Consider the following 56,204-nt stretch of genomic DNA (forward strand, 5'->3'; position numbering starts at 1 on the left):
CGACGGCCGCCTGGTGGATCAGCGGATGGACCCGAAGACGTTCCTCCAGAGCCGCCGGGGCCACGCTCTTGCCCCCGCTGGTGATGATGATGTCCTTCTTGCGTCCGGTGATGGTCAGATAGCCGTCGGAGTCGACCCGGCCGATGTCCCCGGTCGCCAGCCAGCCGTTGCGGAACGAGGCCGCGGTCGCCGCGGCGTCGTTGATGTAGCCCTGGAACACGGAGGGCCCCCACACGAGGATCTCCCCGTCGTCGGACACCTCGATCTCCGTGCCCGGCAGGGCCTGCCCGACGGTGCCGAACTTCTCCCGGCCGACCGGCTGGGCGGTGATCCCTCCGCTGGTCTCCGTGAGTCCGTATCCGTCGTGGATGAAGATGCCGATTCCCGCGAAGAACAGGGCGAGTTCACGATTCAGCGGCGATCCGCCCGAGACCGCGCCGCAGACCCGCCCGCCGAGCGCGGCGCGCAGCCGCTTGTACACCGTCTTCTCGTACAGGGAGTGCTGGAGCCGCAGATCGAAACCCGGGCCCGGCCCCGTGCCGAGCCGCCGCTGTTCCTCGGCCAGGGCGAAGTCCTGTGCCGTACGTACGGCACGCTCGAACAGCACGCCGCGACCTGCTCGTTGGGAGGCCCGCACGAAGTTCTTGTAGATCCTCTCGAACACGGACGGGACGGCGTACAGATAGGTGGGCCGGAACGAGAGCATGGCCTCGGAAAGGGTCTCCTCCCGCAGATCCGGCTCGTGGCCCATCAGGATGCCGCCGCGCAGACAGATCCCCTGGATCATCAGCCCGTAGGCGTGGGAGAAGGGCAGGAAGGCGAGGACGGCCGGCTGCGTGTCCGGCGGAGCCGCCGTCTTCCTCCAGCCTTCGAGCAGTGTGTCGCACGGGCTCGCCAGACTGCGGTGCGTCAGCGCGCAGCCCTTCGGCTGTCCCGTCGTGCCGGAGGTGTACGCGACGACCGCGGTGGAGTCGGCGAGCACGATCCGGCGCAGCGAGTCGATCGCGGTCGCGGGTATCGTCCGGCCGCGCTCCATCAACTGGGCCATCGCCCCGGTGTCCAACTGCCAGACATGGCGCAGGAACGGGAGCGCGGCGCACGCGGAGCCGACCGTCATGATGCCCTGCTCGTCCTCCACGACCACGCCCACGCAGTGCGCGTCCTGCAAGATCCAGGCGACCTGCTCGTGGGACGACGTCGGGTAGACCGGCACGATCTCGGCGCCCACCGACCACAGGGCATAGCTGAGCACCGTCCACTCGTAGCGGGTGCGCGCCATGATGGCCACACGGTCGCCCGGCCGGATACCGGACCGGACGAACCCCCTTGCCACATCGACGACTTCGTCCCACAGCTCGGCCGCCGTCACATGGATCCAGTCGTCCGACCGGCCCTCGGCGCGGCGTGCGAGCTGCGGCAGATCGGGCGTCTTGAGCGCCGTTTCGCGAAGACTGTCGGCAAGTCCCCCCTGGGTGCGCGCAGTCGGCGGTGCAGAAAGGTGGGACTGATGCATTCGGCCGCTCCGGAATTCTCCTCGACGCGACCTCACCCCAGGAGGCGCCGATGCCAAGGATTACTGAATGTAGCCCACAAGGGAGCGTTCCGTGTCCTGTTCCGGCATGCGTTCGCCCGCCGCTGAGTCCTGGTTCGGCGGCATGCCGTCTCGTTCCCTCGAAACGCGGCCGGACGCGGCCCGGCGGCGGCACCGCGAGCCGCCGCTTCATTCGTCACTCGGGCGACGGATCGCCCGTTCGCCCTTCCGGGAAGAGGGCCCGGGCTGACAGACTCCGCTGGTGCGCGACTTCGACATGCTCGTCATCGGATCCGGCCCGGGTGGACAGAAAGCCGCGATCGCAGCGGCCAAGCTCGGCCGTCGGGTCGCCGTCATCGACCGCCCCGACATGGTCGGCGGGGTCTCCATCCACACCGGAACCATCCCCTCCAAGACGCTGCGTGAGGCGGTGCTGTATCTCAGCGGCCTCAGCCAGCGGGATCTGTACGGCCAGAGCTACCGCCTGAAGGAGGACATCACCGTCGCCGATCTGACCGCTCGCACCGAGCACGTGGTCAGCCGCGAGGTGGACGTCATCCGCAGCCAGCTCTCCCGCAACCACGTGTCCCTGTTCGCCGGCGTCGGCCGGTTCGTGGACGACCACACGGTCGCCCTGACCGAGGCGAACGGCAACGAGAAGCGGCTCAGCGCCGACCACATCGTCATCGCCACGGGCACGCGCCCGGCGCGGCCCGACACCGTCGCCTTCGACGGACGGACGATCATGGACTCGGACAACGTCCTGAACCTGGAGCAGGTGCCGCGCTCCATGGTCATCGTCGGCGCGGGGGTGATCGGCATGGAGTACGCCTCCATGTTCGCCGCCCTCGGCTCCAAGATCACGGTGGTGGAGAAGCGGTCCGGGATGCTCGACTTCTGTGACGTCGAGGTGATCGAGTCGCTGAAGTACCACCTGCGCGAGCTGGCCGTCACCTTCCGGTTCGGCGAGACCGTCGCCTCCGTGGAGAGCCATTCCCGGGGCACGCTCACGGTCCTGGAGAGCGGCAAGAAGATACCCGCCGACGCGGTCATGTACTCGGCGGGGCGGCAGGGCCTCACCGACGAACTCGACCTCGGCAAGGCGGGGTTGTCCGCCGACCCGCGCGGCCGCATCACCGTCGACGAGCACTACCGCACCGAGGTGCCGCACATCTACGCCGTCGGTGACGTCATCGGCTTCCCGGCACTCGCGGCCACCTCGATGGAACAGGGCCGTACGGCGGCGTACCACGCCTGCGGGGAGCCGGTGAACCGGATGCTCGACCAGCAGCCGATCGGCATCTACACCATCCCGGAGATCAGTTTCATCGGCCGGACCGAGGACCAACTCACCGAGGAATGCGTGCCGTTCGAGGTGGGGATCTCCCGCTACCGGGAACTGGCCCGGGGACAGATCATCGGCGACTCGCACGGCATGCTGAAGCTGCTGGTCTCGCCCGAGGACCGCAAACTCCTCGGCGTCCACTGCTTCGGCACCGGCGCGACCGAGCTCATCCACATCGGGCAGTCGGTCATGGGCTGCGGCGGAACGGTCGACTATCTCGTCGACGCCGTCTTCAACTACCCGACGCTCGCCGAGTCCTACAAGGTCGCCGCCCTCGACGCGACCAACAAGATCCGGCAGATCGACCGCCTCAGGGACTGACCGCCGTACGGTCTTCGCGAACGTACTGCGCGACACGGTTCCGGCATGGCACCGTGGACCCAGGGTCTGGCCCGTCACTCCCCCCGTGGTGACGGGTCAGACCTTTTCGCCGCCCGGCGCCCGCCCGCTGCCGTCCTCCAGCTGTCGGCCGCCCGCTCTCGCCCTCCCGCTCCCCGCCGTCCGCCCGAGCCCGTTCGCGGGAGCGCCCGGTGCCTGCCCGGCAGGAAAGCCGCCGGTCCCGGAACTATCGTGAAGAACGGCCGGTCCGTGCCGGAGCCCGAGGAGCCCGAGGAGCCCGAGGAGCCCGAGGAGCCCGAGGAGCCCGACGGGGACCGCCTCGACGGCGGCCGTGTGCCGTCCCGACGAGGAGGAACCGGATGAACGGCACGATGCGCGCGGTACGCGGTCATCGGCGGGGCGGGCCTGAGGAGCTGATCTACGAGGTCGCGCCGAAGCCCGTCCCCGGGCACGGTGACGTGCTGATCGAGGTGCGGGCGGCGTCGGTCACCCCGGGGGAGCTCGACTGGGACGCGACCTGGACCGACAGCTTCGACGACGGCCGCCCGCGACTGCCGATCGTGCCGTCCAAGGAGTTCTCCGGTGTGGTGGCCGAGCTCGGCCACGGCGTCACCGGCTTCAGGCCGGGCGAGGCGGTCTACGGGCTGATCCCCTTCACCCGGGACGGAGCGGCGGCCGAGTACGTGTCCGTTCCCGCGGCGGATCTCGCCGCCAAGCCGGGGTCGCTGGACCACGAGCGCGCGGCCGCACTGCCGCTCGCGGGCCTGACGGCGTGGCAGGGCCTTGTCACCCACGCCGGCGTCGAGCCGGGACAGCGCGTGCTGGTGCACGGCGGCGCGGGGGGTGTGGGCTCGTTCGCCGTCCAGGTGGCGGCCGCGCTGGGGGCCGAGGTGACGGCCACGGCGGCGGACCGGGACGCCGACTTCGTGCGGGGCCTGGGCGCGGACACGGTGATCGACTACGCGGAGCAGCGCTTCGAGAACGAGGTGAAGGACGCGGACGTCGTCTTCGACACCGTCGGAGGAGACACCCTGGCCCGTTCCTGGCAGGTACTGCGTCCCGGCGGGGTCCTGGTCGGCGTCGTCGAGCCGCCGGAGCCCCCTGAGGGCTCGGACGCCCGCGCGGTGTTCTTCGTGGTCGAGCCGGACCGGGCCGGTCTGGAGGAGCTGAACGCCCTGGTCGACGCGGGCCGGCTGATCCCGCAGGTGGACCGGATCGTTCCCCTGGAGAGCGCCCCGGGGGCCTACGCGGCCCTCGAACGTGAGCACCGGCGGGGCAAGATCGTACTGCGGGTCTCCTGAGGCGGGGGCGGCTCCCGGGGTGCTGTGCCGGGGTCCGTCGGTCACGCGGGCCGGTGCCGTGCCGTACGGCTGGACAGGCGGCGGCCTCCCGGTCCCGTGGGGGTCGTCACACGTGACAGCGAGGGTGAACAAGCGCTTAGATAGTGAGTCCGACCTCGTCCGCGCGTGCTGGAGGCCCCGTTGCTGTTCACATCCGTCGACGACGTCTCCGCACGCCTCGCCGACGCGGGCTATCTGGCCTCGCCCGCCGTCGCCACCACGGTCTTCCTGGCCGACCGGCTCGGCAAACCCCTCCTCGTGGAGGGTCCCGCAGGCGTGGGCAAGACCGAACTCGCCAAGGCCGTCGCACAGGTCGCCGGTGCCCGGCTCGTCCGCCTCCAGTGCTATGAAGGCGTGGACGAGTCACGGGCGTTGTACGAGTGGAACCACGCCAAGCAGCTGCTGCGCATCACCGCCGGCCGGGACGAGACATGGGACGACACACGCACGGACATCTTCTCCGAGGAGTTCCTGCTGCCGCGCCCGCTGCTGACCGCCATCCGCGGCGACGACCCCAAGGTCCTGCTGATCGACGAGACCGACAAGGCCGACATCGAGGTCGAGGGACTGCTCCTGGAAGTGCTCAGCGACTTCCAGGTCACCGTTCCCGAGCTGGGCACGATCACCGCCACCAGCCGCCCCTTCGTGGTGCTCACCTCGAACGCGAGCCGTGAACTGTCCGAGGCCCTGCGCCGCCGCTGCCTCTTCCTCCACATCGGCTTCCCCGAAGAGGAGCTGGAGCGCCGGATCGTACGGCTGAAGGTGCCCGAGCTCGACGACGCGCTCACCGAGTCCGTGGTGCGGGTCGTCGGGGCGCTGCGGGAGATGGATCTTCGGAAGGTCCCCTCCGTCGCGGAGACCATCGACTGGGCCAGCACCCTGCTCGCGCTGGGCGCGAGCACCCTCGACGAGAACGTCGTACGGGACAGCCTCGGCGTGATCCTCAAGCATCAGGACGACGTACTGAAGGCGGCGGCCAAGCTCGACCTGGGCGCCGTGTGAACGCCGCCGCGCCCGCGGGCGGGACCGCCCCGGCGGACGGGGTCGCGGACCGGCTGACGGGACTCGTCGGCGCGCTCCGCTCGCACGGCGTGCGCATCGGGACCGGCGAGACCGTGGACGCCGCGCGGGCGGTGGCGGCGCTGGGCTTCGCCGACCGTGACCGGCTGCGCGAGGGGCTGGCCGCCACCCTCCTGCACAACCCGGGCCAGCGCCGGGTGTTCGACCCCGTCTTCGACGTGTACTTCCCGCGAGGCGTCGGAGTGCCGGAGGGCGTCGCACCCGCGGACCGGGACGGTCTGCGGGACCGGCTCGCGGCCGCCCTCGCCGCCGACGACCAGGCACTCATGGCGCGGTTGGCCATCGAGGCCGTCGACGGATTCGGCGGCTACGGGGGCACGACGGCGACGGACGGCTGGTCGTCGTACCAGACGCTCGACCGGCTGCGGCCGCAGACGCTGATGGCCCGCGTGCGGGACGGCGTGCGTGCGCGGGGCGGTGCGGAGGGATTCACCGACCGGCTCCTGGAGGACGAGATCCGGCAGCGTATCGAGGTGTTCCGGAGGCAGGTCGCGACGGAGGCACGGCGCCGGATCGCCGAGCGGCGCGACCGCGACGAGATCGCCCGGCGCGCGGTCGCCCCCACCGCCGACCGCGTCGACTTCCTGTTCGCCGGCCGTGACCGGCTCGCCGAACTGCGCAAGGCCGTACAGCCGCTCGCGCGCAAACTGGCCACCCGTCTCGCCGCGCGCCGCCGCAGGTCCCGTCGCGGCACCGTCGATCTGCGGCGCACCCTGCGCGGATCGCTGTCCACGGGCGGGGTGCCGATGCGCCCCGTGCTGCGCAGGCGCCGTCCCGTGCGGCCCGAACTGGTGCTGCTGTGCGATGTGTCGGGGTCGGTGTCGGGCTTCTCGGACTTCACCATGCTGCTCGTGCAGGCGCTGCACGACCAGTTCAGCAAGGTGCGGGTGTTCGCCTTCGTCAACCGGGTCGACGAGGTGACCGGGCTGATCGGGCCCGGCGCCGCCGACCCCGAGGGGCTGAGCGCCCGGATCCGCGCGGAGGCGGAGATCACGGGCTGGCACGGCAGCAGCGACTACGGGGTCGCGTTCGGCGAGTTCGCCGAGCGGTACACCGGCGCGGTCGGCTCCCGGACGACCGTCTTCGTGCTCGGCGACGCCCGTACGAACATGAGCGACCCCAACCTGCCCGCCGTCCGGCAGCTCACCCGGCAGGCCCGCCGTGCCTACTGGCTGAACCCCGAGGCACGCTCGCAGTGGGGCACGGGCGACTCGGCGGCCCTCGCCTACGCGGAACTCGTGGAGATGCACGAGTGCCGCAACGTCCAGCAGCTCAGCGCGCTGATCGGCCGGCTGCTCCCCGTCTGAACGAACGCGACGGCGCGACGGTCAGGCCGGGCTCGCACCGCGCCCGCTCGCACCGCACCCGCTCGCACCGCGCGGGTACTTACGGTCTCCGGAGTTTGCGCGGCAGGGCGACGCGGGCCGCGCGGGTACTCACGGTGCCAGGAGTCTGCGCAGCCAGGCGATGCGGGCCGCGCGGGCGGTCCGGGCGAGCGCGGTGTGCGGGGCGAAGGCGTCGAAGCCGTGGAAGCCGCCGGGCCACACGTGCAGCTCGGCCACCCCGCCCGCCTGCCAGATCCGGGACGCGTAGTCCACGACCTCGTCCCGGAAGGTCTCCGCGGAGCCGACGTCGAGGAAGGCCGGAGGCAACCCGGACAGGTCCGAGGCCCGGGCCGGCGCGGCGTATGCGGGCACGTCGGGGCCGCCGCGGGCATCGCCCAGCACGGCGGTCCAGGCGGTCTCGTTGGCCGTACGGTCCCAGGCGCCGACGCCCGCCATCTGGTGCGCGGACAGGCTGTCGTTGCGGTCGTCGAGCATCGGATACATCAGGACCTGCGCGAGCGGCCGGGGCCCCCTACGGTCCCTGGCGAGCAGGGCGAGTGCCGCGGTGAGGCCGCCGCCCGCGCTGGCGCCCGCCACGACGATCCGCTCCGGATCACCGCCGAGCTCCCCGGCGTGCCGCGCCGTCCACAGCAGACCGGCATAGACGTCCTCCACCCCGGCCGGGTAAGGGTGTTCGGGGGCCAGCCGGTACTCCACGGACACCACGACCGCGTCCAGTTCCCTCGCCCACTCCAGGACGAGCTCCACCCCGGCCCGGTTGTTGCCGAGGACCATGCCGCCGCCGTGGGAGTGGTAGATCACCGGGCGAGGCCCGTTCGCGGGCGGTGCCGAGGGCCTGATGACGAGCAGCGAGACGCCGGGAGCGCCGTCGGGCCCCGGCACCGTCAGGTCCGTGGTCGTGAAGGCGCCGCCGTCGGTGAGGTCGTACACGGGCACGGCGGGTTCGGGCAGCGCGTGCAGGGCGGCGATGTCCGCCAGGCTCGGGCCGGACGGCACGGACGGTCCGACCGCCGCGAGGGCGGCAGCCAGCTCGGGGTCGAACGGGGGCGGTACCAACAGCATGATGTCTCCTCGCGCCGAGCCCGGCGGCTCCCGGATCCCATGATCGGGTGCCGTGCTCCCGGACCGGGAGCCGCCGTACGGCGGAACCTGCCCGCGACCCGGCCGGACATGCGCGCCGCGGTGACGCCCGAGGGCGTCGCCGCGACGAACAGCGAAACGGGCTGCCGCGAGAAGCGTCAGCCGTCGATGCGGTGGGTCGTCCAGAACGACGTCAGGTCCGTGGTCGTGGCCGCCTGCGCGGCCGCCTTGAACTCGGCCGTGGTGGAGACGCCGTACCAGTGCGAAGTGGCGTAGCTCTTCAGCAGGTTGGTCATCACGGTGTCGCCGAGCACGCGCCGCAGGTCGTGCAGGGCGCACTTGCCGTAGCCGTAGACGACGGTGGAGTAGCGGGACGAGTGCGCGTCCCAGTAGGCCATCGAGTTGGTGATCTTCTCCGCGGACGAGGCCCAGGAGACGCTGCTCCAGCAGCTGGTCCCGGTCTTGCCCTGCGCCAGGTCGGTGGCGTAGTCGGTGAACGCCTCGTCGAGCCACGGGCTGTTGTACTCGTCGTCACCGACGATCCCGTAGAACCACTGATGGCCGATCTCGTGGGTGAGCGCCGTGGTGCTGACCAGGTCGAGGACGAACCCGGGGTACTCCATGCCGCCGAACCAGTAGTTGTTGTCGATCACCGCGTCCAGCTCGCCGTACGGGTACGCGCCGAAGCGCGCCGCGTGGGCGTCCACCGCGGACTTGGCGGTGGAGAGCATCGACTGCGCGTCGGATGAGCTGATGCCCGACACGGAGTAGATGTTGATCGCGGTGCCCGCGGTGGAGGTGCCGGAGATCTTGGTGAACGGACCCGCGGCCCAGGCGAAGTCACGGACCTTGGAGGCCGTGGCCGTGGTGACGGTGCGGCCGCTGGAGCCGGCGGTGTCGACCGAGGTGCCGGTGGCCGGGACGAGCAGACTCGTCGGGTGGTCGAGGGTCACCTTGAAGTCGGCGGCCAGCGAGTAGAAGGACTCGCCGTTGTTCGTGTACGGGTCCAGGTGCCAGCCGGAGCCGTCCTTGACCGCGAGTACGGGCAGGGCGTTGCCGATGTTGACGAACGCGCCGTCGTAGCCGAAGCGGTCGGCGCCGCTGGGCACGGTGATGGCCAGGTCGAAGCCGATCGTCGCGCTCTGGCCCTGTGCCAGCGGTGAGGCCAGGCTGATCTGGAGGGCCGTGCAGGCGACCGAGAGGGAACCGGCGGTGCCGCCGCTGACGTTGCTGACGGTGATGGGCATCGCCGAGCACGTGCCGTGGTAGTTGTCCCACAGCCTCAGATACACCTCGCTGAGCGCGGTGGAGGAGGCGTTGGTGAACGTCACGCTCTCGTGCCCGGTCCAGCCGGTACCGCTCGTGTTGCTGGTCAGGCTGACCGTGTACGCGGGGGCCGAGGGCGTACGGGTGGAGTCGGCCGGCGGGGTCGTGCCACCCGAGGTGTTCAGGGCGATGTCGTCGAGGACGAAGCTCGACTGGAGGCTGGAGTCCTCCGTGCCGGTGAAGGCGAGGGTGACGGTCTGGCCCGCGAACGCCGAGACGTCGAACGTCTTCTGGGCGTACCCGGACGCCTTGTTGAGGTTCGAGTACGTCGCCAGCGTCGTGCTGCCGATCTTCGCCGTCAGCTTGTCGTAGGCCGTCGACGAGGTCGTCTCCGCCGTGTCGATGTGCAGCCAGAACGTGAGGCTGGCACTGCTGCACCCGGACGGGATCGTGACGCTCTGCGAGAGCGTGTCGGTGTGGGTGCTGCCGACGCCGTCCAGCCAGGCGAAGCTGGTGCCGCCGTGGGCACTCTGGCCGGTTCGGCTGGTGATGACGGTGGTCGAGGACTGGGTCCAGGGCGAAGTGCCGCTCTCGAAGCCGCCGTTGGTCACGACCTGAGCGGGTGTGCAGGCGGCCGCCGCGGCCGGTGCCGTGCTGGGCGAGGCTGCCGCGGGGGTGCCGGGGAGCGAGACTGCGGCCAGGGCGGCGACGACGAGGACGCGTGCCGCCAGGGCCTTGAGGGGGGTCGGTCTCACACGAAACTCCTTTGAGGCGGCCGGGATTCCGGCCTGCTCGGTGGCCGCCCGGGACGACTGGGGTGCGCCGCTGGGTGGCCGCGGGCCGCGCGCGGGTGCGCGCGGTCGCTTGGTGAGATTTCCGTGCCGTCACCCTGGGGTCAGGGCGACGGCACCGGAAAGCCTCGCAGATTTGACCGAGACATGCCATCGCTCCGAGGGGGTGGATGAGGTACCAGTGACCGGTCGCCGTCCCCCGCTCCCTTGGCGGGTCGACGCGCGCGCATCGCGGGACGTCCCGAGAATTCGGCTGTCCGGCGTCCCAAGTCGCAGGTCACGCAGGTGAGACGACGGCGGGACGCTTCCCGGGAGCCTTCGCGCACCCCTCGGCGGTGGCCTGCTGCATACCGTTGCCGGGGCGTAGACGGGGAGTCGGCGCCTGTGTGGTCCTGACCCCGTGCGGGTCAGGAAGCGCAACCGACCGAAGTATGAAACTGGGGGAACAGACATGCGTGGCAAGCGCGTTGCTCAAGTGATCGGAACGATGGCGCTCGGTCCGATCCTCGTACTGACGACGAGCGTGGCGGCCCATGCCGACGGTGACGTCGTGTGGAACCACCAGAACGGCGGAGGCTGTCTCAGCGGCATGTGGGACCACCACCTCGGCTGGAACGACGTGGGCCTCTACCCTTGCTCGTTCGGCGCCGCCAAGTGGCACGACGTCAATGTTGGAGGCGGTGTCTGGATCGAGCGGCTGGCGGAGGTCCCGGGGTCCTGCCTTGCCGGGTACACCGACAGCGACGCGTACGTGGAGGCCTGTAGCAGCGGCCGGAACGACTACCAGCGCTGGCGGGAGATCAACACGGGTGGCGGCTGGAAGCTCCAGAACGTGGCCACCGGCGAGTGCCTCGACGCCAACGACGCCAAGAAGGTCTACACGCACGCGTGCAACGACGGAAATGTCTACCAGCTCTGGTCGTGACTGAGGGACTGAGGGACTGAGGGACTGAGGGACTGACGGACCGAGGGACTGACGGACTGAGGGGCTGACCGCCCGACGGCCCCAAGTGCCCTGTGGGGTGAGGCGGGGTCCTGGGCGACCAGGGCCCCGCCGTGTCGGGCCGTGTCGTGCCCTGTCACCCGCTGTCGGAACCGTCGCTGACGGGAGCGGAGGCATACGGCTCCAGGAGGGCGGGCGTCAACCGTGCCCATGGATTGGGGAGTTCGCCCGTCACCGGCCCGGCCACCGCCGCACCGCGTTCGCGCGCGGTGCGAACGGCCAGCGGGACGAGCGCCTCGGGGACGCCGTAGACCAGATGACAGAACAGCTCGGGCGGGTGCCGCGCTGTCCACACCGGTCTGCTGAACGCCGACACATAGGTGGACCAGTGGCCCTCGAACGTGACGAGCAGATCGGCGAGGCGGGCGTACCCGGGCGCCGGATGAACGCCCGTGTTCAGCACGACCGGAGCCGCGCCGAGCCGGCGCAGACTCTGCACCAGCCGTCTGCAACCGGGCAGCGCCGCCGAGGTCGGAGCAACCTGGTCGAGGAAACACCCCTGCGTTCCGTACCACTCCCGGTGCCGCAGGACCTCGTGGGCTATGACGTCCGGATCGCGCGCGCCGTAGTCCGTGTCGACATAGCCGAGCAGCCGGGCGCCCGCCGAGCGCAGCGCGTCCGTCGCCGCGGTGAACGCGGGATCCGGGCCCTCGCCCGGCCCGTCCGCCGGGTTGATGACGACCCCGTACGTCCGGTCGGCCGCCCCGATCAGCCGGTGCCAGGCGCCCGGGTCCTCGCCCGGGTGGACGTACAGCGGAATCAGCAGGCTCATGGCTTCCGGTCGCCTTCGCCCCGCGGGACGGGAACGGTCCCCGTCGCCGCCCAGAGCGCGGCCAGCGAGTCGTCGAGCGTCAGCGTCGGCCGCCAGCCGAGTGCCGCCTCGGCGGCGGTGATGTCGGAGCACTGCCACGACACCTCGCCGGAGCGGGCCGAACCGCCGCCGTTCTCCTCGATACGCCCCCGGAATCCGGCGACGCGCGCCAGGCCGCCCACCAGGTCGCGCACCGGGACGGCCTTGCCGCCCCCGATGTTGAGAACCCGCGGCAGCTGCCCGGGGACCGTCGCCGCCGAGGCCGCCGCCCGGGCCACGTCGCGTACGTCCACGAAGTCGCGGTACGCCGAGAGGTCACCCAGCCGGACGACCGCGTCCGGGTCCGGGCCGGCGTCGCGCAGCAGTCCCGCGATCCGGCCCGGCAGCCCTGTGGAAGGCGCCCCCGGACCAACGGGGTTGCCCACCCGCAGCACCACCGCGTCCAGCCCGGAGGTGGTCACGGTGACCGTTCCCGCGAGCTTGGTGGCCCCGTACGGGGTGACGGGGCTGGTGGCCGCGGACTCGGTCACGCCGGTGTCCCGGACACCTGGACCGTATTCGGCGGCCGAGCCCAGATGGATCAGCCGGGCGGCCGGGGCCGCCTCACGCAGCGCCGCGCAAAGGACCGCGGGGCCACGGGAGTTGACCTCGGAGAGGGTCACGGCGTCGCCGCCGGTCGCGCCGGCGCAGTTGATGACGGCGTCGGGTGCGGCCGCCGCCAGGGTCGCGGCCAGCCGTTCCCGGCGGGCGGTGGCCAGGTCGATGCCGAACTCGGCGGCGGGCGAGCGCCCGCCGCCGAACACCCGCACACCCGACAGGGTGCGCAGGTGCCCGGCGACATGGCCGCCCAGATAGCCGGTGAAGCCCAGGACGAGAATGCGCATGCGGTGGTCAGGCTCCCTTGAGCAACAGCGACTTGCGGGTGGTGAACTCGGCGTTGGCCCGGTCGTAGTCGTCCGGGCGGCCGATGTCGAGCCAGTAGCCCTCGAACTCGTAGGCGTGCGGCTCGTTCCCACTCCGCAGCAGGTCGAGGACCAGCTCGTCGAAGCCCAGCGGCAGCCCCGCCGTGTAGTTCTCGAGCGTGGAGAGCGACAGGCCGTACACGCCCATGGAGACGCGGTAGTCCATGCTCGGCTTCTCGGTGAAGGCGACCACCTTGCGCTCGTCGGTGGTCAGCACACCGAAGTCGATGCGCACCTGGCGCGCGAACGTCGCGATGGTCAACGGCGCTTCCGAACCGCGGTGTTGCCGCAGAACGTCGCCGAAGTCGAGGTCGGTGAGCACGTCGCCGTTCATCACGAGGAACGATTCGGGCAGCCGGTCGCGCATGGTCAGCAGCGGCCCCATGGTGCCGAGCGGACTCTCCTCGGTGGAGTAGTCGACCGCCAGGCCCCATTGGGACCCGTCGCCGACGTAGGCGCGGATGATCTCGCCCAGGTGGCCGATGGCGATGGTGCAGCTGGTGAAGCCGGTCGAGGCCAGCTGGCGCAGCACGATCTCCAGGATGGCGTGCTGGTCGCCGATGGGGACGAGCGGTTTGGGCAGGGCGGTGGTGTAGGGCCGCAACCGGACGCCCTTGCCTCCGGCCAGGATCACTGCGTGCATGAGGTTCTTCTTTCGTGGGACGGGCCGGACGGGGTCAGATGTTGTAGATGCCGGTTTTGTAGCGGGCCAGGTTCGCCGGTTCGCGGAAGAACTCGACGGTCCGTGCGAGGCCTTGCTCCAGATCGTGGGCGGGGCTCCAGCCGGTCGCCTCGGCCAGCCGGGTGGCGTCGGCGACCAGCCGCATCACCTCCGAGTTGGCCGGCCGGATGCGCCCCGAGTCCTCGCGCACGTCGAGGGCGGTGTCCATCACCTTGCCGATCAGCGCCACCAGGTCACCGACCGAGATCTCGCCGCCCGTACCGGCGTTGAGGGTCCTGCCCACGACCCGGTCCGCGGGTGCCGTGCCCACGGCGAGGAACGCCTGGGCGGTGTCCTCGACGAAGGTGAAGTCGCGGGTGGGCCGCAGATCGCCGAGGGTGATGGCGCGTTCGCCCGCGGCCACCTGGCCGATGACGGTGGGGATGACCGCGCGCATCGACTGGCGCGGGCCGAAGGTGTTGAACGGTCGCAGCGTCACCACCGGCGTGCCGAAACTTGCGTGGTAGCTGTCGGCCAGCCGGTCCGCGCCCGCCTTCGAAGCGGCGTACGGGGACTGGGTGTTGATGGGGTGGTCCTCGGTGATCGGCACGGTCTGGGCGGTGCCGTAGGTCTCGCTGGTGGAGGTGTGCACGAGGCGGGGCGTGCCGAGCGCGCGCACCGCCTCCAGCACGTTGAGGGTGCCGGTGACGTTGGTGTCCACATAGCTGTGCGGTGCCTGGTAGGAGTACGGGATCGCGATGAGCGCGGCCAAGTGGTAGACGCAGTCGGCGCCTTCGGCCAGGCCGCGGACCGAACCCGGGTCCCGCACGTCGCCCAGGACGATGTCGACCTGGTCCAGGACATCGGGACGCAGTGTCTCCAGCCAGCCGTACGAGGAGAAGGAGTTGTACTGCGCCATGGCCCTCACCCGATGCCCGGAGGCGACCAGCGCCTCGGTGAGGTGGGAGCCGATGAAACCCTCGGCTCCGGTGACGGCGGCGAGCGGTTGGGTGGTCAACTCGTGGGTCCTTCCGATTGGTTGCTCATGCTTTGGTTCATGTGACGGGTGAAGCGGACGGAGGCACGGTGGCCCTCCGGACTCGTCCGGGCGGGCTGTGCGGCGGTGGTTCAGGCGTGCGGCGCCGGTCGTCCCAGCAGCCGCACGGCGCAGGCCGTGAGACACAGGCAGGCCGTGCCGCAGGACAGCGTCAGGACGACGGCGCCCGGCAGGGAACGGAGCGCCACTGCCGAGGCGGCACCGCAGGCCGCCGTGAGGCAGACCGCGGCCGGCTGCCAGGCCGCCCCGAAGGCCTGGAGCAGCAGAGCGGTCCACAGCGTGGCCGCGAGCAGCAACAGCGGGGCCGGCTCCGCGCCGGTGAGCAGGGCGGCGGGCAGCAGCGGGAGCACGTAGGACAGCAGGCAGAGACCGAGGACGCCGGTCGAACGCAGCAGGAAGGCGGCCGGAGTCGCCGTCGCCCGCAGCGCGGACACGGACATCCCGCGATACCGGTACAGCAGCCACTCCGCCGGTCCCATGCTCACGGTCAGCGCGATCACGGCGTACGGATGCTGCCGGCCCTCCAGCAGCACCAGCACCCCGGCGGACAGCCCGAACACGCCGTACGGCAGCGACTGCAGCGGCGACGGACGGGCACTGCCGGTGGCCGGGGGCGTTCCGCGGGTGGCCCGCAGCGCCCACCCGGCCGCGGCGACCGCGCCGAGCACGGACAGCAGCGGCAGGGCGACGCGCGGCACGGTCCCGGGATCCCACCACGGCAGTGCCGCCGTGCCCGCGATCAGCGGGGTGAGCGCGGCCAGCAGCAGCCGCTCCCCGCCCAGCACGAGCAGCACCCCGGCCGCCGCGAGATACATCGACTGGGCCGCGGCGACCCCGATCGCGGTGTCCGAGCCGGCGAACAGCGCGCCGGATCCCGTCGCGGCGAGCGCGCCGAGCGGTGCCCCCTTCAGCAGGGTCAGGCCCGCCTCGCGGCGGCCTGTGGTCATGCGGAGGTAGGCGCGGTGCCCGAGCGCCTGGCCCCACGCCCAGGAGGCGAGTCCGGCCACCACCAGGACGTCGAGATCCCGGCCCGCGTGCCACAGCTTCCCGGTCAGCAGATAGGCGAGGCCCGGCACGGCGAACAGCGCCCCGCGCAGCCCGCAGCGCACATGGTCCGGGCGCCACGGGTTGTCCGGTCGCGGCGGCTCGGGAAAGGTGCGCGGCACCCGCTCGTACAGCGCGGAGGCGAGCGAGAAGAGGTTCGGATGCCCGTACCGCTCCTGGATGATCTCGGCGGTCAGCCCCTCCGACTCCAGCAGGGCCGCCACCTCGTACGGGTGAACGGCCGGGCCGATGCCCTCCGCCAGCTCGGCGGCGAGCCGGTCGACCGCGTCCCGGTCCGCGCCGGGTCCGGGAGCGGACCGGGCGGGCGAACGGTCGGCGAGCCGCAGGGACAGCGTGTCGTCACCCGTGCCGCCGGGTTCCAGCGCCATCGGACCGCTCATCCGGCCAGGCTCCTCGACTTGGACGCGGCCGCCCGGCCACCCGGTACCGCGAGCGGGGCGCAGGCCGCCCCGGCATCGCTCGGGACGATCCGGCCGAGCGTCGACAGTTCCAGGTAGATGGTCCGGAACGTGTCGACGGTCTGCCGCAGGGTGAACTGCTCGATGACGCGCAGCCGTGCGGCCTCGCCCATCGAGGCGCGCCGCCGGGGGTCACCGAGCAGTTCGAGCGCCGCAGCGGCCATGGCGCCCGGGTCGCGTGGCGGGACGACGAGGCCGCTGTCGCCGACGGCCTCGCGCACCCCGCCCACGTCCGTGGACACGGTCGCCCGCCCGCACGACATGGCCTCGATCAGGGTGAACGGGAATCCCTCGCTGATGCTGGAGAGCATCACGACGTTGCCCGCCGCGTAGGCGTCCTTGATGTCGTCCACCCGGCCCTCGAAGGTGACCGCGTCGGCCTGCCCCAGCTCGGCGGCCAGTGCCTCGCAGCGTTCGCGGTAGGCCTCGCCGCCGCGCGGTGTGCCGCCGAACAACCGCAGTCGCGCGTCCGGGTGCCGGGCCCGTACGAGAGCGAACGCCCGGATCAGGGTCTCCAGGTCCTTGATCGGATCGACGCGTCCGGCCCAGCTCAGCGTCGGGCGCTCCGGCTCAGGACCGGCCGGCGGGAACGAGGCCGGGTCCACGCCGTTGTAGACCGTACGGATCGAGCCGGGTGCGGCACCGCCCTGCTCCTCCCACAGCCGGTTGTAGCGATTGCCCGGGGTGATCAGGGCCGCGCGCCGGTACGTCTCCTCCGCCAGCAGCCGGAAGAAGCCCAGCACGACCGCCTTGACCGGCCAGCGGTACGGGGCGGTGCGGTAGCCGAGGTAGCGCTCGCGCAGATAGACGCCGTGCTCGGTCAGCAGCAGCGGGACGCCGTGCCGTTCTAGCGCGGCCAGGCCCGGCAACGCGGCGACGCCGCCGCTGACCGCGTGCGCCACCCCGTGCTCGGGCAGCGGTGCGGTCAGCGGGCGCAGCGCGTGTTCCAGCAGAGCGGTCGCGGTGATGGCGTCGTGCAGGGTGGGCCGGGCCTCGCGGACGGCCAGCCCCGGGCGGTTCCACACCCCGGTCAGCACGCTGATCGCGCGGTCGCCGCGCAGGAAGGGACTCAGTGTCCCGTCCTGCGCGGCCCGTGCCATCGCGTACAGCGCGCCGGCGAACCGGTCCTCGGCGCAGGGGTCGAGCAGAGCGGTCAGGAACTGTTCGTAGGCGGTGACGAGTTGCCTGCGGCGCCGCCCGCGCGGAGGGCGGCCGTCGGGCGCGGGCCCCCACATGGGGACCGCGACGATGTCCGTGACCTGCGCGGGGATGTCCCACACGAGCGGTTCACGTCCGGTGCCGGTCACGGCGATGACGTCGAAGTCGATGTCGGGCATGCCGTCGACGAGTTGGTCGCACCAGACACTCACGCCACCGTGGCTGTGCGGGTAGGTGCCTTCGGTGAGCAGGGTGACGCGCGTCGCGTTGAGGCGGCGCGCGCCGCGGGGAACGTGCATGGATGTGTGCTCCACGGCCGAGATTGGGGTGGTCGGGCCCGTCCCGGCCCGCATGGAGCGGCCGGGACCTTCGGTCGGTGCGCGGCTCAGTTGTCCGGGCTGTGGGCGGTCCGCTCGGTGACGGCCGCCGGCATGCGGGTGCCTGCTGAGCCGAACAGGTCGATGAGCACGCCGACGGCGAGCACGGTCGTGCGAATGGTCCGCTTCATGCGGTGAAGTCCCCTCCCCGGGCAGGGGTGAGTACCGCTCGCATGGAGCGGCCACCCCCTGACGCGACGCCACAGCCCCCCTCAGACGTGGTCGTCACGCGTTCGTCGCGTCACATAGTGGTGTCTCTGTGGAGCTTTCGTGCGCCTGATGCGATACATGACGGAAAAGTGCGTAACTCGAAAGAGTGATCACCGGACGATGGCGCGGAGGTGCGGTCATCACTCTGGGGTGCCGAGTGATTACTCGGCGAAACGTTACTGTGCTTGCCCGGACCCGGCTCCGGCCGGATCCGGGGCGCTTCGGTCCGCCCGGTCCTGGCGTCAGTGGTCCAGACCGCGACGAGTTTCGGCTGAACCATCGGTTTCAGGACACGCCGGACCGGATCTGTGAAGAACCTGTGTGACGCCGTGGGGGTCCGGAGGAACGGTGGCGACCCCGCCGGCGAACGCGGGCAATTTCCGGTGAGGGGGTGTCAACGGGCCGGAAGGGGACACCCGTCGGTCTTCAGCGGAAAGCGCGCCGAGAAAAGGGGTGACCGCAATCCGGTCATCGAATGGAGCGCCCGTGAATCCCATTCACAGGCGCGGCGCGCATCCGCGGACGAGTTGGAGGATTTCTTCGTGAACGAGAACCTTTGGGGTTACGGCCCGACCAGCGGGTACACGCCCGACGCCGATCTCTCCGGCTACCGGGTGGAGGCGGCCGACGGCCACATCGGCAAGGTCGACAAGCACTCCGGCGAGGTCGGTTCTCAGTACATCGTCGTCGACACCGGCGTCTGGATCTTCGGCAAGGAGGTCCTGCTGCCCGCCGGAACGATCACAGCGATCAGTCACGAGGACAAGACGATCCAGGTCGCCCAGACCAAGGACCAGATCAAGTCGGCACCGGAATTCGACAAGGAAAAGCACCTCGGGGATCCGCACTACCGTGACCAGCTCGGCGGCCACTACGGCTCCGGCCACTGACACGACGCCGGCCGCCGGTGCCCCCTTTTTTCGGGTGGCACCGGCGGTTTTCGTCGTCTCCGGGCGCCGTAAAAGAACGGACACAGGGGACCCCGGCTGGACGGGGGAGACCAGCCGGGGCCGCTTACCTGGTGTGCGGAGGCCGCTCCGCTTCACATACGGGTAACAGTGGGCCATACCGATCTATTCCGCCTCCGCACTCCTTGGAGTCCCTGGAGTCCTCGCAATCCCTGGAGTCCCAGGAGTGCCCACGGCCTCTGAAGAACCCCTGGCCCCCAGTGTGCCTGGCGCCCCCGGAGTCCCTGAAGTCCCTGGAAAGATCAGCGCCCTGCGATGCGGCCCTCCGGGCGCGCGGTGCGGTCCCCACCGGCGTGGCCCCGCATCCGCCCGGCCCGCCCGGCGGGAAGATCGGTCCAGGAGGGCGCGTGCGACGGCGCGGGGCCGTCGGCCCGTGCCCGGACCACCACGCGCGCCCGCCGGCGCGCGGACGGACCGGCTGCTCGGAGGATGGTTCCCATGACCGCGAAGAGTGGTGTGCCCGATGTCCTGATCGTCGGCGGGGGGCTCGCCGGACTGGCGTGCGCCCGCGATCTCGCCGGGTACGGCCTCGGGGTGCGGCTCCTGGAGGCCTCGGACGAGGTGGGCGGCCGGATGCGCTCCGACCCCCACGAGGGCTTCGTCGTCGACCGCGGCTTCCAGGTCTTCAACACCTCCTACCCGCAGGTCAGGCGTCGGATGACCCTGCGCGACCTGCGGCTGCGGCCCTTCACGCCCGGCGTCGTCGTGCACACGGAGGACGGGCCGATGCGCTTCGAGGATCCGACCCGAGGGCGCAGGCGGCTGGGCGACCTGCTCCCGGGGCGCCTCGCGGGAACCCGTGACCTGATCGCGCTGGCCGCCCTGTCCGGCCGGGACATGCTCGCTCCCGCCTCATGGCTCAAGCGCGGCGAGGACCGTACGACCCGTACCGCGCTCGCGGCGGCCGGATTCTCCGAGGAGTTCGTCGAGCGGTTCTTCCGGCCCTTCCTGTCCGGTGTCTTCCTGGAGGACCAGCTGGAGACCTCCGGCCGGGTGTTCCATCTCGTCTGGCGCAGCATGCTGCGCGGCACCCTGTGTCTGCCCGGCGCCGGCATCGGGGCGGTGCCGCGCCTGCTGGCCGACGGGCTGCCCCCGGACGCCGTACGTCTCGGCACCCATGTCACGCGGCTCACGGACGACGGGGTCGAGCTGGAGGCCGGCGGTGAACTCGCCGCGCGGGCCGTGGTCGTCGCCACCGGACCGGGGCCCGCCGCCCGCCTGCTGCCCGGGCTCGGCCTTCCGGCCTACCGGGTCGTGACGACGTACTACCACGCCGCGACCCGTTCTCCGCTGGCCGAACCCGTCCTGCTGACGGACACGAGGCGGCGTTTCCTCAACACCTGCGTCCTGAGCGAAGTGGTCCGCGGCTACGCCCCGCCCGGGATGTCGCTGATCGCCACCTCGGTCCTCGGGCACGACCAGGAGGGCCGGGAGACCTGGCTGCGCGACGCGCTCGCCGAGGTGTACGGAACCGACACCGCTAGCTGGGACCTGCTGACGGTCCGTACCGTTCCGGACGCCCTGCCCGCGATGCCGCCCCCGCAGCCGCTGAGCCTGTCCGCTCGGGTGGCCCCGGGCCGCTATGTGTGCGGAGACCACCGGGCCACGGGCTCGGTCCAGGGCGCGCTGGCATCGGGGGCCCGCGCGGCGCGCGAGGTCGCGGCCGACCTGGCACGGTAGACGCGGCACCCTGGATTCCCCTCCGCAGCCGCAGCCGCAGCCGCAGCCGCAGCCGTGCCGGCACCACCACCCGCAGCCGTTGCGCGGCCGTCTCTGCGCCCCCTCGGCCCCTTCAGGAGACCGTCTCGGGGCTCTACGGCAGTGTCTGTTCCGTCCAGATCGTCTTGCCCTCCGCGGAGTAGCGGATGCCCCAGTTGTGGCTCATCTGCGCGCAGATGAACAGTCCGCGTCCGCCCTCGTCCGCTGTACGGGCGTGGCGCAGGCGCGGAGCCGCTCCGCCCGAGTCGTCGACCTCGCAGGTGAGCGTGGCGTCCTTGACGAGTCGCAACCGGATCGGTGGCGCTCCGTACCGCAGGGCGTTGGTCACCAGTTCGCTGACGATCAACTCGGTGGCGTAGGCGGTCTCTTCGCTCACCCGCCACTTCCGGAGCCGGTCCTTGGCGTGGTGGCGCGCCTGCGCGGCCGCCGTGGGCTCGAAGTCCAGGTGCCAGGTGGCGACCTGGTCCGGCGGAAAGGCCCGGATGCGGGCCAGCAGCAGAATGACGTCGTGACGGCCCGCCGTGTCGCGCAGCCGGTAGAGAACGTCGTCCCTCACTTCGCCGAGAGGGCGGTCCAGCCGGGTCAGCGCCTCCCGCAGCGGGTCCGCCCGGTCCCGGTCCGTCCCGTCGGGGACCGGGAACGACGTGGTGCGCAGTGCGATGACGCTGCCGTCCCGCACGGGTACGGAGGTGGCGGCGAAGGGAGGTCCGTCCCGGCTGCCCAGCAGGGGACCCGTCGGGACCTGCGGGACGTGAACCACCCCGCCGGGGTGGGCCACGACGGGCGCGGGATGGCCGGCGGAGGCCATGACGCAGGTTTCGTGCAGGGGGTCGTGGACCGCGTAGACGCAGCTGGCCCTGAGCGGCTGCCGGCGCAGTGGATCGCTCGACGGCAGGGCCGACCGTTCGTGGGCGAGCCGTACGACCGCGTCGTTGAGTCGGGCGAGCAGTTCGTCGGGCTCCAGGTCGAGCGCCGCCAGCGAATGGACCACCGTCCGGAGCTGGCCCATGGCGGTCGCGGCGTCGATGCCGCTTCCGCTGACCTCGCCGATCGCCAGTGCGGTACGAGCCCCGGGCAGGCCGAACGCGTCGTACCAGGTACCGGCTCCGGCGTCGGCCGGGACGTGCAGCGGAGCGAATTCCATGGCCGTCTGGGAGGCGGGCTCGGGTGGCAGCAGATGGTGTTGCAGCGCCGCCGCGATCGTGTGTTCGCGGGTGTAGCGGCGGGCGTTGTCGAGGCTCAGCGCGGTGTGCGCGGCCAGTTCGGCGGTGACGGCGAGATCGTTCTCGTCGAAGGCGTCGTGCGCTCGTACGCGATAGAGGCTCAGCAGTCCGAGTACGGCGCCCCGCAGCGCCAAGGGGGCGGTGAGCAGCATGCGGGCGCCTGAGGCGCGGATGGCGCGGGCCCGCTCCGGATCGGCGTCCAGCCAGGGGGTGGTGCTGTCCAGGGTGACGGCTCGCGGTCTGAGATCGGTGAGCACCTGCGAGTACGGCGTGGGCGAGGGCACGGCTCTCACGTCGCCCACGGGATGGGCCTGCGCCCTCTCGGCGGGTCCTTCGATACGGAAGGCCGCCCGGCGCAGCGGGACGTCGCGCCCGAGGGGGCTGAGCGGAGGGTTCTCGCCCCGCACCACCGCGTCGACCACCTCGACCACCGCGATGTCGGCGAAGCCGGGAACGAGGGCGTCCACCAGCTCCTGGCAGGTCGTGACGACGTCCAGGCTGCGGCCCACCCGCTCGCGTACCGAACCGAGCGCGGCCAGCCGCCTTTCGCTCCGCATGGACTCCGTGACGTCGGTCATGGAGAGGACCACGCCGCGACCGTTCCTCAGCGGGAACGCCGAGACGTTCGCGAAGCGCTCCCGCGACGAACCGTCGACCGGGTCGAGCCGCACGGCGTAGTCGGTGACGGGCTTGCCGTCCGCGAGGACGCTTCGCAGGAGACCCTCGAATTCCTGCGGACGAGCGGGACGGCATACTTCGCCGACCGGCCGGTCGAGAGCCTTGTCCGTCGGGACGCCGCACAGCGCGCCGGCCGCTTCGTTGACGCTGAGGACGCGCAGCGCGGGGTCGAGGACGAGGAACGCCTCGTGGGTGTTGGCGTGCAGGATGTCGAAGACCGCGGTCGGTGTGTCGCGAAGGACGGCGCCCGGGCCCGCCTCGAAGACGCCCCAGGCGACCGCGCCGTCGGAGAGCGGCACCACCTGGACACGGAGGTCGACGGGCTCTCCGTCGACGTCGTGGATGACCAGGGGGCCGGATCCGGGGTCCGTGTCCGGTCCTGAGCCGCCGCCGGGGTCCCCGATGTCGGCCGTGACCAGGGCGAGGGCCGTTCGGCCCACCGCCTCGGAGTCCGAGCGCAGCCAGATCTCGCGTGCTCTGCGGCTCCACCGGACGACGACTCCCGCGCCGTCGACGACCATCAGCGGAGTGGCGGCAGTCACCGGAAATCACCTCTGCTGTGCGTCCGGCCGGGCGTCCCCGCTGTCATGGGACGACTTCGGCGGCTGGATCACCGGAGGATGACATGCCGAGTGACATGCCCTTGTTGTTCCTTTTGGTCCACAAAACCATAATTCTACGGCTCGGCGGAGCCGCAAGGCGATGCGGCCGGGAGGGTGCCACGATGCGGACCCTGAAGCGGCGTACCGGCAGGGGTCCTTCGTGTCAGGCGCCGGGCGGCGGATCGCCGGCCGGGGGTTCGGGGGCGCGCTCGGAGCTCGTGGGGAGCAGTGACCGTAGGGCCATGTCCGTCAACCGGGCCTCCAGGGCGGCCCGGTCCGGCATCACCGCGCTGCGCAGCGGACGTCCGGCGAGCAGCGAGATCAGCCACCAGGCGGCGGTGTCGGCGCTGATGTCCTCGCGGATGTCGCCGGCCCTCTGGCCGCGCCGCAGCAGGCCCGCGAGGGCTTCGGCGAAATTCCGGTGAACGGTCCGGGCGGCCTCGCCCAGGGCCGGATCGTGGGCCAGGGCCGCCGCGTCCGCGAAGAGGAACCCGTGGGCGCCGCGCTGGTGGAAGCGGTCCAGGTGGGCCGGGTCCAGGAAGGCGGCCAGTACGTCGGGGACCGGGCGCCCGGTGTCCGCGGCCTCGGTCAGGAGTGCGGTGACCGCCGTGGTCACGTGGTCGAGGGTCGCCTGGTAGAGCGCGGACTTTGACCCGAAGTTCTGGAAGACCACCGGTTCCGTGACCCCGACGCGCCGGGCGATGTCGGAGACCTTGCCGCGTTCGTAGCCGGTCTCGGAGAAGACCTCGGTGGCCGCATCCAGGATCGAGGCGCGCCGTTCGGCGGCCGGCATCCGGGTGCGGGTACGGGGCTTGCCCGGGTGGGCGGGGGTCTTCTCGGTGCCGGTCACAGGGGTCATCGTAGGCGGTTGCGCACTTTCTTAGTTGCGACTAAGTTAGCAACGTACTTAGTCGCAACTAAGTTAAGGAGGGTGGCCGATATGTCCATCGGGCGCCTCATGCAGGGAAAGCCGCACGCCGACACCCCAGGAGCGACGATCGGAGCCCCGCGCGCCTACGAACTGTGCGGCGCGTTGTGCTTCGCGGGCCGGCGGAGCCGCGCCTTCTCCCGGCTGGCCGCGCTGAGCGGGGCCGAGAGCGGGGACCGCGTGCTGGACGTGGGCTGCGGCACCGGGTATCTGACTCGGCGCATGGCCGCCGCCGTCGGACCCGGAGGAACGGTGACGGGCGTGGACCCGTCGCCCTCGGTGCTCGCCTACGCACGACGCAGGAACCGGGCCGGGCGGGGCGCCGTGTGCACCTACCGGGAAGGGGTCGCCGAGAACCTCGCCTTCCCGGACGGGTCGTTCGACACCGTCGTCACCAGCCTGATGCTGCACCACCTGCCGGAAGAACTGCGGCTGGCCGCCCTCCGGGAGATGTGGCGCGTCCTGCGGCCGGGCGGGCGCCTGCTGGTCGTCGAGTTCCGGCCGCCGCGGAGTGCCGTCGGGCGCCATCTGGTGCACGGCGGCCTGGGCCACGCCATGTCCCGCAACCGGACGGACCTGCTGGACGGACTGATCACCGGCGCGGGCTTCGGGATCCGGGGGAGTGGCGACGTCCGACCGTGGCTGACGTACGTCCAGGCCGTACGCCCGATGTCCAAGGAGCCATCGGAACAGCCGGGTTAGGACTTCCGGGGGCTCCCGTCGCCGGACCGCGCGGCCGGCCGGCCTCACCCCCGGACGCCCCGGCGGCGTGAACTCCCGCACGCTGTCGGGGCGTTCGAGGGGAAGCAGCCACCGATTCCGCAGTCGCCGGGGCGGACCGGTCCCTCCACGCGCGAACGCCGCGTGCCACGGCGTCAGTCGTGGGCCATGTCCGACTCGGCCGAACTCGCCGCGGACTCCGCGCCGTCGACCATTTTCTGGAGATGGGCGACATCCGTGGCGGCCGGGCCGGGGGACGCGGGAGCGTTCCCGGTGTCACCGGAGCCGCCGCACGCGGTCAGGAGCAGCGCGGTCACGGTGAGCGCCAGCGCCAGACGTCCGGCGCGCATCAGGAGCCGGCTCCGTTGTCGTTGCTCGCGCACCACTTCTCGACGGACGCCAGGTCCTTCTTGCGGCTCTCCAGGGTCGGGACGAGTGAACGCCGGAAGGTGAGCCGGTTGTCGAGATAGGTCTCGATCTGCGTGTGCCCGGCGGACTTGGCGTTGGCCACCCGCTGTTCCAGCCTGGCGATGGAACCGCGCTGCGAGGCGTCCCCGTTCAGCCGGCCGAGGATGCGGTCGATCCTCTGGTCGATCTTCGGGGCGCGCTTGCAGAGCGCCTTCGCGCCGTCACCCGTCGGCGCGCCGGACGGGTGCGTCCCGGTGCCGGCGGCGGACGCGACGCCCGCGGCGGCGAGCAGCGCGCCCGCCGCCACCAGCGAGACGACGGTCGTCCTGGCCTTGGACGCGCCCGGCTTCCTCGATGTCCTCGACATGCTGAACTCCTCCTCGTTCCGGTGCGGTTGCCCGCACGTCCGGCACGTTAGGAGTCCTCTTTGTGGAATTCTTGTGGCCGGACACCGGCGGTCGTGATCACCCAGTTGCGCTGCGCGGGGAGCGTCGCCGCCGTACCGGCCCCGCCGCCCAGGAGCGGGAGCACGACCTCGATCCTGGTCCCCGTTCCGGCCGGCGGTTCGAGAACACGGACACGGCCGCGGTGCAGGTCGATCTGCTGGGCGACCAGGGTGAGCCCGAGGCCCGACCCAGGACTGTCCGGGCGGCGCTCGAAGCGTTCGAAGACCGCGGCACGCCGCTCGGGCGCGATACCCGGCCCCCGGTCGTCGACGAACAGGACGGCGTGATCGCCGTTCGCGCGCAGCGTGATCTCGATGTGGGCCGGGCGTCCACCGGCGCATCCGCCGTGCACCAGCGCGTTGGCGAGGAGATTGTCGAGCACCGTGCGCAGTCCCGGCTCCCAGCCGTGGACCCGCAGCCCCGGAGGCCAGTCGCCGGTGATGTGCGCGAGCGGATGGCGCCGCCGCTGCTCCTGGACGCTCGCCTCGACCACGTCCGCGAGGTCCACCGGGCCGAACGCGTCCGCCTCGACCAGGTCACCGCGGCCGAGCTCGCGCAGCATGACCAACAGGCCCAGCAGCCGCGCGTGTTCGCGGCGCAGATCGTCGAGCACCTCGTCCCGGTCGGGAGCCGGGAGGGCCGGATGCTCGGTGAGGATCTCCAGATTGGTCTGCATGCTCATGAGCGGGGTGCGCAGTTCGTGCGCGGCGGCCGAGGCGAACGAACGGGCGGTGGCGAGCGCTTCCTCGGTTCTCGCCGCCTGTTCGTCGTAGCGGCTCAGCACCGTCTGGAGGGTGCGGGCCAGATCGTCGACCTCGGCGATCCGGGCCGGCACGTGGTCGAGGCGCGCGGAGGTCGTCCGCGGGTCAAGACCGCTCGCACTGTCCCGCAGCCGCCGCAGCGGACGGCTCGCACGCCCAGCCACGGCACCGGCCAGCAGCCCCGACAGCGGCGCGGCGAGCAGCGCCACAGTCACCACGCGCCTTCGCACCAGCCGCAGTTGGGTGTCGGCGGCGGTGTCGGGTGCGAAGAGCCAGAGCGTGCCGCGCACCCCGGGACGGGTACCGGACACCTGCTTGGACAGGACCCGCCAGGAGACCCCGCCGGCTCGCAGCGTGACCGGTACCCGCGCGCTCGCGGGAAGCGCCGCCCCCTGGTCCGGCTGCGGGCCGCCGGTGAACGTCTCCGACGGACCGATCAGCCGTACGCCGACGTCCAGAGCGGAGGTGAACAGCCGCCTCTCACGGGTCCGTTCGACCGCCGCCGACCGGTCGGCGGCACTCGCGCGCAGCAGCCCGCGGGCGTCCTTCGCCACGGCCGCCGCGCTCCGGCGCAGGTGTGCGTCCTGCTGGTCGTGCAGATCCGTCGCGACCAGCCGCAGCAGCAGCCAGCCGGTGGCCAGCACGAGGACCGGCACGGTCGCCCCGACCGCCAGAGCGATGCGGGTGGACAGCCTCATCGTCCGGCCTCCGGCCCGTCGTCGCGCAGCACGAACCCCACGCCCCGGACGGTGTGGATGATCCGGGCCCGGCCCGCCGCCTCCAGCTTGCGCCGCAGATAGCTCACGAAGGTGTCCACCGCGTCGGTGCGCACATCGAAGTCGTACCCCCAGACCCGGTCGAGGAGCTGATCACGGCCGAGCACGATGCCCGTGTTGCGCGCCAGGACGTGCAGCAGCTCGAACTCCCTCCGGGTCAGCTCCAGTTGCCGCCCGTCCAGGCTGACCGTGCGAGCCGTGGGATCCAGCGACAGCCCGCCCACCCGTACGGTGTCGGTGTCTCTCGGCGGCCGTCGCCGCAGCAGCGCCTGGAGCCGGAGCACCAGTTCCTGAAGGGCGAACGGCTTCACCAGGTAGTCGTCCCCACCGGCCTGAAGCCCCGCGATCCGGTCGGCGGTCTCGTCGAGCGCCGAGAGCATCAGGACCGGTACGTCGTTGTCCTCCTCGCGCAGCGTCCGGCACACGTCGATCCCGCTGAGACCCGGCATCGAGATGTCCAGCACGATCGCGTCCGGCGGGGTCCGCCGGGCGATGTCCAGCGCGGGCTGGCCGTCGTCGGCGAGATCCACGGTGAAACCGCCCAGCCGCAGTCCGCGTTCGAGTGACCGTCGTATCGCCGCGTCGTCGTCGACGACGAGAACCCGGCCCCGGTCTCCGCCCATCACCACACCCCAGTTCGGAGGAACGGGCCGGTCGGGCCGGCCCGTCTCGTCGCCCATGGTGCACCAGCGGCTCGGCCCGCGGACGCGCGCCGTCCACCCACGTGACGCTGTGGCCAGGAACGATCCGGTAACGAAGGACTTCGCGGCGGGTGAAGGAATGCGCACGCGGCGTAATGTCCCGCACTGCCCGGGTGCTCGTGGGGGGTAGCCCGGTGTGGGGAGGGGAGTGTCATGGCTGCCATGACGCGGGTTCGAAGCATGCCCGGAATCGTCCGGGGCCGGCTGGTCACGACGGTCTGTGCGGGTCTCCTGTGCGTGTCCCTGGCCGGCTGCGGTCATGGCGGCACGGCGACGGCCGGCGGCTCGACGGCCTCCGCAGACACCTTGGCTTCCGCACCGCCTTCGTCCGCGCCCCCGCCCTCGCCCGAGCCGACGCCCTCGGCCAGCGAGGTACCGACTCCGACGCCGGCACCGACCACGGAGGCGGCCACGACGGCCGCTGCCCAGGACACGGTGCCGGTCGGCGGGTCGGGCGCGTCGGCCCTGTGGGGCAAGGCGTACACCGGGACCGCGAGCATCTCGGTCGACGTCTACGACCACTGCTCCACCGACGGATCGCGGCACCTGGCGGGCAGCCAGACCTACTCCATGAACAGCACGCTCGACCTGGGCAGGCCGCAGACCGGCGGCGACCAGACCGAGAGCAATCCGTTCTCGATGCTCTTCGCGGCGGGCTATCCCTCCCAGGCCGGCGCGGTGTCCTTCAGGTCCTCGTCGGTCAGTACCGTCTCCAGCCAGGACCTGGCGGGCAACTACCGGGACCCGAATCTCCTGCTGACCTACTGGGACATCGGCTGGTCCGGCGGCGAACTGAACGCCAGGCTGACCGACCCGCACGACCGCGAAGCAGTCGTCCTGAACCTGCTCAACTGGCCCGGCCTGCTCGTCGCCTGCCGCTCCGACATGGGCCAGCTGCCCGGCGGCTTCCCGCACGCGCTGGCCGCGGGTACGACGTTCAGGGGCCGGCTGGACGGCTCGGGGGCGTCACTGACCGCCGAGGGCAGCACCACCGACGGCGTGGTCGCATTCAAGTTCACGTTCTCCGGCACGGCCTCGTGACGCCGTTGCCTCCGCCCCGGCGGTCGGCACACCGCACATAGGCGCGGAGTCTGCCGCCGACTTGGGGAATCGACTGGAAGCCGTTGTACGAACCGGCGGCCCCGGGAATCCGTGGCCGCCGCGTCACCGTCGTGTCACAGGGTTGTGCGCACGTGAACCGCGGAAGCCGTCCGGCGATCTGTAGCGACGAGTGCCGGTGAACGACCGGCACCCGAACATCGCAATCGGGGGACTTCATGCAGTACGGGACGTATTTCGGGCCGCGTGCCCGCGGAGCCGCTCTGGCCATGGCTGCCATGTCGGCGGCCACACTTCTCATGACCGCCTGCCAGCCGGGCCCGGACACCGCCGGTTCCACGGCTTCGCCGTCGGGCGGCACCGCGTCGAAGCCGGCGGCCTCGTCCCCCGCTTCCCCGAAGCCCGCCACGCCGTCCGCCGGGACGGGAGCCTCGGCCAAGCCCGCGGGCGACTCCACCACCAAGGCCCCGGCCTCGGTCCCCGCCACCGCGACACCGGCGACCAAGACGAAGACGTGCGCCGCGGAGTCCCTGAAGGCGTTCATGTACCAGGCCGACGTACGGCCCGCGGGCACCGGAACCGGCGCCGCGATCGTCGAGTTCACCAACATGTCCGGAGCGGCCTGTGCCCTCCAGGGGTATCCGACCGTGGCGGGGGCGGCCAACGGCAGCCCGGAGAAGAACCACCCGCTGACCGTGACCCGGACGGGCTCGTCGTCCAAGGTGCTGCTCGCGCCGGCCGCGAAGGCATGGATCAAGATGACGTTCGTCCAGGTCCAGGGCGAGGCCGACGGCTACTGCGTGTCCGGGTCCACTCCGGTCACGTACCCGACCCTGGTGGTGGGGCTGCCCGGGAGCGGAGCGAACCAACTCGCCCTGGAGGACGGCGTGCTGGCCGAGTGCGACAACAAGGTGACGGTCACCGCCGTCACCGCGACGAAGCCTTCCTGAACGTCACCGGCGCGCTGTCACCACCGTCGGCCGGGGCCGTGGCCAGGGCCGGGGAGAGGTGGCGACGGCGCACCGGGAGCGGAAGGCCGCCGACGGCCCGGCGCCGCTGCGTCGAGAGGGTCAGCCGCTGGGCCGAAAGGGTCAGCAGGGGAGGTGTCGGGCGAGGCAGTCCGTAGGCCGACGGAGCGGAGTCCTGCCGCTCACGGCCCTGCGGGCGGCGGCGCGCGACACCTTCCCCGTCGGACCTATGGACCAGGCTCTTCCCGGACCTGTGGAACCGTCCCGGGCGCGATCACACCGAAGTGGGGCGTGCCGGCGTGGGCCGTGGAACAGCCTCCGGAGAAGGCAAGAGGCCTACGCGGTCCTCAGTGCGGTGACCGCCACCGTCGCGTAGGGCATCGTGAAGCGGCCTCCCAGCGCGTCGACGGCGGCGCCCACCTCCTCGAGCACGGGTGCCAGCGCGTCGGCGGGGAGCCGGGTCAGGGCGCCCTGGGTCGGCATCACATCGAGCCACGCCTCCCGGGTGTAGGTCCACTCCCAGGTGAAGCTCCACTCCACCGCTTCGTCGAAGCCGCCCGCCGCGCGGATCTGGTCGGCTGTCTTCACGAGCATCGGCCGATACACGTCCACGGCCGGTCTCGACATGACCTCGAAGTCGAACGGGGAGTCGGGAATCGCCCTCCGGCAGGCCGCGGCGGTGGCCCGCCCCACCTCGGCCGGCAGCTGGAACACGTTCCAGAACGCGGCGAACCGCCCGCCAGGCCGCAGCACCCGCTTCACCGCGGCGGCCCCGGCGACCGGATCGACCCAGTGCCAGGACTGGGCGGCGACGACCGCGTCGACATCGCGCCCGGCCGGATCCCAGGCCTCGAACCTCGCCACCTCCACCTCGGTGCCGAGACGCCGGGCCGTCTCCGCCATGCGAGCGTCGGGATCGATGCCGAGGACCGTGCAGCCCGCGGCCTGGAACTGCCGGGCGGCGATCCCGGTGCCGCAGCCGACGTCCAGGACGTCGGGGCCGGGGATGCCGGCGAGGGTCCGCTCCACCAGGGCTTCTGGATAACGCGGCCGTGCCCGGTCGGAGCGTTCGGCGTCGGAGCCGAACGACTCCGCCGCCTGCCGGTACTCGTGCGGTCCCTCGCGGGGGGACGCGATCCCCCTGACGGTAGAGTGGGCATGTGCCCACTATGAGTGGGCACATGCCCACTCGTCAACGAGTGTGCGTTCACCGGGTCGGCACGCGCCCACCCGGTGCCGGTGAGCAGACCCGCGGGGAGACCCGGGAGCGGGCCCGCACGGAAGGGCTGATGCATCATGCCGACCGGGGTGGCCCTGAGCGACGCCCGCGAGCAGCTCTTCGGAGCCGCGGAACGCGTCCTGCTGCGGGACGGGCCCAACGCACTGACCAGCCGCGCGGTCACCGAGGAGGCGGGCTGCGCCAAGGGTGTCCTGCACCGGCACTTCGCCGACTTCGACACCTTCCTCGCCGAGCTCGTACGGGACCGGATCGCCCGGCTCGACGTCCAGGCCGCCGCCCTGCGTGAGTCCGCCGGAACCGGCGCCGTCGTCGGCAACCTCACGGCCGCGCTGGGCGATGTCCTCGGGCCGCTGGCGTTGCGCATCCTCGGGCTGGTCGTGGCCCGGGACGCGCTGCGCGCACGGCTGCGGGTCACCACCCCGGCCGGCCTTCCGCTGCTGACCGAGGCGGCCGCCATGATCGGTTCCTATCTCCGCTCCGAGCGGGAACTCGGCCGCATCGCTCCGGACGCGGACGTCGACACGCTGGCGCTCACACTGATCGGGACCGGTCACCTGCTGTTCGCGGGCCGCGAGGACACCCCGCCCGATCCGGAAGTCCTCCGCCGGACGGTGAGCTCGGTCGTGGCCGGGGTGGTGCGCGGGGTGTAGTCGCGTCGAGCGGCGGTCCGGGCGCCGTGCCGGAGGTCCGGGAATGCGGACACCGGGCTCGCTGTTACAGCTCACGTAACTGATTGGCATGCGCTAGTCAATGGCTTGCGCATGGTGGGCGAAGGAGGGCCTCATGGCACGCAGCACCGCGCGTCCCGTCGTCACGCTGAAGTCGACGGCCGGGACCGGTGTCACGTATGTGACGCGCAAGAACCGCGGAAACGACCCCGACCGGCTCGTGCTGCGCAAGTACGACCCGCTGGCGGGCCGGCACGTCGCGTTCCGGGAGGAGCGCTGACCGTACGCCGGGTACACCAGGCGGACGTAACCGCCGTATCCGCGGACGCACCCGCCGCAACCGAGGAGGGAAACCGTATGAGGCCCGACATTCACCCCGAATCCCGTCCGGTCGTCTTCCGGGACCGTGCCGCAGGCGTCGCGTTCCTCACGCGATCGACCGCGCACTCCGACAGGACGATCGAGTGGGAGGACGGCGCCGTCCATCCGGTCGTCGACGTGGAGATCTCGTCGGCGAGCCATCCGTTCTACACCGGGACCTCGCGGGTCCTGGACACCGCCGGCCGGGTGGAGCGCTTCGAGCGCCGCTACGGCCGCACGGCGTCGAACCGGCACTGACCGCCGGAGCGCGCCGAATCCGGCAGGAGGAGGACAGAGCCATGAAGGTACGCAAGTCACTGCGTTCGCTGAAGGCCAGGCCCGGGGCCCAGGTGGTCCGCAGGCGCGGCGTGGTCTTCGTAGTGAACAAGAAGAACCCGCGTTTCAAGGCCCGCCAGGGCTGACGGCACGTCGGGCGCGGCATCCGGTCCGGTCGACGTAACCTCGTCGGCCGGACCGGCCGCATGTAGGGCGTTCGCTGTCGCTCGATCGCTGCCGCTCGTCCACGGCCCCGTCATGACTCCGTCCGAGGCGGGGTCGGTGAACGGGGGTGTGTCCCGGGTGCCGGGTACGGTCCAGGCGTCGGTTACGGCCCGGACGTGGGTGTGCCCCGGGTGCCGGGTCCGGCCCGGGTACCAGGTACGGCCCGGGTGTCGGGCACGGCCCCGGGTGTCGGGTACGGCCCGGGTATCTTCGGCGCACGCCTCTTCCGGAACCGGAAGCAAAGATCATCACGCCACGGCACTTCTTCGACCTGCCGGCGGAGCACGCGGCTCACTGACGTAGCGGTCCGCCGGGAGTTACGATCACGTTCGTGACGTGCCCTTCCTTCGCGGGCGACCGGATCGCGGCGGAGGGTGGCGCGGTGGATGCGCTGGATCCGATGCGTGACGGTCGCGCCGGGCGAAGTACTCCGAGGGGAGCCGTTCGTGACCACGGCCAGGGACTTGTTCATCATCACGATGGACAAGGAGCCGGAACGTTCTGTGGGGCAGGGCGACCTGTCGCTCGCCCTCGCCGGAGCCGAGGTGATCGATCTTCTCGCCGATGAGGTCATCACCCTGGACGGCGACAGGATGACACCGGCGAGGCAGCCCGCGACGGACGACCGGCTGCTGGGTGAGGCGGCGTCCTCGCTCGTGCGGCAGGTCCCGTACGAGAGGGTCGAGGACTGGCTCTGGCGCAGGGGGCGCGATCTGGCCAAGGCCTATCAGACCGACCTCGAGCAGGCCGGCCAGCTCACCCGGCAACGGCGGAGCCGGCTGCCCTTCGGCGGCGAGCGCATGGAGTTGGTGGACTCGCCGGCCCGCAGCCGGGCGATGCATCGCTGGGCGGCGGACGAGCCCGTCCTCGCCGCACTCGCCGAGACCGTCGGAATCCCCGCCGAACAGATCGAAGACACCTCGTCGGTCGAGGACGAGTCGGTGACGACGGTCCTGGTCGCCGTGCACGACGCGGTGATGGAACTGGAAGCCGTCCGCCAGCGCCGGGCCATCGAGAACGCGGCGTTCGCCAACATCTGGCGCGGCGCCTGAGCGATCCGCGCCGGGAGACGCTCCGGCGGCGCGTGCACCCGGCCCGGCCGCGGGAGGGCCGGGCCCGGGGCACGAGGTCAGGCCGCGAACGGCTAAGGACGCGGGGGTGCGGCCGGCGGGCCGGCCGCGTTCCCCCGCGCCGGGTCACTCGGACGCCTCGCGGGCCCTCCGCTCGCTCTCACGCGCTACCTGGAGATGGGCGTCGACGCGCTGCGCCCGCCGGGGCAGCAGCGAGTCGGTCACGCGCTGGAGCGTCTTCGTCAGCGGGTGCTTGTCCTGACCCTGCGCGGAACTCCGTACGGCGGACGCCGCGTCGCGGTACTCGGCCATCTCGGCGAGCGCCGCGTGGGCGAGTTCGGTCGCCTCGCGGTACAGGTCGCGCGACTTCGTCATGGCCTCGAGGGCTTCGGAGTACGAGGCCATCAGGGCGCGTGCGCGGGCGAGTTCCTCCTCCATGGTCAGCAACTGCCAGTCCTCGCGCAGTGCCGTGAAGGCAGCCGCCGCGTCGTCCGGCAGCGGCCAGGGAAGCGCCGCGAACTGGACGATCTTGTCGAGGAGTTCGGTCGGTTCGGAGCCGTCGAGGAAGACGCTGCGCACCCTGAACGACTGTTCGTCGAAACCGATCCGCGCGGGTGTGCCGGACAGGATGACGGCCCCGCCGCGCGGCACGGACGTCCCCAGGTCGCCGAGCGCCCAGTTCACGGCGTGGAACTGCTCGGGCGTGGCCCGGTGTTCCACCACGCGGTGCCGCAGCGCGGGCGGCAGCAGCCGGACCAGCGGGAGACGGCCCTCGGCGTCGGGGGTCATGGCCTCGTGCACGAAGACGTTGATGCTCCAGCTGTGCCGGGCGACGTCCTTGACCAGCCGGCGCAGCGCCGCGTCGTCCTTGGGCAGCGGGTTGACGTCCTGGAGCGGCAGCCCGGCCACGGCGTCACGCTCCCAGGCGAGGTCGCTCCGCTCGGGCCAGAGCAGCGCGGCGGGGGAGGACCACCCGGGATCCCAGGGCCGCTCCGCCTCGGCGGCCAGTGTCCAGCGCCGCTCGCCGTCCGTCTGCTCGCGTCCGTCGGTGGCGAGCCGCGCCCGTACGGTGACGTCGCCGTCGACGAACCAGCGCGCCTCGAAGACGTGACCGTCCGGCGTCGTGGCGTTCTCCTTCTCCAGGAAGTCCTGGATCCTTTCGCTGTTCTTCAGTTCCCGCAGGTGCTCCCGGAGAGCGCTCTGCGGGGCGGGGCCGGTGTGCCGCCCGGCGGCCAGCCAGACTGTTTCCGGGGCGGTGGGACGCTCTGTGGAGGACTTCGGCATGAGTCACTTTGCTGATGGGGTGTGGTGTGCCCTCCCAGTATGGTCACCTTTGGCCACGAGCCGGGAGGCGAGGCCCCCTGGGATCACGGACCTCCGCCATCGGGTGACTATGCACGTTTCGTTGACGATTGACCGTATTGGGGTCCTCGCGAAGTATTCGAGCGGACCGCCGATCGCGGGCATGGTCCGTCCGGGCGGCCCGCGCGACCGGGGTCCCGGCGGGAGCGACGGTGGCGGACGTCCGGCCCGGCGAGGGCGCGGACCTGCGAGGATGCGAGACGGGTCGCGACCGGCCGGAACCCCGGGGCGGGCGGGCGCCGGTAAGGTTGCGGTCGGAGAAGGGGCGGACGCGCATGCGGCAACGGGTGACCATGAGCGACGTGGCGCGGGCCGCGGGAGTCTCGTCCGCCACCGTCTCGTACGTACTGAGCGGAAAGCGCCCGGTAACGGACGAAACGCGCAAAACTGTTGAATCGGCCATCGAGCGGCTCGGTTTCACCCTCAATCCCGTCGCCCGGAGTCTGCGCACGGGCAAGTCCACCATGGTCGCCCTCGTCGTGCCGGACATCGCCAACCCCTTCTACGCGCTGCTCGCCCGCTCGATACAGGACGAGCTGCGCGGCCGGGGCTATCACGTACTGGTGAGCAGTACCGGGGCGCGGCGGGACGAGGAGGAGGCGCTGCTCCAGGAGGCGGTGCACCAGAGGTTCGCCGGTGTGGTGATGACGCCCTTCCGCCTCGCCACCGACGCCTTCGACGTGCTGCGCACGGCCGGGATCCCCGCGGTGGTCAGCGCGGACGTCTCCTTCGGTGACGTCGATCTGGTGACTCCCGACGCCGACGACGCGGTCCGTGAGGCGCTGGCGCATGTGGTGGCCACCGGCCGGCGGCGCATCGGCGTGATCGCCGGCCCGCTGGACGCCGCCGGCGGCGATCCGCGCCTGGAGCGCGTACGGGAGCACGCGGCCGAGGCGGGGCTGCACATCGCGCGGGAGCACATCGTCCATGGCGAGCACACGCGTGAGGCGGGAGCGGAGGGCTTCGAACGGCTGATGCGCGCGCGGCTCCGGCCCGAGGCGGTGCTGTGCGGCAACGACATCACGGCCGTCGGCGCGATGGACACGGCCGAGCGGCTGGGGCTCGACATCCCCGGCGATGTGTCCCTGGTCGGGCACGACGACATCGAGTTCGCCTCGCTGGTCCGGCCGCGCCTGACGACCATCCGCTATCCGGCGCGCGAGGTGGGCCGGGTCGCGGCCGGGCTCCTGCTGGAGCAGATCGACGGCCGGACGCTGCGAAGGACCGTGCGGGTCGGCGCGGCCTTCGTGGCGCGCGGGTCGGTCTGACACCGCTCAGGCGCCGGTCCGGCGCCTGAGTCCGGGCCTGCAACCGCCCCTCCGGCCACACCTGTTTCCGTTCCACGGCTTTGCCGGATCGATGTCGAGGGACGGTGGCGTAATCGATTACGTTGCGCGAGACTGGACGGCGACGCAGGCCCGGCCGGGGTGCGCAGCCCCATGACGCATCATCAGTCTGTCGCATTTGATGGGTAATGACCATCAAGTCGATTTGCGTTGCCTGTAAACAAAATCAACCGCCTGGTGTTTGCTTTTGGGCAACCGCGTCGCAAAAGCCAACACCGTCAATACGGTCGGGCCAGGTGTTGTGTGCCGGTTCGCGAACGGGCGAGGTGGGTGCCCTTGAAGTTCGCGCTGGTCGCGCCTGCTCTTTTCCGAAGCCCGCGTGGGTGGTTCGTGACGTGTCGGTCACGTTTCGGGTACGGCGAGCGCGAGGTCTTGACGCAGTGACGACATGAGGCTGTCATTACGCCCACGTTGTTCGGTCGAGTTGGTTTCTGATCGATTTCCGGCCTCCCCGCCGTCCAACTCGACCGAACCCTGCCCTCAGGAGCCGTCATGCACCTTCCCTTCTCGGGACCGTCCGCCCCGACACCCAGCCGTCGCACCCTGCTCCGCGGAATCGGCGGCGCGGCCGCCCTCGGCGCGGGCATACCCCTGCTGAGCGCCTGCGGCGGCAGCGGCACGGCGTCGGACCCCAAGACGGTCACGGTCGGCTCCAACGCGTCCGACGCCGTGCCGAAGAAGGCCTTCGCCGACGTCTACGCGGCCTACAAGAAGCAGTCCGGCATCACGGTCGACGTCAACACCAAGGACCACAACACCTTCCAGGAGCAGATCAACTCGTATCTGCAGGGCACCCCGGACGACGTGTTCAACTGGTTCGCCGGGTACCGCATGCAGTTCTTCGCGGCCAAGAAGCTCGCCGCGCCGATCGACGACGTGTGGGCCAGGATCGGGGACAACTTCCCCGACGCGATGAAGAAGCTCAGCAAGGGCGAGGACGGCAAGTACTACTTCGTCCCGATGACCACGTACCCCTGGGCGGTCTTCTACCGCAAGAGCGTCTTCCAGCAGCACGGCTACAAGGTCCCCACCACCTGGGACGAACTGATCGCCCTGTGCAAGCAGATGAAGAAGGACAAGCTCGTCCCGATCGCCTTCGGCGACAAGGACGCCTGGCCCGCGATGGGCACCTTCGACCAGATCAACTTCCGCCTCAACGGCTACGACTTCCACGTCCAGCTCATGGCCGGCAAGGCATCCTGGACCGACGCCAAGGTCAAGGCCACGTTCGACCACTGGGCCGAGCTCCTCCCGTACCACCAGGAAGGCTTCATGGGCCGCACCTGGCAGGACGCCGCGCAGACGCTGGTCGCCAAGAAGGCCGGCATGTATCTCCTCGGCACCTTCGTCGCCCAGCAGTTCACCAACAAGGACGACCTGGACGACCTCGACTTCTTCCCCTTCCCGGAGATCAACTCCGCGTACGGCCAGGACACCGTGGAGGCGCCCACCGACGGCCTCATGGTGAGCAAGGCCCCCAAGAACCACTCCGGTGTCGTCAAGCTCCTCGAGTACATGGGCAGCCCGGCCGCCGAGGAGCTCTACCTCAAGGGCGACCCGAGCGTGGTGGCCGCCTCCAGCAAGGCCGACACCTCCGCGTACTCGGCGCTCCAGAAGAAGGCGTTCGACATGATCGGCGGCGCCAAGACACTGACCCAGTTCATGGACCGCGACTCCCGGCCGGACTTCACCTCGACGGTGATGCAGCCCGCACTCCAGAAGTTCCTCCAGAATCCGAAGGGCGTGGACAGCTTGCTGTCATCGATCGAGCGCCAGAAGAAGCAGATCTTCGCGACCTCGTGAGCGACATCATGACCACCGACACCTCGACGAAGTCCCCGGAGGCGGCCAGCGTGCCGCCTCCGGGCGCTGCCTCCGCACCGAAGCGGGCCGCACGTGGCCGCCGCCGCCTGCTGACCCGCCGTGACCGGTTCACGCTCGCCCTCATGGCGGGCGTGCCCACGGTCCTGCACGTGGCCCTGGTCTGGGTCACCGCCTTCGCCTCCATCCTGCTCGCCTTCACCACCTGGGACGGCATCGGGTTCGGCTCGATCAAGTGGGTCGGCCTCGAGAACTTCAAGCAACTCTTCAACGACAACCCGCAGTTCTGGCCCGCCGTCCAGCACAACATCATCTGGTTCGTCGTCCTCATCCTGATCCCGACGCCGCTCGGCCTCTTCCTCGCCGTCCAGCTCGACAAGAACATCCGCTTCAGCCGCGTCTACCAGACGGCGTTCTTCCTGCCGGTCGTCATCTCGATGGCCTGCATCGGCTTCGTCTGGCAGCTCGTCTACAACCCGGACACGGGCCTGATCAACAGCATCATCGGCGCCAACCGGCCCGGCCACTACATCGACTGGATCGGCGACCCCAAGCTCAACCTGTGGGCCGTGCTCGTCGCGGCCTCCTGGCGGCACACCGGCTACATGATGATCCTGTACCTGGCCGGCCTCAAGGGAGTCGATCCCTCCCTCAGAGAGGCCTCCGCGCTGGACGGCGCCAACGAGTGGCAGACGTTCAAGCACGTCATCTTCCCGACGCTGCGCCCCACCAACACCGTCGTTCTCGTCGTCACCGTCATCGAGGCCCTGCGCGCCTTCGACCTGGTCTTCGTCTTCAACAAGGGAGCCCAGGGAACCGAGTTGCTCTCGATCCTGGTGACCAACAACATCATCGGCGAGTCCAGCCGCATCGGCTACGGCTCCGCGATCGCGGTGGTCCTGCTGGTCATCTCGCTCGTCGTGATCATCCCGTATCTGGTGGCCACCTTCCGGAAGGAGCGGCGATCGTGAGCGCCCCCACCCTCGCGGCCGGAGCGCGCGGGCAGCGCGCGCCCGTCCGCCCCGCCCGCGTGCTGCTGCACGTCTTCCTCGCCGGCACCGCCCTGGCCTGGCTCGCCCCGCTGCTGTGGGCGATGTTCTCGGCCCTGCGCCCGTACGGCGAGACCAGCGACAAGGGCTATGTGTCCTGGCCGGACACACTGAACCTCGACAACTTCAAGAACGCGTTCGAACAGTCGGACATGACGCACTACTTCGTGAACACACTGCTGATCGCGGTACCGGCGGTGCTGCTCACGCTGTTCCTGTCGTCGATGGTCGCCTTCTACGTCAGCCGCTTCGACTTCCGCCTCAACCTCGCGCTGCTGCTGGTCTTCACGGCGGGCAACCTGCTCCCGCAGCAGGTCATCATCACCCCGCTGTACCGGATCTACCTGCTCACCGACCTGCCCGGCATCACGGAGAGCGGCAAGCTGTACGACTCCGCGCTCGGCCTCGTGCTGATCCACGTGGCCTTCCAGTCCGGGTTCTGCGCGTTCGTGCTGAGCAACTACATGCGCTCGCTGCCGCACGAGCTGACCGAGGCAGCGCTCGTCGACGGAGCGTCGGTGTGGCGGCTGTACTGGCAGATCACACTGCCGCTGTGCAAGCCCGCGATGGCGGCCCTGGGGACCCTGCTGTCGATCTGGATCTACAACGACTTCTTCTGGGCCCTCGTCCTGATCTCGACCGGCGAGAACATGCCGATCACCTCCGCCCTGAACAACCTCTCCGGCCAGTACTTCACGGACCCCAACCTCGTCGCCGCCGGCGCCCTGCTCACCGCGATCCCCACACTCGTCGTGTACTTCGCGCTCCAGCGGCAGTTCGTCAGCGGTCTGACCCTCGGCGCCAACAAGAGCTGAAACGGCTCCACTTGAGAAACCCAGGCGACTCCACTTGAGAATCCCAGGCGGCTCCACGTGAAAGAGAACGACGTGCCCCAGGCCTTCACCCCCGTAGCCTCCGTACCCGTGGACCCGCGCACCGCACGGGTCCACGAGGAGGGCTGGCAGTCCTGGAGCCCCAGCGGCTCCTACGCCCTCGACGACGCACCCCACCGCCCGGCGAACGCCAACTGGGCGACGGTCTGTTACCGTCCCGGCCGCACCGTGCCACCGGCCGCCTTCCAGGGCGAGGGACTGCTCGCCCTGGACCCGGGCGACGGCTCCCCGGTCCGGCTGTGGTCCGCTCCGGACCCGGCCGGCCCGGTCCCCTCGATCCGGCTGACGGTCCAGGACGGCCGTGCCGAGGTCGGCGCGGACGGCCCGGTCGTCGAGTCCGTCCACCCCGCGGCGGCCGGAGTCCAGGGCGCGCTCGCCGACTGGGCCGACGCCCTCGCGATCCCCGCCCCGCGGCCCGCGCCCACGGTGTGGTGCTCCTGGTACGAGTACTTCACCGCCGTCACCGAGGACGACATCCACGAGAACCTCCGCGCGATGGACACCCTCGAACTGCCCGTCGACGTCGTCCAGATCGACGACGGCTACCAGAGCGCGCTCGGCGACTGGCTCACCCTCTCCGGCCGCTTCAACTCCCGCGCCGCCCTCGCCGACGCCGTCCGGGCGCGCGGACGGCGGGCGGGAATCTGGACGGCCCCGTTCCTGGTGGCCCCGCACAGCGAGCTCGCCGAACGGCACCCGGACTGGCTGGTCCGCGACGCCGACGGCGCACCCCTGCACGCGGGCCACAACTGGGACCACGACCTGTACACCCTCGACACCACCCACCCCGAGGCCGCGGCTTATCTGACCGGTGTCTACACCACCCTGCGCGCCGAGGGATACGACTACTTCAAGACCGACTTCCTCTACGCGGGAGCACTGGACGGCGCCCGGCACTCCGGAGCCGACGCGCTGACCGCCTACCGCGACGGAATCGCCCTGATCCGCGAAGCCATCGGCCCCGACGCCTACCTCCTCGGCTGCGGAGCGCCGGTCCTCCCGTCCATCGGCCTGTTCGACGCCATGCGGGTCAGCCCCGACACGGCACCGCACCGGCGCCCCGAGGCCGACGACTACAGCCAACCCGGCCAGGACGCGGCCGAGTTCACCGGCGCGGGCCGCCAATGGCAGCACGGGCGCCTGTGGATCAACGACCCCGACTGCCTGATGGCCCGGCCCGCCGTGGAGACCCGCGAACGCTGGGCAACCCATGTCGAGGCCACCGACGGCCTGATGGCCTCCAGCGACCGCCTGCTGTCCCTCGACGAGTGGGGCGTGGCCACCACGCGCCGCCTGCTGTCCCCGGGAGGCGCCGCATGACCACCGAACGCACCCTGTCCGTCCCCGGCATCGTCTACGGCGGCGACTACAACCCCGAACAGTGGCCCGAGGAGATCTGGGCCGAGGACATGCGCCTGATGCGCGAGGCCGGCGTCACCATGGTCAGCGTCGGCATCTTCTCCTGGGCACTCATGGAACCCTCCGAGGGCCGGTACGACTTCAGCCGCATGGACCGGCTCCTGGACCTCCTCCAGGAGAACGGCATCGCCGCCGACCTGGCCACTCCCACGGCCGCGCCGCCCGCCTGGTTCTTCCGGGCACACCCCGAGGCGCTGCCGGTGGACCGCGACGGCCGCCGGCTGACGTACGGCAGCAGGCAGACCTTCTGCCCGAGCAGCCCCGCCTACCGCGAGGCCGCTCTGCGCGTCACGGGCGCCCTCGCCGAGCGCTACGCCGCTCACCCGGCCGTGGTCATGTGGCACGTCCACAACGAATACGGCTGCCACAACGCGGCCTGCTACTGCGACACCAGCGCGCAGTCCTTCCGGCGCTGGCTGCGCGCCCGGTACGGCGACGACCTGGCGGCCCTCAACCACGCCTGGGGCACCACGTTCTGGAGCCAGTGGTACTACGACTGGGAGGAGATCCTGCCGCCCCGGGCCACCGGCGCCGTCCCCAACCCCACCCACCAGCTGGACTGGCGCCGCTTCTGCTCCGTCGAACTGCTGTCGCTGTACACGGCCGAGCGGGACGTCCTGCGGGCGGCCGCCCCGTCGACGCCGGCCACCACCAACTTCATGGTGATGGACACGTTCGACGCGCTCGACTACTGGCGGTGGGCGCCGGAACTCGACCTCGTCTCCAACGACCACTACCTGATGTCCGCCGACCCGGCCTCCGAGATCGACGTCGCGCTCTGCGGCGACCTGACGCGGTCGCTGGCCGGCGGGCCCTGGCTGCTCATGGAGCACTCGACCGGCGCCGTGAACTGGCAGCCCGTCAACCGGGCCAAGATCCCCGGCGAGATGCGCCGTAACGCCCTCGCCCATGTGGCCCACGGCGCCGACGGCATCGCCTACTTCCAGTGGCGGGCCGCCAAGGCGGGCGCCGAGCAATGGCACTCGGCGATGCTCCCGCACGCCGGCACGGACAGCCGCATCTGGCAGGACGTGGTACGCCTCGGCGCAGATCTGAGGGCCCTTGCCGAGGTGCGCGGCAGCACCGGCACGGCCGAGGTCGCCATCGTCTGGGACTGGAACGCCCGCTGGGCACTGGAACTGCCGTCGCAGCCGAGCGGTGACCTGCGGTACCAGGATCTGGTCCGCGCCTGGTACGAGCCGCTGTGGCGGTCCGGCGTGGCCGTCGACTTCGTACGCCCGGACGCGGACCTCTCGGCCTACCGCCTGGTCCTCGCCCCGAGCCTCTACCTCGTCGACGACGCGGGCGCGGCCAACCTGACCGCCCATGCCGAGCGCGGCGGCACCCTCGCGATCGGCTTCCACAGCGGTGCCGTGGACGAGAACTGCCATATCAGGCTGGGCGGTTACCCGGGAGCGTTCCGCGAGACCCTCGGCATCCGCGGCGACGAGGTCTTCCCCATGCTGCCCGGCGAGTCGGCCGGCCTGACGGGCCAGGTGCCCCCGGGCGCCACGGCCACCCTGTGGTCGGAACGCGTGCGTCTGAACGGTGCCGAGGCCATCGCCACCTACACGGACGGACCCCTGGCCGGTGTCCCGGCGGTGACGCGGAACTCCCAAGGGCGGGGAACGGCCTGGTACTTGGCGACACTTCCCGACCCCGACACCCTCGGCACGCTGCTGGACCGCATCCGCGCCGAGGCGGAGGTCGCCGGTGCCGGTGACACCCCACCGGGGGTGGAGAGCGTCCGCCGGCGCGGCCGGGACGCCGACTATGTGTTCCTCATCGACCACGCGGGCCGGGGCGCGGAGATCCCCGTCCTGCCGGGATCCACCGAACTCCTCACCGGCAAGCCCCTGTCGGGCTCGGTGAGGATCGATCCCGGCGAGATCGCGGTGGTGCGCGAGCCGCGGGTGACGGACCGGTGAACCGCCGTTCGGCGGGGCGGGTTTCCGTCCCGCCCCGCCGAACCGGTCAGTGGAGCGGCAGTACGGCGGTGTGCTCCTCGCGCACGGCTTCGAGGGAGCGGGGGTCGAGGCCGAGCAGGCTCAGGATCGTGGGCGCGATCTGCTGGGTCCGCACGCTCGCGGAGTCGCGTACGCCGTCCGGAACCGAGGCGCCGGAGACGATCAGCGGGACGTCGAGGTCGTCGGCGTGGGCGCCGCCGTGCTCGGCGATCTTCTTGGTGCCGCCGGTGTAGACGACGCCGTACTGCGTCAGGCCGAGAACGTCCGGGACCCGGGTGTCACCGGCCGCGACGTGGAAGTAGCGGGCCGCGGCCCTCCCCGCGTAGACCTTGTCGAGCCCGCCGCGGGTGAACGCCTTGGGCGCGGCGGCGATGTCGGTCCCGGTGCCGCTCCGGGCGAGCAGGTAGGTCTTGGCGAACTCCGCGGCCGCCTGGGAGCGGTCGGTCAGCCAGAGCAGCATTGCGTCGTCGTCCACGGCGTGCGCGACCAGGTTGCCGGCCGTGGGGTGCAGCTTCTTCCAGGCGGCGTCGAGGCCGGCCAGCAGCGGGGCGTCGTCGATCCGGGTGAGCGCGGCGGGGTCGGTCGGCGACTGGCCGTGCTTGGCCGACAGGACGATGGTGGTGCTGTGGGCCAGATGGCGCCGCGCGAGCTCGGAAGTCAGCTCACCGATACGGGAGTTGACGAAGTCCAGGTTCTTCTCCAGCAGCGGCCCCGGCACGTTCTTGGCGGTGTAGCCGCCCTTGAGGCCGTCGGAGGCGGGCAGTTTCTGCGCGGTGGAGACCGACTGGAAGTTGAGGCCGAAGACCGCCGGGGTGCCGACCCTGTGGGTGCGGCTGTGGTCGTAGCCGTCGATCTCGTTGAGGACGGCCTTCACCTTGTAGCCGTCGTACTGCTCGGTGGCCTGGTTGTCCTTGGTCCAGTCGTCGCCGGCCGGGTAGCCGAGGGCGTCACTGTTGATCTCGGGCGTGAACAGGTCCTGGATGCCGGTGCCCGAGGGCCCGTCGAGGATCTCGTACGCCGCGTGCTTGTCCGACCACGCGGTGCGCAGGCCCGCCTTGCGGGCGACCTCGAAGACGGTGTTCACCTTGAGGTACGCGTGCGGGTAGACCGGCTCACAGGTCCTCGGACTGACCGGCAGCTTCGCCGAGTCGATCAGGCTCGCCGGGTCGCCGGTCATCGACAGGACGCTGTCCGGCAGACCGGTGAGGCCCTGCCCGGCGTCGATGGAGGCCTGGTTCTTGTCGAGGTCCTCCGTGAGGTCGACCTCGACGCCGGGCTTGGCACCCGTGCAGGTCGTGGTTCCGGCCGGGAGCAGCGAGGAGTCGTAGGAGTCGTCGTAGTAGACGCCGGTGGTGCCCGGGCTGCCGCCGGTCACCTGGGCCACCATGCCGGGGAAGGAGTCGGACGGCGTGGTGGTCCTTGCGTGGGTGTACTGCACACCACCGGCCGCCAGTCGCGCCAGCGCGGATTCCGGGTGCAGGGAGACGTACCGGGCCAGGTCCGACTGGTGCAGTCCGTCCACGGAGATCAGCAGGACGTGCCGGGTACCGTTCCGGTGGTGGGAGGCGGCGAAGGCGTCGGGCTGGGCGAGCGTCGCCCCGGTCAGCACCCCGGCGGCGGTGAGAAGGGCTGCGGACCTGACATGGCGTCTGGACATGTAGTTCTCCCAGGTGTTCGGGGCGCGAGTGCCGGAGCCATCAGAGTCGCGCCCCGTGTACCGCAAACGGCACATGTGTGAACTCATGCGGAATGACCGGTCGGTACTTCACCAAGCAGGTCCGATCGGTCGCCGAGAGGGGAGCGCCGAGCCGGTCGCAGGCCGCACGGACGCAGCCCCGGCCGATGCCCCGGCGGTGAAGCGAAAACCTCAAGAGTGGCGCGTGGTATGGGACTTGACGACACCTTCTCGTCCGCGCACCCTCACCGCGCCGGGCGGTCGGGCGGCGGCAGCAGCGGACCCAGGGGGCCGAGGTCGAGGTTGAGGTCCTCCAGGGTGAGCCCGTGGCTCGCGCACAGGTCCGTCATCCTGTCGTGCAGGACCATGAGCGTCGTTCCCAGCCGTTCCTCGTCCTCCTCGCTGAGATCGCCCTGGTCGACCCGGCGCAGCGCCTGCCGTTCCATCACCTGGCGAAGGAGTTCGACCAGCGTCAGGACCAGGCGCATGAGATCGCGCTCGACCGTGTCGGGGTCGGTGTTGATCCGCCCGGCCACGTGGCGGCCGCGCGCGCCCGGCCGTGGCCCGTCCGCCGGCTCGGCCGGCAGGAGCCGGAAGGCCCGCGCCGCGGCCTCCGCCGCCTCTTCCAGCGGATCCGCGGGTCCCTGGGTGCCGTCGCCGTCAGCCGTCATGGCCGCCCCGCGCGGGACCGGGCGGTTCCCAGGGTGACGGGTTCTCCCGGCTCACGGACACGATCAGCGCGCGCAGCGAGACCCGTACGAGATCGATGTCGGCGATGGACAGGACCACGTCACCGGCCAGGACGACCCCGCCGGCGAGCAGCCGGTCCAGCAGGTCGACGAGTGCGACCTGACGGTCCGGCAGCGGATCCGCGGCGGCCGAATGACCGGGCCCGGTCATGGCGTGACACCTCGTGCCGTTTCGTCGTCCGTGCCGTCCTCGGGCATCGCGAACGAGTACGGCGCCCAGGGGCCCGTGACCTCCACGCGGACGCCCGCCAGTCCGTCTCCGGCGCGGGCGGCCTCGGCGCGGAACTCCTCGCCGCGCCCGCGGGGCACCAGGAAGGCGTCGTTGAACACGTTCTCTCCCGCGTCGCCGGCCAGGACGCCTTGCTGGGGCCGGTGCGCCGCGCGGTCGGTGGCGTAGGCGCGTGCGACGTCCCCCACGCGCCCGGCGGCCTCCTGCGCCGCCCGGTACACGGCCTCCCGGTCGCCACGCTGCTGTCTTCGGGCGCTGAGGTAGGCGCGCCCCGGCGTGACATCCGCCGCCGGGACGGATTCCGGGGTGGCCGGCGCGGTCGCCTCGACATAGATCTTCACCCCCCATTCGACCTGGCCGGCGAGACGGTCCAGACGCCCGGCGAACAGCCGTACCGCGGAGCGCAGCATGTCGCGAGCGCTGCCGTCGTCCACGTAGACGGTCGCGAGGCGCAGCGGCAGCGCCGGTGTGCGGGCCGCGACCTCCTCGACCACCGCGTGGTGCGCCCGTGCCACCGCCTCCAGCCAGTCCAGGTCCTCCAGATGACGTCTGAGCCCGTCCTCGCGGAAGTCCCCGGCCGGCACCGGGCTCACCACGAGGACGATGTCCCCGCCCCCGTCCTCACTCCCGCCCTCGGCGATCAGATGGACCGGGGCACCGGCCACTCCCGGCAGTGCGGTCAGCGACCGTTCCAGGTCGGGATGGGCGCGTGCCACGGCGTACGCGTAGGTGACCGGTTCACTCGTACTCGTCGTCATCGCGATCAGCCCTTCGGCGGGTGGTGCCGCGCGGTTCCGGCTCCACCTCGGGGATGCCCCTGTCCCGGCGCAGGGCGTTCAACTCGGCGCGCAGGCGGCGGTTCTGCTCGGCCAGCGATCGCTCGTCAGTGGCCCGCGACGACAGCGAGGGGTCGTGTTCCCACCAGTCGATGCCCATCTCCCTGGCCTTGTCGACCGAGGCCACCAGCAACCGGATCTTGACCGTGAGCAGTTCGATGTCGAGGAGGTTGATCCGGATGTCGCCCGCGATGACGATGCCCTTGTCGAGGACGCGTTCCAGGATGTCGGCGAGGTTGGCGGACGAGCCCTGCGCGTACTGCGGAGCGGCCCGGGACGGATAGCCGCCCATGCGTTCGGAGAGTGGCTCACTCACGACTGACCGCCCTGTTCGTGGGCCTTGATCTCGTCCAGCCGGTCGAGCAGTTCGTCCTCGATCCGGTCGAACGTCTCCTCGTCGATCTCGCCGGAGTTCAACTGCCTCTCCAGCTCGGCGAGTCGCAGTCGCACCGGCTCCGGGTCGTAGTACTCGTTCTCAGCGGCCTCCAGGACCTGGTCCATCACCCAGGCGACCCCGCGCACGGGTGCCAGGGGAAGTGTGACGAGTTGTGTGAACAGTCCCATGACGTCTCCATCAGCTGAAGCTGTACGGAGGAAGCGGTCCGTTGAGCCGGAACTCGAATCCCTCGCCCATCTGGTGCGCCAGACTCAGCTCCGTGGCGAGGAAGAGTTCGTCCTGCTCGTCACTGACCAGGAACGAGACACTGAGGAAGTCCGTTCCGGCGGGCGGCGAGGAGTCGATCTCGCGGGCGAACGGGCGGAGCGCCTCGATCACGCCCGAGGCCAGTGCCTCCTGGCGGGCCCGTACCTCGCCCGCGACCAGCTCACCGAGCCGCAGGGGCGCGTCGGGGCCCGCCGTGCCGTCGCGGATCGCCTGGTTGAGCTGCCGGGTGCTCTCCGACTGCTCGAGGATCTCCCGCAGCAGCATCTCCTCGTCCTGCGAGGCCTTCAGGTTGTACTCGGCGCAGCCCTCGACCCGGCGCAGCCCCTCGGCGTATTCGTCGCCGCGCTGTTCCAGCGCTTCCTTGACCGCGTCCTCGTCCGGGGCGGTGTAGCCGAACCTGAGGGGCAGGACGGTGCCGTCCGCGAGCAGACGCTGCTGGACGGCCTGGTGGGCGCTGATGTCCCGGCGCTTGGGGCGCAGTTCCTCCGGCGCCTCGCTCACGACCGCGCAGAGCGGTCCGGCGGTCACCGTGCGCAGCGGGGAGGGTGAAGCGCCGACCCCCTTGAGACCGTCGAGGCGCAGCGGGTGGTCCTTGAACGTGATCGAGTAGACGTATACGGCCATGGCTCACTCCTCCTCGCGAGACGCGCTTCGCTCCCGCCGGGAGGAACGCCGGGCCGGTCGCCGTCGTCGCTCCACCGTCTCCTCCTCCGCTTCCTCGTCCGCCTCCGGCTCGTCCTCCTGCTCGCCGCCGCCCTTTGCCGTCACTTCGCGGATGGTGTCGGTGACCGCCTCGGCGGCGCCACTCAGGGCTCCCTTGGACTTGCCCCGAGCGCCGGATTCCACGGTGTCGCCGACGATGTCGGTCAGCTTGGACGGTGCCTTGTTGCCGGATTCCAGGTCGAGACGGTTGCACGCCTCGGCGAAGCGCAAGTACGTGTCGACACTGGCCACGACGATGCGTATGTCGATCTTCAGAATCTCGATGCCCACCAGGGACACACGGATGAAGACGTCGATCACGAGCCCGCGGTCGAGTATGAGTTCCAGAACGTCGTAAAGGTTGCCGGATCCGCCGCTCCGGGCGAGGCCGCCACCACTTTGCGGCACCACGCTCATGGTGCCTCCCTTCACCGGCTGTGATGTCTCAGCGCCGGTCGATCTGTCCACGCGTATAGCGGTGCTTCCTCTCGTACGCCACCAGATCGCCCTCCTTGTCCAGGGTCACCCGGTAGGTGGCCATCACGCTGGTGGTCTCGGGGATGCGCTCCAGCTCGAGTACCTCCACATCAGCCTCCCAACCGTCGTCCGTGGGTCTGATCGCGGAAACGGACTCGGGGGCTCGGCCGAGCAGCGAGCCGAGTTGTTCCACGGCCGAGCGGATGGCCCCGGCGGCGCCTGCGGAGCGTGACGGGGCCGCACGGTCGCCCGCGGGCCGGCGCGGCGTATCGCGGCCGGCGCTCGATCGCCGTTTGGCGGGTTCTGCTGCGGCCATGGTGTCTCCGGTCGTCGGAACGGACGACGCAGTCAGGCGTGTGCGCAGTCCGACCTGGACGTGGTCCGACATAGACAGTCGAACATAAGCGTGCAATCTCATCATATAGGGGTACTTGGGGCGTCAGGTAAGGACGACCTGCCCCGAGGCCGCCCCGACGAGCACGCGGGCCCGGGGGAGGCGCGGGCTGCGTGGTCCGAAGGGAAAGAGTTCATGAATGACACAACCAAGATCGCTCTGGCCGCCGCTGTGGCCGGAGGCTATCTGCTCGGACGTGCGAAGAAGGGCCGCCTCGCGTTCACGCTGGCGACCTATGTCGCAGGGCGGCGATTCGGTCTCGATCCGCAGCAGTTGGCCAAGGAGGGGCTGAAGCGGCTCTCGGACGTGCCGGGGGTCGCGGAGCTCCAGGAGCAGATGCGGGGCGAACTGATGGACGCCGGACGCCAGGCCCTGGCGGCCACCGCCGACCGCCGCCTCGGTGAACTGGCCGACACCCTCCATGAGCGCACCCTGCGCGTCGGTGAGACGGACGACGGTGCCCAGGACGGCGAGGACGACTCCGAGGAGGACGCGTACGAGGACGAGGCGGAGGACGACGAGGGGCGGGAAGCCGACCAGGACGCGTACGACGAGGAGGATGAGGAGTACGAGGAGGACGACGGCGAGCCTGAGGCCGAGGGGCCGGTCGGCGAAGCCGACGAGGAGGAGCTGGAGCAGGAAGAGGAGGGCGAGGAGGAGGGCGAGGAGGAGGGCGAGGAACCTCCGGAGCCGGAGCGGCCGCGAAGGCGGCGGCGGAGCGGCGGGGGCGCGGAGGGCAAGCGTGCCGCCGAGCCCGCGCCCCGCAGGGGAACCGCGAAGAAGGCCGCCAAGAAGGCCCCCGCGAAGAGCGCGTCCTCGGACGAGAGCGGCTCGGGCGCGAGGCCGGCGGCGAAGCGGACCGCGGCCAAGAAGACGTCGGAGAGAAGGCCGTCGGCGGACCGGCCGGCGAAGAAGGCCGCGAAGAAGACCACGCCACCGGCGAAGAAGGCGGCCCCGGCCAAGAAGACCGCGGCCAAGAAGTCCCCCGCGAAGAAGGCCGCCGCCAAGAAGACCGCCCCGGCCAAGAAGACGGCGGCGAAGCGGGCGCCCGCGAAGAAGACCGCAGCGAAGAAGTCTTCGTCCAGGACGGCCAAGACGGCTTCCGGACGCCGGAGGTAGTGCCATGGCCACCAAGGAACGTGACAAGGACAAGTCGGAGGTCTCGGGCCTCGACGCACTGCGCGACGAACTCACCGGCTACCTCGGTGCCCAGCTGGAACACCTGGTGGACAAGGCCGGGGACAAGGTCGCGGATGTGACCGACCACCTCTTCGACGCCGCCGAGAACGGCGGCCCCCTGCTCGGGGCCGGTTCACGCATTCTCCAGGGGGAGTCGCCGCTGAAGGCGATCGTGTCGGAGAAGGCCAAGAGCGCAAAGGACAGCGTGGTCGGCAAGGTGAAGGACGCCTTCGGGGGCGGGGGAGGGGGAGGAGGCAAGGCCAAGTCCGGCAGTACCAAGGTCATGAACATGATCGAGGTACTGGACGTCGGCGTGCCGATCCGCAAGGCCTACGACCACTGGTGCGAGTTCGAGAAGTTCAGCGGCTTCACCAAGGGTGTGCGCAGCGCCTCCCAGGACGGCGAGGGCGGCAGCGACTGGAAGGTGAAGGTCGGCCCGTCCACCCGGGGTTGGAAGGCGACCGTGCAGGAACAGGTCCCCGACGAGCGGATCGAGTGGACCTCGGAAGGTGCCAAGGGCAGTACACGCGGCTGTGTCAGCTTCCACGAGCTCACGCCGAACCTGACCCGCGTCGTGCTCGTCGTCGAGTACTACCCCTCCGGCTTCTTCGAGAAGACCGGCAATCTCTGGCGCGCCCAAGGCCGCCGTCTGCGGCTGGACTTCAAGAACTTCCAGCGCTACGTCACGCTCACCGACGAGGAGGCCGAGGGCTGGCGCGGCGAGATACGCGGCGGTGAGGTCGTCCGCACCCACGAAGAGGCGCTGGAAGAGGAGGAAGCGGCTTCCGGCGACGAGGAGGCGGAAGGCGCGGAGGGCTACGAGGACGAGGAATACCCGGAGGAGGACGAGGAGAATCCGGAGGGCTACGAGGACGAGGAACTCCCCGAAGAGGACGACGAGGAGCTCCCCGAACAGGACGGCGAAGCGGCGCAGGAGTACGACGAGGAGGAGGACTACGACGAGGAGGAGTGAGAATCGGGCACGATGCGCGCGGACGGCACCGCGGAACCGGTCGGCCGTCCGCGGGGCCCTTCCGTGGCGTCGAGCCTGTTTCTCCCCGGCGCGACGGGGGACCCGGTCCTGACAGCCCGCAATCACGGGAAGGACCGGACCCGACCGGGGCGGACGCGGAGAATCCCGACGCGGAAAATCCGGACGCGGAGCATCCGGGGCCGGATGACGAAGGGACGAGATCGAGTCATGACCGCGGACATCGACACCAGGAGCACCGCGCGACCGGAGACAGGATGGGTGAAGACGCGCCGCCGGAGGCAGTCGGGCCCGCGGACCTGCGTTCCCGCGACGGCCGGTGAAACGGTCCGCCAGGACCGCACCGCCCCCGAGTGGAACATCGTCAGGGGTGAGGACTGACTACCCGTCAACTCATGTCCGTACATTGGTTGTTACGGCCGAAGCGCTACGGTCGCCGTTCCGGGTGAGACGCTTCGGCCACTGTTCCGGTGAGACGCCTCGGTGACTGTTCCGGATGAGACGCTCAGGTCACGGTCCCGGATGAGACGCTACGTTCCCCACTCCGCCCGATGAGACGCCACGTTCCGCGTTCCGGGCGAGTCTCAGAGCGAGGAGTCCGTCTTGGAGCGCAGCCGGCGGACCTCGTCCTCCGGGGGGCGGCGCTGACCCTCGTCCAGCAGCCGCTCGGGCGTGTCGTCCTCCGGGATCAGATGAGCGGGCGCCTGTTCCGCGGGGTTCGCGCCGTCGTCGGTACCGGAGTCCTCGGCGATCATGTCGTGCTCGGCGTCCTCGTGTGCGCCCACGTCGAGGGCCAGGATCCGTTCCGCGGGGTCCGTGTCCATCCCGTCGTCCGGGAGGCCGCCTCCGTCGTCCGCCGGGGAGTCGACGTCGTCCTCGTCGGGCTCCTCCAGCGACGGATCCGAACGCTCCTCGGCCAGCTTCTCCTCCAGGCTCTCCCCCTCGCGCTGCTCACGCGCCGTGGTGCCCCGGTGGTCCACCGCGAGCGGGCGCTCGGGCGCCGACCATCCGTCGTCGAAGGGGTCCGAGCCCCGGGACTCGAGGGTGTCCTCCGGATCGAGGATGCCTTCGTCCTCGCGGATGTCGGGAGCTCCCGGCTGGTAGACCTCATCACCCATGACGTCGTCCTCGCTCTGGCCGCCCAGGACGGGCGCGACCCTCCGGAGGGATCGAAGGGTCATCGGCCCATGTCTCCAGGCTCGCCCAGTCCAACGGTTCCGGCATGCCGGAACCGCGCGCGATCACGGAGGGTCACCGAATCCGGGACCGGTGAATCCCGATCTCCACGTTTGGCAGCGGTAGGACGGGTCACTCGATGCCTCGACACTCGAAGCCGATCGTGATGGGGAGTGAGACATCGTGAGTGGCGAGCAGAAGGCCAAGGCCAAGATGGAACAGGCCAAGGGCAAGACCAAGGAAGCGGCCGGGCGCGCCGTGGGCAACGAGCGGATGGCCGCCGAGGGCCGGGCCGAAAAGGCCAAGGGCGACGCGCGCCAGGCCAAGGAGAAGACGAAGGACGTCTTCAAGGGCTGAACCAGCCGATTCAGGGGCTGAACCAGCCGACGGGCTCGAGGGTTGCGACGACCGACAGCTCCAAGGGCCGCGACGGCCGACAGTCGACAGCTTCAAAGGCTGTGACGGCCGGCAGGCCCGAACAGCCGGCCGCGAAGGCCGCACAGGTCCGAACAGCCGCGAAGGCTGGAAGGCCGGCCGGACAGGGCTGAACGCCCGGGCTCGGAAGCCCGGCATGCCGTACGGCGTCAGGCCGAACCACGTGGGGCCCGTTCCGGGGAACGGGCCCCACAGCCGTGCGCCCCCGCGTGCCCGTGCCCCGGAACGCCCGTACCGCGAAGGTCCGGCACCCGTGCCGAGCCGCACAGGATCTCGTGTTGCCGCACGCCGCCGCGGGCCCAAGATGGTGGGGGCGGCGGAGAGGAGTCCCCGGCGTGGAACCGGACACGCGGGCAGAGGGTCGAGGGGACCACGAGCAGGGGCCGGCCGAGGGCGCCGACCCGCGACGGTGGCACGCCCTGTGGGTCACCCTGACGGCCGGGTTCATGAGCCTGCTGGACGTCACCATCGTGGCCGTCGCACTGCCCTCGATGCAGCGGGCCCTGCACGCCTCCGCCCCGTCGATCCAGTGGGTCGTCTCCGGCTACGCCCTCACCTTCGCCCTGGTCCTCGTGACGGCCGGCCGCCTGGGCGACGCGATCGGCCGCCGACGGATCTTCCTGCTCGCCCTCGCCGCCTTCGTCCTGTGCAGCGCCGCGGCCGGCGCCGCGCCCACCATCACGCTCCTCGTCGTGGCCCGACTCGCCCAGGGCACCGCCGCGGGGTGCCTGGCACCGCAGAACTCCGCCCTCATCCAGCAGATGTTCCGGGGAGCCGAGCGGGGGCGGGCGTTCGGACTCTTCGGTGCCGTCGTCGGCATCTCCAGCGCGGTGGGCCCCGTCATCGGCGGGCTGATCCTGATGCTCGCCGACGGACCCCAGGGCTGGCGCTGGATCTTCTATGTGAACGTGCCGGTCGGAGCCGTCGCCTTCCTGCTGGGCCTGCGCCTGCTGCCCAAGGTCGCTCCGCGCCGCCGGGAGCGGCTCGATCTGCGGGGTGTCCTGCTGCTCGGCTGCGGGGTCCTCGCGCTGATGCTTCCCCTGATCCTGGCCGAGTCCAGCGGCGTACGAAGGCTGTGGTGGCTCTTCCTGGTGGGGCTGGGCCTTCTGACGATGTTCGCGTGGTGGGAGCGGCGCCTGACAGCGGCCGGCGGGCAGCCCCTCCTGGACCCGGGCCTGGTGACGAGCACGCGGGGCTACGCCGCCGGAGCGGCCATCGCCGCCCTGTACTTCGTGGGGTTCAGCGGGGTGTGGCTGGTGTTCGCGCTGTACTTCCAGAACGGCGAGGGCTACTCCCCGCTGCGCTCGGGGCTCGCGGTGACACCCTTCGCCATCGGCTCGGCCGCGGCGGCCGTGGTGGCCGGACGGCTCGTCGATCGGCTGGGCCGGCTGCTGACTGTCTGCGGTCTCGCGGCCGTCGCCCTGGGGCTGGGCGGTGCCGTGCTAATCCTGCGCCTCGCCCCGGGGGACCAGGCTCTGTGGTACGCGGCTCCGGCCCTGTTCGTCGGCGGGCTCGGCAGCGGCTGTGTGATCTCCCCGAACGTCACGATGACGCTCCGGGACGTGCCGGTGCGTATGGCGGGCGCGGCCGGTGGCGCCCTTCAGACGGCCCAGCGGCTGGGGGGTGCCGTCGGTACGGCAGCGCTGCCCGGACTGTTCTACGTGGTGCTCGGCACCGGCCGCCACGACTTCCGTTCGGCTGTGGTGATCTCCGTCGGCTCCGGGATCGTGGCCATCCTGTGCGCCCTCGCCCTCGCCGTGCGCGACTGGCTGCGCGATCATGAACCCCGACGGACGGGCAACTCGTCCGGGCTGCCGCACGACCACACCAGTGCCGGTCGGTCCTGAGACCGGACGCGTGAGAAGCGGGCCTCGCAGGGTGCCTTAGGGGCACCGGCCGGCGACCGCGTTCACAGCGGGCTCACAGCGGCCGAAAAGATCTCGCGCGTTCCGTGAACTCCCAGTAGGTCATGGTCAGTTCAAGCCGTTGTCTTGTCGCCGTCATGACAAAACTGTCGACGTGATGCCACTCTGCTGTCGAACGTTCACGCTTCGCTCACCCCCTCTCCGGCCAGGCGCACCCGCATCCTCGCGGTCCAGGCGAGCCCCGTGCCCCCGCGTACCCGACCGCCGTCGCGCGGCACCGGGTGCCGACTCCGCCTGCCGTCCGGCCCTCCGACCGCCGTGGACCGGCCGCACCCGGCCGGTCCCGGACGCCCGGGGCTCCACCCGGGCAAACCCCCCGCAAAAGGAGATGGCATTGAACCGGCAACACGTTTCCGTCCGCCGGCGCAGACGCGCCGCCGTCCTCGCGCTCACGGCCGCCGGCTCGTTACTGGCCCTCGCCGTCCGGCCGGGTGTCGCGGCCGCCGCAGCGGCGGATCTCGCTCCCGCCAGGACCGTCACCGAGATCGCCGCCTCAGGGAACCCCGTTCCCGCCAAGGCCCTCGCCCGGATCGTCGCCGAGCCCCGGTCCGCCGCCCTCGAGGTCCCGCTGTCGCCCGCTCGGCACGCCGCGCTGGTCCGGAGCGCCGGAGCGGCCGCCGGCGCCACAGCGAAGCGGCTCGGCCTCGGCGCCCGGGAGAAACTCGTCGTCAAGGACGTCGCCCTGGACAGGGACGGTACGACCCATACGCGCTACGAGCGCACCTACGCGGGACTGCCGGTGCTCGGCGGCGATCTGGTCGTGCACCTGAGGGACGGCCGGAGCACGGTGTCCCGGGCGAGCGGGTCGGCGGTCGCCGTGCCGAGCCTCAAGCCGAGGATCGCCGCCGGTGACGCCGAGGCCAAGGCCCTCGCGGTGGGACGCGGGGCCGCTGTCGCGAAAGCGGGGATCGGCGAGGCGCCCCGGCTCGTGGTCCTCGCGACGGGCGCCCGCCCGGTCCTGGCCTGGGAATCGGTGATCGAGGGGGTCCGGAGCGACGGCACGCCGAGCGAACTGCACGTCGTCACGGACGCGTCCTCCGGCAAGGTCGCCTCCCGGTACGAGGGGATCGACACGGGCACGGGCACGGGCACGGGCCAGTACGTGGGTACGGTGCCGCTCGCCACCACGCCGTCCGGAACCTCGTACCAACTGGTCGACGGGGACCGCGCCGGCCACCGCACCTACGACCTCAACCAGGGGACCTCCGGCACCGGAACCCTCTATACGGATGACAACGA

54 protein-coding genes (2 of these 54 cut by a window edge) are annotated in these 56,204 nt (G+C 71.2%); 26 read left to right on the forward strand and 28 right to left on the reverse strand.

Going from position 1 to position 56,204, the window contains the following annotated elements:
- Window positions 1–1,513: the 5' portion of an AMP-dependent synthetase/ligase gene (locus ABZV42_RS25615; protein ID WP_355988961.1), read on the reverse strand. The gene continues 389 nt to the left of window position 1, outside the view; the window shows 1,513 of its 1,902 coding nt (coding positions 1–1,513); its start codon is at window positions 1,511–1,513; its stop codon lies beyond the left edge, outside the window.
- Window positions 1,514–1,793: 280 nt separating this feature from the next.
- Between ABZV42_RS25615 and sthA the strand changes: the two genes are divergently transcribed.
- The 4 genes from sthA (at window position 1,794) to ABZV42_RS25635 (ending at window position 6,942) form a co-directional block, all read left to right on the forward strand.
- Window positions 1,794–3,197: a Si-specific NAD(P)(+) transhydrogenase gene (sthA, locus tag ABZV42_RS25620; protein WP_356053716.1), complete on the forward strand. Its 1,404-nt coding sequence runs from the start codon at window positions 1,794–1,796 to the stop codon at window positions 3,195–3,197.
- 377 nt (window positions 3,198–3,574) lie between these two features.
- The gene (locus tag ABZV42_RS25625) at window positions 3,575–4,516 is read left to right on the forward strand and encodes an NADP-dependent oxidoreductase (RefSeq protein ID WP_356053718.1); all 942 of its coding nucleotides are present in this window, start codon (window positions 3,575–3,577) and stop codon (window positions 4,514–4,516) included.
- A gap of 183 nt (window positions 4,517–4,699) precedes the next feature.
- On the forward strand, window positions 4,700–5,557 hold the full coding sequence (locus tag ABZV42_RS25630) for a MoxR family ATPase (protein ID WP_356053791.1): 858 nt from the start codon (window positions 4,700–4,702) through the stop codon (window positions 5,555–5,557).
- Window positions 5,554–6,942, forward strand: coding sequence for a VWA domain-containing protein (locus ABZV42_RS25635; protein WP_355988953.1), 1,389 nt, complete (start codon window positions 5,554–5,556; stop codon window positions 6,940–6,942). The genes ABZV42_RS25630 and ABZV42_RS25635 overlap by 4 nt, the downstream gene beginning before the upstream one ends.
- A 129-nt stretch (window positions 6,943–7,071) precedes the next feature.
- Here ABZV42_RS25635 and ABZV42_RS25640 read toward each other — a convergent pair whose 3' ends face one another.
- Entirely contained in the window at window positions 7,072–8,043 is a 972-nt protein-coding gene (locus ABZV42_RS25640) for an alpha/beta hydrolase (RefSeq protein WP_356053720.1), read from the reverse strand.
- Between the two features lie 176 nt (window positions 8,044–8,219).
- Window positions 8,220–10,082 carry a M1 family aminopeptidase gene (locus ABZV42_RS25645; RefSeq protein WP_356053722.1) on the reverse strand — a complete coding sequence of 621 codons (1,863 nt, stop codon included), beginning with the start codon at window positions 10,080–10,082 and terminating at the stop codon, window positions 8,220–8,222.
- Window positions 10,083–10,569: 487 nt separating this feature from the next.
- On the opposite strand from ABZV42_RS25645, the gene ABZV42_RS25650 reads away from it, so the two are divergent.
- Window positions 10,570–11,043, forward strand: a complete 474-nt coding sequence (locus ABZV42_RS25650; protein WP_356053724.1) for a ricin-type beta-trefoil lectin domain protein — start codon at window positions 10,570–10,572, stop codon at window positions 11,041–11,043.
- 154 nt (window positions 11,044–11,197) lie between these two features.
- Here ABZV42_RS25650 and ABZV42_RS25655 read toward each other — a convergent pair whose 3' ends face one another.
- From ABZV42_RS25655 to ABZV42_RS25685, 7 genes are all read right to left on the reverse strand, one after another.
- Window positions 11,198–11,893 carry a spherulation-specific family 4 protein gene (locus ABZV42_RS25655; RefSeq protein WP_355988053.1) on the reverse strand — a complete coding sequence of 232 codons (696 nt, stop codon included), beginning with the start codon at window positions 11,891–11,893 and terminating at the stop codon, window positions 11,198–11,200.
- Window positions 11,890–12,816: an NAD(P)-dependent oxidoreductase gene (locus tag ABZV42_RS25660; RefSeq protein ID WP_355988051.1), complete on the reverse strand. Its 927-nt coding sequence runs from the start codon at window positions 12,814–12,816 to the stop codon at window positions 11,890–11,892. The genes ABZV42_RS25655 and ABZV42_RS25660 overlap by 4 nt, the downstream gene beginning before the upstream one ends.
- A 7-nt stretch (window positions 12,817–12,823) precedes the next feature.
- Window positions 12,824–13,537 (reverse strand): sugar phosphate nucleotidyltransferase, encoded by a 714-nt coding sequence (locus ABZV42_RS25665; RefSeq protein WP_355988049.1) that lies wholly within the window; start codon window positions 13,535–13,537, stop codon window positions 12,824–12,826.
- A gap of 34 nt (window positions 13,538–13,571) precedes the next feature.
- Window positions 13,572–14,573, reverse strand: a complete 1,002-nt coding sequence (locus ABZV42_RS25670) for a GDP-mannose 4,6-dehydratase (RefSeq protein WP_355988048.1) — start codon at window positions 14,571–14,573, stop codon at window positions 13,572–13,574.
- 110 nt (window positions 14,574–14,683) lie between these two features.
- Window positions 14,684–16,057: a hypothetical protein gene (locus ABZV42_RS25675; RefSeq protein ID WP_355988047.1), complete on the reverse strand. Its 1,374-nt coding sequence runs from the start codon at window positions 16,055–16,057 to the stop codon at window positions 14,684–14,686.
- Window positions 16,054–17,592, reverse strand: a complete 1,539-nt coding sequence (gene pelF / locus ABZV42_RS25680; RefSeq protein WP_356053726.1) for a GT4 family glycosyltransferase PelF — start codon at window positions 17,590–17,592, stop codon at window positions 16,054–16,056. The genes ABZV42_RS25675 and pelF overlap by 4 nt, the downstream gene beginning before the upstream one ends.
- 86 nt (window positions 17,593–17,678) lie before the next feature.
- Window positions 17,679–17,801 (reverse strand): hypothetical protein, encoded by a 123-nt coding sequence (locus ABZV42_RS25685; RefSeq protein WP_355988045.1) that lies wholly within the window; start codon window positions 17,799–17,801, stop codon window positions 17,679–17,681.
- Between the two features lie 621 nt (window positions 17,802–18,422).
- Here ABZV42_RS25685 and ABZV42_RS25690 point away from each other — a divergent pair.
- Window positions 18,423–18,770: a PRC-barrel domain-containing protein gene (locus tag ABZV42_RS25690; RefSeq protein ID WP_355988043.1), complete on the forward strand. Its 348-nt coding sequence runs from the start codon at window positions 18,423–18,425 to the stop codon at window positions 18,768–18,770.
- A gap of 516 nt (window positions 18,771–19,286) precedes the next feature.
- On the forward strand, window positions 19,287–20,528 hold the full coding sequence (locus ABZV42_RS25695; protein ID WP_355988042.1) for an NAD(P)/FAD-dependent oxidoreductase: 1,242 nt from the start codon (window positions 19,287–19,289) through the stop codon (window positions 20,526–20,528).
- A 133-nt stretch (window positions 20,529–20,661) separates the two neighbouring features.
- On the opposite strand, the gene ABZV42_RS25700 is transcribed toward ABZV42_RS25695, so the two are convergent.
- Window positions 20,662–23,010: a SpoIIE family protein phosphatase gene (locus ABZV42_RS25700; RefSeq protein WP_355988040.1), complete on the reverse strand. Its 2,349-nt coding sequence runs from the start codon at window positions 23,008–23,010 to the stop codon at window positions 20,662–20,664.
- A 223-nt stretch (window positions 23,011–23,233) separates the two neighbouring features.
- Entirely contained in the window at window positions 23,234–23,920 is a 687-nt protein-coding gene (locus ABZV42_RS25705) for a TetR/AcrR family transcriptional regulator (protein WP_355988038.1), read from the reverse strand.
- Window positions 23,921–24,010: 90 nt separating this feature from the next.
- Here ABZV42_RS25705 and ABZV42_RS25710 point away from each other — a divergent pair, with 90 nt between their 5' ends.
- A complete protein-coding gene (locus ABZV42_RS25710; RefSeq protein WP_356053728.1) occupies window positions 24,011–24,700 on the forward strand; it encodes a methyltransferase domain-containing protein in 690 nt (229 codons plus the stop codon).
- A gap of 173 nt (window positions 24,701–24,873) precedes the next feature.
- Here the strand turns inward: ABZV42_RS25710 and ABZV42_RS25715 are convergent, their stop codons facing one another.
- From ABZV42_RS25715 to ABZV42_RS25730, 4 genes are read right to left on the reverse strand one after another with little or no spacing between them, the layout of a single operon-like run.
- On the reverse strand, window positions 24,874–25,068 hold the full coding sequence (locus tag ABZV42_RS25715; protein WP_355988034.1) for a hypothetical protein: 195 nt from the start codon (window positions 25,066–25,068) through the stop codon (window positions 24,874–24,876).
- On the reverse strand, window positions 25,068–25,493 hold the full coding sequence (locus ABZV42_RS25720) for a hypothetical protein (protein WP_355988032.1): 426 nt from the start codon (window positions 25,491–25,493) through the stop codon (window positions 25,068–25,070). Before ABZV42_RS25720 ends, ABZV42_RS25715 begins: the two co-directional genes overlap by 1 nt.
- 47 nt (window positions 25,494–25,540) lie before the next feature.
- The gene (locus ABZV42_RS25725; protein ID WP_355988030.1) at window positions 25,541–27,031 is read right to left on the reverse strand and encodes a HAMP domain-containing sensor histidine kinase; all 1,491 of its coding nucleotides are present in this window, start codon (window positions 27,029–27,031) and stop codon (window positions 25,541–25,543) included.
- Complete coding sequence (locus ABZV42_RS25730) at window positions 27,028–27,732, reverse strand: response regulator transcription factor (protein WP_355988073.1); 705 nt, start codon at window positions 27,730–27,732, stop codon at window positions 27,028–27,030. Before ABZV42_RS25730 ends, ABZV42_RS25725 begins: the two co-directional genes overlap by 4 nt.
- 231 nt (window positions 27,733–27,963) lie before the next feature.
- Between ABZV42_RS25730 and ABZV42_RS25735 the strand changes: the two genes are divergently transcribed.
- Both ABZV42_RS25735 and ABZV42_RS25740 read left to right on the forward strand, forming a co-directional pair.
- Window positions 27,964–28,851, forward strand: a complete 888-nt coding sequence (locus ABZV42_RS25735) for a hypothetical protein (protein WP_355988028.1) — start codon at window positions 27,964–27,966, stop codon at window positions 28,849–28,851.
- A gap of 287 nt (window positions 28,852–29,138) precedes the next feature.
- On the forward strand, window positions 29,139–29,819 hold the full coding sequence (locus ABZV42_RS25740) for a DUF4232 domain-containing protein (RefSeq protein ID WP_355988026.1): 681 nt from the start codon (window positions 29,139–29,141) through the stop codon (window positions 29,817–29,819).
- 354 nt (window positions 29,820–30,173) lie between these two features.
- On the opposite strand, the gene ABZV42_RS25745 is transcribed toward ABZV42_RS25740, so the two are convergent.
- Complete coding sequence (locus ABZV42_RS25745) at window positions 30,174–30,866, reverse strand: class I SAM-dependent methyltransferase (protein ID WP_355988024.1); 693 nt, start codon at window positions 30,864–30,866, stop codon at window positions 30,174–30,176.
- Window positions 30,867–31,133: 267 nt separating this feature from the next.
- On the opposite strand from ABZV42_RS25745, the gene ABZV42_RS25750 reads away from it, so the two are divergent.
- The 5 genes from ABZV42_RS25750 to ABZV42_RS25770 all read left to right on the forward strand — a co-directional run bounded on the left by ABZV42_RS25750 (window position 31,134) and on the right by ABZV42_RS25770 (window position 33,658).
- Window positions 31,134–31,727: a TetR/AcrR family transcriptional regulator gene (locus ABZV42_RS25750; RefSeq protein WP_355988022.1), complete on the forward strand. Its 594-nt coding sequence runs from the start codon at window positions 31,134–31,136 to the stop codon at window positions 31,725–31,727.
- A gap of 133 nt (window positions 31,728–31,860) precedes the next feature.
- Entirely contained in the window at window positions 31,861–32,025 is a 165-nt protein-coding gene (gene rpmG, locus ABZV42_RS25755) for a 50S ribosomal protein L33 (RefSeq protein ID WP_355988020.1), read from the forward strand.
- A gap of 77 nt (window positions 32,026–32,102) precedes the next feature.
- Entirely contained in the window at window positions 32,103–32,363 is a 261-nt protein-coding gene (locus ABZV42_RS25760) for a type B 50S ribosomal protein L31 (RefSeq protein ID WP_355988018.1), read from the forward strand.
- Window positions 32,364–32,404: 41 nt separating this feature from the next.
- Window positions 32,405–32,527 (forward strand): type B 50S ribosomal protein L36, encoded by a 123-nt coding sequence (ykgO, locus tag ABZV42_RS25765; RefSeq protein WP_355988016.1) that lies wholly within the window; start codon window positions 32,405–32,407, stop codon window positions 32,525–32,527.
- A 525-nt stretch (window positions 32,528–33,052) separates the two neighbouring features.
- A complete protein-coding gene (locus tag ABZV42_RS25770) occupies window positions 33,053–33,658 on the forward strand; it encodes a GPP34 family phosphoprotein (RefSeq protein ID WP_355988014.1) in 606 nt (201 codons plus the stop codon).
- 144 nt (window positions 33,659–33,802) lie between these two features.
- On the opposite strand, the gene ABZV42_RS25775 is transcribed toward ABZV42_RS25770, so the two are convergent.
- A complete protein-coding gene (locus ABZV42_RS25775) occupies window positions 33,803–34,960 on the reverse strand; it encodes a hypothetical protein (RefSeq protein WP_355988012.1) in 1,158 nt (385 codons plus the stop codon).
- Window positions 34,961–35,313: 353 nt separating this feature from the next.
- Here ABZV42_RS25775 and ABZV42_RS25780 point away from each other — a divergent pair, with 353 nt between their 5' ends.
- From ABZV42_RS25780 to ABZV42_RS25805, 6 genes are all read left to right on the forward strand, one after another.
- Window positions 35,314–36,306, forward strand: coding sequence for a LacI family DNA-binding transcriptional regulator (locus ABZV42_RS25780; protein ID WP_355988010.1), 993 nt, complete (start codon window positions 35,314–35,316; stop codon window positions 36,304–36,306).
- A gap of 570 nt (window positions 36,307–36,876) precedes the next feature.
- The gene (locus tag ABZV42_RS25785; protein WP_355988008.1) at window positions 36,877–38,187 is read left to right on the forward strand and encodes an ABC transporter substrate-binding protein; all 1,311 of its coding nucleotides are present in this window, start codon (window positions 36,877–36,879) and stop codon (window positions 38,185–38,187) included.
- An 8-nt stretch (window positions 38,188–38,195) separates the two neighbouring features.
- A complete protein-coding gene (locus ABZV42_RS25790; RefSeq protein WP_355988071.1) occupies window positions 38,196–39,176 on the forward strand; it encodes a sugar ABC transporter permease in 981 nt (326 codons plus the stop codon).
- Entirely contained in the window at window positions 39,173–40,069 is an 897-nt protein-coding gene (locus ABZV42_RS25795) for a carbohydrate ABC transporter permease (protein ID WP_355988006.1), read from the forward strand. Before ABZV42_RS25790 ends, ABZV42_RS25795 begins: the two co-directional genes overlap by 4 nt.
- 72 nt (window positions 40,070–40,141) lie before the next feature.
- Window positions 40,142–41,467: a glycoside hydrolase family 36 protein gene (locus ABZV42_RS25800; RefSeq protein ID WP_355988069.1), complete on the forward strand. Its 1,326-nt coding sequence runs from the start codon at window positions 40,142–40,144 to the stop codon at window positions 41,465–41,467.
- Window positions 41,464–43,494: a beta-galactosidase gene (locus ABZV42_RS25805; RefSeq protein WP_355988004.1), complete on the forward strand. Its 2,031-nt coding sequence runs from the start codon at window positions 41,464–41,466 to the stop codon at window positions 43,492–43,494. The genes ABZV42_RS25800 and ABZV42_RS25805 overlap by 4 nt, the downstream gene beginning before the upstream one ends.
- 46 nt (window positions 43,495–43,540) lie before the next feature.
- On the opposite strand, the gene ABZV42_RS25810 is transcribed toward ABZV42_RS25805, so the two are convergent.
- The 9 genes from ABZV42_RS25810 to ABZV42_RS25850 form a co-directional block, all read right to left on the reverse strand.
- The gene (locus tag ABZV42_RS25810; protein ID WP_355988002.1) at window positions 43,541–45,190 is read right to left on the reverse strand and encodes an alkaline phosphatase family protein; all 1,650 of its coding nucleotides are present in this window, start codon (window positions 45,188–45,190) and stop codon (window positions 43,541–43,543) included.
- 263 nt (window positions 45,191–45,453) lie between these two features.
- A complete protein-coding gene (locus ABZV42_RS25815; RefSeq protein WP_355988000.1) occupies window positions 45,454–45,879 on the reverse strand; it encodes a gas vesicle protein K in 426 nt (141 codons plus the stop codon).
- Window positions 45,869–46,108, reverse strand: coding sequence for a gas vesicle protein (locus ABZV42_RS25820; protein ID WP_355987998.1), 240 nt, complete (start codon window positions 46,106–46,108; stop codon window positions 45,869–45,871). Before ABZV42_RS25820 ends, ABZV42_RS25815 begins: the two co-directional genes overlap by 11 nt.
- A complete protein-coding gene (locus ABZV42_RS25825; protein ID WP_355987996.1) occupies window positions 46,105–46,944 on the reverse strand; it encodes a GvpL/GvpF family gas vesicle protein in 840 nt (279 codons plus the stop codon). Before ABZV42_RS25825 ends, ABZV42_RS25820 begins: the two co-directional genes overlap by 4 nt.
- A complete protein-coding gene (locus tag ABZV42_RS25830) occupies window positions 46,925–47,314 on the reverse strand; it encodes a gas vesicle protein (protein ID WP_355988067.1) in 390 nt (129 codons plus the stop codon). The genes ABZV42_RS25825 and ABZV42_RS25830 overlap by 20 nt, the downstream gene beginning before the upstream one ends.
- A 20-nt stretch (window positions 47,315–47,334) precedes the next feature.
- Window positions 47,335–47,586, reverse strand: a complete 252-nt coding sequence (locus ABZV42_RS25835; RefSeq protein ID WP_355987994.1) for a gas vesicle protein GvpG — start codon at window positions 47,584–47,586, stop codon at window positions 47,335–47,337.
- Window positions 47,587–47,596: 10 nt separating this feature from the next.
- Window positions 47,597–48,310, reverse strand: a complete 714-nt coding sequence (locus ABZV42_RS25840) for a GvpL/GvpF family gas vesicle protein (protein WP_355987993.1) — start codon at window positions 48,308–48,310, stop codon at window positions 47,597–47,599.
- Window positions 48,311–48,313: 3 nt separating this feature from the next.
- Window positions 48,314–48,805, reverse strand: coding sequence for a gas vesicle structural protein GvpA (locus ABZV42_RS25845; protein ID WP_355987991.1), 492 nt, complete (start codon window positions 48,803–48,805; stop codon window positions 48,314–48,316).
- Window positions 48,806–48,833: 28 nt separating this feature from the next.
- On the reverse strand, window positions 48,834–49,181 hold the full coding sequence (locus ABZV42_RS25850) for a gas vesicle protein (protein ID WP_355987989.1): 348 nt from the start codon (window positions 49,179–49,181) through the stop codon (window positions 48,834–48,836).
- Window positions 49,182–49,394: 213 nt separating this feature from the next.
- On the opposite strand from ABZV42_RS25850, the gene ABZV42_RS25855 reads away from it, so the two are divergent.
- Together ABZV42_RS25855 and ABZV42_RS25860 are read left to right on the forward strand one after the other, a co-directional pair.
- Window positions 49,395–50,378 (forward strand): histone protein, encoded by a 984-nt coding sequence (locus tag ABZV42_RS25855; protein ID WP_355987987.1) that lies wholly within the window; start codon window positions 49,395–49,397, stop codon window positions 50,376–50,378.
- Between the two features lie 4 nt (window positions 50,379–50,382).
- On the forward strand, window positions 50,383–51,411 hold the full coding sequence (locus tag ABZV42_RS25860) for an SRPBCC family protein (protein WP_355987985.1): 1,029 nt from the start codon (window positions 50,383–50,385) through the stop codon (window positions 51,409–51,411).
- A gap of 602 nt (window positions 51,412–52,013) precedes the next feature.
- On the opposite strand, the gene ABZV42_RS25865 is transcribed toward ABZV42_RS25860, so the two are convergent.
- Window positions 52,014–52,610 carry a hypothetical protein gene (locus ABZV42_RS25865; protein ID WP_355987983.1) on the reverse strand — a complete coding sequence of 199 codons (597 nt, stop codon included), beginning with the start codon at window positions 52,608–52,610 and terminating at the stop codon, window positions 52,014–52,016.
- Window positions 52,611–52,788: 178 nt separating this feature from the next.
- Between ABZV42_RS25865 and ABZV42_RS25870 the strand changes: the two genes are divergently transcribed.
- From ABZV42_RS25870 to ABZV42_RS25880, 3 genes are all read left to right on the forward strand, one after another.
- On the forward strand, window positions 52,789–52,962 hold the full coding sequence (locus ABZV42_RS25870; protein WP_355987981.1) for a CsbD family protein: 174 nt from the start codon (window positions 52,789–52,791) through the stop codon (window positions 52,960–52,962).
- A gap of 497 nt (window positions 52,963–53,459) precedes the next feature.
- Complete coding sequence (locus tag ABZV42_RS25875; RefSeq protein WP_355988065.1) at window positions 53,460–54,887, forward strand: MFS transporter; 1,428 nt, start codon at window positions 53,460–53,462, stop codon at window positions 54,885–54,887.
- Window positions 54,888–55,299: 412 nt separating this feature from the next.
- Window positions 55,300–56,204, forward strand: the beginning of a protein-coding gene (locus ABZV42_RS25880) for a M4 family metallopeptidase (RefSeq protein WP_356053730.1). The gene runs 1,429 nt beyond the window's last position; 905 of the gene's 2,334 nt are visible here — the first part of the coding sequence; its start codon is at window positions 55,300–55,302; its stop codon lies off the right edge, out of view.

It is taken from the genome of Streptomyces sp. NPDC005281, assembly GCF_040607495.1.
Taxonomy (GTDB): Bacteria; Actinomycetota; Actinomycetes; order Streptomycetales; family Streptomycetaceae; genus Streptomyces.

Bases quoted from the DNA above. Each gene is read 5' to 3' on its own strand.
- ABZV42_RS25695 (WP_355988042.1), top strand. From the start codon at position 19,287: ATGACCGCGAAGAGTGGTGTGCCCGATGTCCTGATCGTCGGCGGGGGG.
- rpmG (WP_355988020.1), top strand. From the start codon at position 31,861: ATGGCACGCAGCACCGCGCGTCCCGTCGTCACGCTGAAGTCGACGGCC.
- ABZV42_RS25855 (WP_355987987.1), top strand. From the start codon at position 49,395: ATGAATGACACAACCAAGATCGCTCTGGCCGCCGCTGTGGCCGGAGGC.
- ykgO (WP_355988016.1), top strand. From the start codon at position 32,405: ATGAAGGTACGCAAGTCACTGCGTTCGCTGAAGGCCAGGCCCGGGGCC.
- pelF (WP_356053726.1), bottom strand. From the start codon at position 17,592: ATGCACGTTCCCCGCGGCGCGCGCCGCCTCAACGCGACGCGCGTCACC.
- ABZV42_RS25650 (WP_356053724.1), top strand. From the start codon at position 10,570: ATGCGTGGCAAGCGCGTTGCTCAAGTGATCGGAACGATGGCGCTCGGT.
- ABZV42_RS25840 (WP_355987993.1), bottom strand. From the start codon at position 48,310: ATGGCCGTATACGTCTACTCGATCACGTTCAAGGACCACCCGCTGCGC.
- ABZV42_RS25735 (WP_355988028.1), top strand. From the start codon at position 27,964: ATGGCTGCCATGACGCGGGTTCGAAGCATGCCCGGAATCGTCCGGGGC.
- ABZV42_RS25860 (WP_355987985.1), top strand. From the start codon at position 50,383: ATGGCCACCAAGGAACGTGACAAGGACAAGTCGGAGGTCTCGGGCCTC.
- ABZV42_RS25850 (WP_355987989.1), bottom strand. From the start codon at position 49,181: ATGGCCGCAGCAGAACCCGCCAAACGGCGATCGAGCGCCGGCCGCGAT.
- ABZV42_RS25750 (WP_355988022.1), top strand. From the start codon at position 31,134: ATGCCGACCGGGGTGGCCCTGAGCGACGCCCGCGAGCAGCTCTTCGGA.
- ABZV42_RS25785 (WP_355988008.1), top strand. From the start codon at position 36,877: ATGCACCTTCCCTTCTCGGGACCGTCCGCCCCGACACCCAGCCGTCGC.
- ABZV42_RS25665 (WP_355988049.1), bottom strand. From the start codon at position 13,537: ATGCACGCAGTGATCCTGGCCGGAGGCAAGGGCGTCCGGTTGCGGCCC.
- ABZV42_RS25730 (WP_355988073.1), bottom strand. From the start codon at position 27,732: ATGGGCGGAGACCGGGGCCGGGTTCTCGTCGTCGACGACGACGCGGCG.
- ABZV42_RS25815 (WP_355988000.1), bottom strand. From the start codon at position 45,879: ATGACGGCTGACGGCGACGGCACCCAGGGACCCGCGGATCCGCTGGAA.
- ABZV42_RS25820 (WP_355987998.1), bottom strand. From the start codon at position 46,108: ATGACCGGGCCCGGTCATTCGGCCGCCGCGGATCCGCTGCCGGACCGT.
- ABZV42_RS25825 (WP_355987996.1), bottom strand. From the start codon at position 46,944: ATGACGACGAGTACGAGTGAACCGGTCACCTACGCGTACGCCGTGGCA.
- ABZV42_RS25845 (WP_355987991.1), bottom strand. From the start codon at position 48,805: ATGAGCGTGGTGCCGCAAAGTGGTGGCGGCCTCGCCCGGAGCGGCGGA.
- ABZV42_RS25780 (WP_355988010.1), top strand. From the start codon at position 35,314: ATGCGGCAACGGGTGACCATGAGCGACGTGGCGCGGGCCGCGGGAGTC.
- ABZV42_RS25865 (WP_355987983.1), bottom strand. From the start codon at position 52,610: ATGACCCTTCGATCCCTCCGGAGGGTCGCGCCCGTCCTGGGCGGCCAG.
- ABZV42_RS25685 (WP_355988045.1), bottom strand. From the start codon at position 17,801: ATGAAGCGGACCATTCGCACGACCGTGCTCGCCGTCGGCGTGCTCATC.
- ABZV42_RS25805 (WP_355988004.1), top strand. From the start codon at position 41,464: ATGACCACCGAACGCACCCTGTCCGTCCCCGGCATCGTCTACGGCGGC.
- ABZV42_RS25715 (WP_355988034.1), bottom strand. From the start codon at position 25,068: ATGCGCGCCGGACGTCTGGCGCTGGCGCTCACCGTGACCGCGCTGCTC.
- ABZV42_RS25830 (WP_355988067.1), bottom strand. From the start codon at position 47,314: ATGGGCGGCTATCCGTCCCGGGCCGCTCCGCAGTACGCGCAGGGCTCG.
- ABZV42_RS25675 (WP_355988047.1), bottom strand. From the start codon at position 16,057: ATGAGCGGTCCGATGGCGCTGGAACCCGGCGGCACGGGTGACGACACG.
- ABZV42_RS25720 (WP_355988032.1), bottom strand. From the start codon at position 25,493: ATGTCGAGGACATCGAGGAAGCCGGGCGCGTCCAAGGCCAGGACGACC.
- ABZV42_RS25760 (WP_355988018.1), top strand. From the start codon at position 32,103: ATGAGGCCCGACATTCACCCCGAATCCCGTCCGGTCGTCTTCCGGGAC.
- ABZV42_RS25625 (WP_356053718.1), top strand. From the start codon at position 3,575: ATGAACGGCACGATGCGCGCGGTACGCGGTCATCGGCGGGGCGGGCCT.
- ABZV42_RS25655 (WP_355988053.1), bottom strand. From the start codon at position 11,893: ATGAGCCTGCTGATTCCGCTGTACGTCCACCCGGGCGAGGACCCGGGC.
- ABZV42_RS25725 (WP_355988030.1), bottom strand. From the start codon at position 27,031: ATGAGGCTGTCCACCCGCATCGCTCTGGCGGTCGGGGCGACCGTGCCG.
- ABZV42_RS25810 (WP_355988002.1), bottom strand. From the start codon at position 45,190: ATGTCCAGACGCCATGTCAGGTCCGCAGCCCTTCTCACCGCCGCCGGG.
- ABZV42_RS25740 (WP_355988026.1), top strand. From the start codon at position 29,139: ATGGCTGCCATGTCGGCGGCCACACTTCTCATGACCGCCTGCCAGCCG.
- ABZV42_RS25835 (WP_355987994.1), bottom strand. From the start codon at position 47,586: ATGGGACTGTTCACACAACTCGTCACACTTCCCCTGGCACCCGTGCGC.
- ABZV42_RS25660 (WP_355988051.1), bottom strand. From the start codon at position 12,816: ATGCGCATTCTCGTCCTGGGCTTCACCGGCTATCTGGGCGGCCATGTC.
- ABZV42_RS25640 (WP_356053720.1), bottom strand. From the start codon at position 8,043: ATGCTGTTGGTACCGCCCCCGTTCGACCCCGAGCTGGCTGCCGCCCTC.
- ABZV42_RS25775 (WP_355988012.1), bottom strand. From the start codon at position 34,960: ATGCCGAAGTCCTCCACAGAGCGTCCCACCGCCCCGGAAACAGTCTGG.
- ABZV42_RS25790 (WP_355988071.1), top strand. From the start codon at position 38,196: ATGACCACCGACACCTCGACGAAGTCCCCGGAGGCGGCCAGCGTGCCG.
- ABZV42_RS25710 (WP_356053728.1), top strand. From the start codon at position 24,011: ATGTCCATCGGGCGCCTCATGCAGGGAAAGCCGCACGCCGACACCCCA.